Annotated in this window: 44 protein-coding genes and 1 riboswitch (1 of these 45 running past the window's edge); of the genes, 12 read left to right on the forward strand and 32 right to left on the reverse strand. The window is 70.5% G+C overall.

Annotated features, from left to right (window positions below):
* The 5 genes from ACFSNB_RS07660 to metZ all read right to left on the reverse strand — a co-directional run.
* Positions 1-840: AAA family ATPase (locus tag ACFSNB_RS07660; RefSeq protein ID WP_377315529.1), on the reverse strand; the 840-nt coding region annotated here is incomplete at its 3' end.
* Positions 841-862: 22 nt separating this feature from the next.
* A complete protein-coding gene (locus ACFSNB_RS07665; RefSeq protein WP_377315530.1) occupies positions 863-1468 on the reverse strand; it encodes a DsbA family protein in 606 nt (201 codons plus the stop codon).
* Between the two features lie 106 nt (positions 1469-1574).
* Positions 1575-2222: a GTP cyclohydrolase I FolE gene (gene folE, locus ACFSNB_RS07670; protein ID WP_377315532.1), complete on the reverse strand. Its 648-nt coding sequence runs from the start codon at positions 2220-2222 to the stop codon at positions 1575-1577.
* A 20-nt stretch (positions 2223-2242) separates the two neighbouring features.
* Positions 2243-2635: a Co2+/Mg2+ efflux protein ApaG gene (apaG, locus tag ACFSNB_RS07675; protein ID WP_377315533.1), complete on the reverse strand. Its 393-nt coding sequence runs from the start codon at positions 2633-2635 to the stop codon at positions 2243-2245.
* Positions 2636-2935: 300 nt separating this feature from the next.
* A complete protein-coding gene (gene metZ, locus ACFSNB_RS07680; protein ID WP_377315535.1) occupies positions 2936-4150 on the reverse strand; it encodes an O-succinylhomoserine sulfhydrylase in 1215 nt (404 codons plus the stop codon).
* An 82-nt stretch (positions 4151-4232) separates the two neighbouring features.
* Positions 4233-4311: riboswitch (SAM riboswitch) on the reverse strand.
* A gap of 171 nt (positions 4312-4482) precedes the next feature.
* Here metZ and ACFSNB_RS07685 point away from each other — a divergent pair.
* From ACFSNB_RS07685 to ACFSNB_RS07695, 3 genes are all read left to right on the forward strand, one after another.
* Positions 4483-6804: a putative bifunctional diguanylate cyclase/phosphodiesterase gene (locus tag ACFSNB_RS07685; RefSeq protein ID WP_377315536.1), complete on the forward strand. Its 2322-nt coding sequence runs from the start codon at positions 4483-4485 to the stop codon at positions 6802-6804.
* A 118-nt stretch (positions 6805-6922) separates the two neighbouring features.
* Positions 6923-9694 (forward strand): [protein-PII] uridylyltransferase, encoded by a 2772-nt coding sequence (locus tag ACFSNB_RS07690; protein ID WP_377315537.1) that lies wholly within the window; start codon positions 6923-6925, stop codon positions 9692-9694.
* 345 nt (positions 9695-10039) lie between these two features.
* Positions 10040-12457 carry an autotransporter outer membrane beta-barrel domain-containing protein gene (locus ACFSNB_RS07695; RefSeq protein ID WP_377315538.1) on the forward strand — a complete coding sequence of 806 codons (2418 nt, stop codon included), beginning with the start codon at positions 10040-10042 and terminating at the stop codon, positions 12455-12457.
* Between the two features lie 3 nt (positions 12458-12460).
* On the opposite strand, the gene ACFSNB_RS07700 is transcribed toward ACFSNB_RS07695, so the two are convergent.
* The 8 genes from ACFSNB_RS07700 to ACFSNB_RS07735 all read right to left on the reverse strand — a co-directional run bounded on the left by ACFSNB_RS07700 (position 12461) and on the right by ACFSNB_RS07735 (position 24009).
* Positions 12461-15943, reverse strand: a complete 3483-nt coding sequence (locus ACFSNB_RS07700; protein WP_377315539.1) for an SbcC/MukB-like Walker B domain-containing protein — start codon at positions 15941-15943, stop codon at positions 12461-12463.
* Between the two features lie 3 nt (positions 15944-15946).
* A complete protein-coding gene (locus ACFSNB_RS07705; RefSeq protein ID WP_377315540.1) occupies positions 15947-16711 on the reverse strand; it encodes a DUF4194 domain-containing protein in 765 nt (254 codons plus the stop codon).
* A gap of 74 nt (positions 16712-16785) precedes the next feature.
* A complete protein-coding gene (locus tag ACFSNB_RS07710) occupies positions 16786-17043 on the reverse strand; it encodes a ribbon-helix-helix domain-containing protein (protein ID WP_377315541.1) in 258 nt (85 codons plus the stop codon).
* Between the two features lie 368 nt (positions 17044-17411).
* Complete coding sequence (locus ACFSNB_RS07715; RefSeq protein ID WP_377315542.1) at positions 17412-17993, reverse strand: DJ-1/PfpI family protein; 582 nt, start codon at positions 17991-17993, stop codon at positions 17412-17414.
* A gap of 77 nt (positions 17994-18070) precedes the next feature.
* On the reverse strand, positions 18071-19534 hold the full coding sequence (locus ACFSNB_RS07720) for a Wadjet anti-phage system protein JetA family protein (protein WP_377315543.1): 1464 nt from the start codon (positions 19532-19534) through the stop codon (positions 18071-18073).
* 226 nt (positions 19535-19760) lie between these two features.
* The gene (locus ACFSNB_RS07725) at positions 19761-23078 is read right to left on the reverse strand and encodes a transglutaminase family protein (protein ID WP_377315544.1); all 3318 of its coding nucleotides are present in this window, start codon (positions 23076-23078) and stop codon (positions 19761-19763) included.
* A 200-nt stretch (positions 23079-23278) separates the two neighbouring features.
* On the reverse strand, positions 23279-23689 hold the full coding sequence (locus ACFSNB_RS07730; protein WP_377315545.1) for a hypothetical protein: 411 nt from the start codon (positions 23687-23689) through the stop codon (positions 23279-23281).
* Entirely contained in the window at positions 23686-24009 is a 324-nt protein-coding gene (locus ACFSNB_RS07735; protein WP_377315547.1) for a hypothetical protein, read from the reverse strand. The genes ACFSNB_RS07730 and ACFSNB_RS07735 overlap by 4 nt, the downstream gene beginning before the upstream one ends.
* A gap of 144 nt (positions 24010-24153) precedes the next feature.
* Between ACFSNB_RS07735 and ACFSNB_RS07740 the strand changes: the two genes are divergently transcribed.
* Positions 24154-24666, forward strand: coding sequence for an SH3 domain-containing protein (locus tag ACFSNB_RS07740; RefSeq protein WP_377315549.1), 513 nt, complete (start codon positions 24154-24156; stop codon positions 24664-24666).
* A gap of 9 nt (positions 24667-24675) precedes the next feature.
* Here ACFSNB_RS07740 and traT read toward each other — a convergent pair whose 3' ends face one another.
* The 4 genes from traT to ACFSNB_RS07760 all read right to left on the reverse strand — a co-directional run bounded on the left by traT (position 24676) and on the right by ACFSNB_RS07760 (position 29593).
* Complete coding sequence (traT, locus tag ACFSNB_RS07745) at positions 24676-25425, reverse strand: complement resistance protein TraT (protein WP_377315551.1); 750 nt, start codon at positions 25423-25425, stop codon at positions 24676-24678.
* 2 nt (positions 25426-25427) lie between these two features.
* A complete protein-coding gene (locus tag ACFSNB_RS07750) occupies positions 25428-26909 on the reverse strand; it encodes a S1C family serine protease (RefSeq protein ID WP_377315552.1) in 1482 nt (493 codons plus the stop codon).
* A gap of 364 nt (positions 26910-27273) precedes the next feature.
* Positions 27274-28941, reverse strand: coding sequence for a SpoIIE family protein phosphatase (locus tag ACFSNB_RS07755; protein WP_377315554.1), 1668 nt, complete (start codon positions 28939-28941; stop codon positions 27274-27276).
* Positions 28942-29032: 91 nt separating this feature from the next.
* On the reverse strand, positions 29033-29593 hold the full coding sequence (locus ACFSNB_RS07760; protein ID WP_377315555.1) for a regulatory protein RecX: 561 nt from the start codon (positions 29591-29593) through the stop codon (positions 29033-29035).
* A 15-nt stretch (positions 29594-29608) separates the two neighbouring features.
* On the opposite strand from ACFSNB_RS07760, the gene ACFSNB_RS07765 reads away from it, so the two are divergent.
* Positions 29609-30427, forward strand: coding sequence for an ABC transporter permease (locus ACFSNB_RS07765; protein ID WP_377315556.1), 819 nt, complete (start codon positions 29609-29611; stop codon positions 30425-30427).
* 74 nt (positions 30428-30501) lie between these two features.
* Here the strand turns inward: ACFSNB_RS07765 and ACFSNB_RS07770 are convergent, their stop codons facing one another.
* The 4 genes from ACFSNB_RS07770 to clpB all read right to left on the reverse strand — a co-directional run bounded on the left by ACFSNB_RS07770 (position 30502) and on the right by clpB (position 37515).
* Positions 30502-31539, reverse strand: a complete 1038-nt coding sequence (locus ACFSNB_RS07770; protein ID WP_377315558.1) for a hypothetical protein — start codon at positions 31537-31539, stop codon at positions 30502-30504.
* A gap of 91 nt (positions 31540-31630) precedes the next feature.
* On the reverse strand, positions 31631-32845 hold the full coding sequence (locus ACFSNB_RS07775) for an argininosuccinate synthase (protein WP_377315559.1): 1215 nt from the start codon (positions 32843-32845) through the stop codon (positions 31631-31633).
* Between the two features lie 100 nt (positions 32846-32945).
* Entirely contained in the window at positions 32946-34364 is a 1419-nt protein-coding gene (locus ACFSNB_RS07780) for a hypothetical protein (protein WP_377315560.1), read from the reverse strand.
* A gap of 565 nt (positions 34365-34929) precedes the next feature.
* Complete coding sequence (gene clpB / locus ACFSNB_RS07785) at positions 34930-37515, reverse strand: ATP-dependent chaperone ClpB (protein ID WP_377315562.1); 2586 nt, start codon at positions 37513-37515, stop codon at positions 34930-34932.
* 198 nt (positions 37516-37713) lie between these two features.
* On the opposite strand from clpB, the gene ACFSNB_RS07790 reads away from it, so the two are divergent.
* Complete coding sequence (locus ACFSNB_RS07790) at positions 37714-38343, forward strand: TetR/AcrR family transcriptional regulator (RefSeq protein WP_377315564.1); 630 nt, start codon at positions 37714-37716, stop codon at positions 38341-38343.
* A gap of 24 nt (positions 38344-38367) precedes the next feature.
* On the opposite strand, the gene ACFSNB_RS07795 is transcribed toward ACFSNB_RS07790, so the two are convergent.
* Both ACFSNB_RS07795 and ACFSNB_RS07800 read right to left on the reverse strand, forming a co-directional pair.
* Positions 38368-39006, reverse strand: coding sequence for an MlaC/ttg2D family ABC transporter substrate-binding protein (locus ACFSNB_RS07795; RefSeq protein ID WP_377315566.1), 639 nt, complete (start codon positions 39004-39006; stop codon positions 38368-38370).
* Entirely contained in the window at positions 39003-39797 is a 795-nt protein-coding gene (locus tag ACFSNB_RS07800; protein WP_377315568.1) for an MlaA family lipoprotein, read from the reverse strand. Before ACFSNB_RS07800 ends, ACFSNB_RS07795 begins: the two co-directional genes overlap by 4 nt.
* 211 nt (positions 39798-40008) lie before the next feature.
* Here ACFSNB_RS07800 and ACFSNB_RS07805 point away from each other — a divergent pair, with 211 nt between their 5' ends.
* On the forward strand, positions 40009-40461 hold the full coding sequence (locus ACFSNB_RS07805) for a bacteriohemerythrin (protein ID WP_377315570.1): 453 nt from the start codon (positions 40009-40011) through the stop codon (positions 40459-40461).
* A gap of 6 nt (positions 40462-40467) precedes the next feature.
* Here ACFSNB_RS07805 and ccmB read toward each other — a convergent pair whose 3' ends face one another.
* Together ccmB and ccmA are read right to left on the reverse strand one after the other, a co-directional pair.
* Positions 40468-41133: a heme exporter protein CcmB gene (gene ccmB / locus ACFSNB_RS07810; RefSeq protein ID WP_377315572.1), complete on the reverse strand. Its 666-nt coding sequence runs from the start codon at positions 41131-41133 to the stop codon at positions 40468-40470.
* Positions 41130-41876, reverse strand: a complete 747-nt coding sequence (ccmA, locus tag ACFSNB_RS07815) for a heme ABC exporter ATP-binding protein CcmA (protein ID WP_465264561.1) — start codon at positions 41874-41876, stop codon at positions 41130-41132. Before ccmA ends, ccmB begins: the two co-directional genes overlap by 4 nt.
* 97 nt (positions 41877-41973) lie before the next feature.
* On the opposite strand from ccmA, the gene ACFSNB_RS07820 reads away from it, so the two are divergent.
* On the forward strand, positions 41974-42273 hold the full coding sequence (locus ACFSNB_RS07820) for a hypothetical protein (RefSeq protein WP_377315576.1): 300 nt from the start codon (positions 41974-41976) through the stop codon (positions 42271-42273).
* A gap of 65 nt (positions 42274-42338) precedes the next feature.
* On the opposite strand, the gene ACFSNB_RS07825 is transcribed toward ACFSNB_RS07820, so the two are convergent.
* The 4 genes from ACFSNB_RS07825 to dprA all read right to left on the reverse strand — a co-directional run bounded on the left by ACFSNB_RS07825 (position 42339) and on the right by dprA (position 50032).
* Complete coding sequence (locus ACFSNB_RS07825) at positions 42339-43007, reverse strand: lipid-binding SYLF domain-containing protein (RefSeq protein WP_377315577.1); 669 nt, start codon at positions 43005-43007, stop codon at positions 42339-42341.
* Between the two features lie 127 nt (positions 43008-43134).
* Complete coding sequence (gene addB / locus ACFSNB_RS07830; RefSeq protein ID WP_377315578.1) at positions 43135-46056, reverse strand: double-strand break repair protein AddB; 2922 nt, start codon at positions 46054-46056, stop codon at positions 43135-43137.
* A gap of 76 nt (positions 46057-46132) precedes the next feature.
* Positions 46133-48871, reverse strand: a complete 2739-nt coding sequence (topA, locus tag ACFSNB_RS07835; RefSeq protein ID WP_377315579.1) for a type I DNA topoisomerase — start codon at positions 48869-48871, stop codon at positions 46133-46135.
* Positions 48872-48904: 33 nt separating this feature from the next.
* A complete protein-coding gene (dprA, locus tag ACFSNB_RS07840) occupies positions 48905-50032 on the reverse strand; it encodes a DNA-processing protein DprA (protein ID WP_377315580.1) in 1128 nt (375 codons plus the stop codon).
* A 132-nt stretch (positions 50033-50164) separates the two neighbouring features.
* On the opposite strand from dprA, the gene ACFSNB_RS07845 reads away from it, so the two are divergent.
* A complete protein-coding gene (locus ACFSNB_RS07845; protein WP_377315581.1) occupies positions 50165-52144 on the forward strand; it encodes a tetratricopeptide repeat protein in 1980 nt (659 codons plus the stop codon).
* Between the two features lie 14 nt (positions 52145-52158).
* Here the strand turns inward: ACFSNB_RS07845 and ACFSNB_RS07850 are convergent, their stop codons facing one another.
* Positions 52159-52800, reverse strand: coding sequence for a class I SAM-dependent methyltransferase (locus ACFSNB_RS07850; protein WP_377315583.1), 642 nt, complete (start codon positions 52798-52800; stop codon positions 52159-52161).
* A gap of 210 nt (positions 52801-53010) precedes the next feature.
* Here ACFSNB_RS07850 and ACFSNB_RS07855 point away from each other — a divergent pair, with 210 nt between their 5' ends.
* Together ACFSNB_RS07855 and ACFSNB_RS07860 are read left to right on the forward strand one after the other, a co-directional pair.
* The gene (locus ACFSNB_RS07855; protein ID WP_377315584.1) at positions 53011-54327 is read left to right on the forward strand and encodes an FkbM family methyltransferase; all 1317 of its coding nucleotides are present in this window, start codon (positions 53011-53013) and stop codon (positions 54325-54327) included.
* A 114-nt stretch (positions 54328-54441) separates the two neighbouring features.
* Positions 54442-55002, forward strand: a complete 561-nt coding sequence (locus tag ACFSNB_RS07860; protein ID WP_377315586.1) for an HNH endonuclease — start codon at positions 54442-54444, stop codon at positions 55000-55002.
* Between the two features lie 127 nt (positions 55003-55129).
* On the opposite strand, the gene ACFSNB_RS07865 is transcribed toward ACFSNB_RS07860, so the two are convergent.
* Positions 55130-55969, reverse strand: a complete 840-nt coding sequence (locus tag ACFSNB_RS07865) for an LD-carboxypeptidase (RefSeq protein WP_377315587.1) — start codon at positions 55967-55969, stop codon at positions 55130-55132.
* Between the two features lie 55 nt (positions 55970-56024).
* On the opposite strand from ACFSNB_RS07865, the gene ACFSNB_RS07870 reads away from it, so the two are divergent.
* Positions 56025-57440: a UDP-N-acetylmuramate--L-alanine ligase gene (locus ACFSNB_RS07870; RefSeq protein WP_377315589.1), complete on the forward strand. Its 1416-nt coding sequence runs from the start codon at positions 56025-56027 to the stop codon at positions 57438-57440.
* A gap of 69 nt (positions 57441-57509) precedes the next feature.
* Here the strand turns inward: ACFSNB_RS07870 and ACFSNB_RS07875 are convergent, their stop codons facing one another.
* Positions 57510-57671 carry the 3' portion of a hypothetical protein gene (locus tag ACFSNB_RS07875; protein ID WP_377315591.1) on the reverse strand. 33 nt of this gene lie beyond the right edge of the window, so 162 of the gene's 195 nt are visible here — the last part of the coding sequence; the start codon falls outside the window, past its right edge — the gene reads right to left on this strand; its stop codon occupies positions 57510-57512.

A 57671-nucleotide genomic window follows, 5' to 3' on the forward strand; every position in this document is an offset into this window, starting at 1 on the left:
CGGCAGACCGGCGGCGGCCCCGGCGGCGGCGGCGCGGGCGGCGGCGGCGGCGCCCGCCGCCGCCTCGACCGCTTGGTCGCCCTGGCGCAGGGCGGCGCGGGCCGCCTCGATCGCGGCCAGCGCGGTCTTCCAGGCCAGATCGAGCAGGCGGGCCTCCAGCGCGCGGATCCGCTCCGACAGTTCGCGGTAGCGCGCCGCCTGCCGCGCCTGCCGCTGCAACAGCCGCAATTGCTCGGCCAGGGTGGCCAGCACGTCGTCGAGCCGTTCGAGATTGGCCTCGGCCGCCTTCAGCCGGCTTTCCGCCTCGGCCCGGCGCGAGCGCAAGCCGGCGATGCCGGCGGCTTCCTCCAGCAGCAGGCGGCGGTCGGCCGGGCGGGCGCCGATCAGGGCGCCGACCCGGCCCTGGCTGACCAGACCGGAGGAACGGGCGCCGGTGGCGGCGTCGGCGAACAGCAACTGGACGTCGCGGGCGCGCACCTCGCGGCCGTTGAGGCGATAGGACGAGCCGGCGCCGCGTTCGATCCGCCGCACCACTTCCAGTTCGTCGTAATCGTAATGGGGCGGGGCGGCGCGGCTGCGGTTGTCGAGCCCGACCGTCACCTCGGCGATCGAGCGGGCCGGGCGGCCGGCGCTGCCGCCGAAGATGACGTCGTCCATCTCGCCGCCGCGCATCTGCCGGGCCGAGGTTTCCCCCATCACCCAGCGCAGCGCCTCGATCAGGTTGGACTTGCCGCAGCCGTTGGGCCCGACCACCCCGGTCAGGCCGGGCTCGATCCTGAGTTCGGCCGGCTCGACGAAGGATTTGAAGCCGGCGAGGCGCAGCCGCGTGAAGTGCAGCACCGGCGGCCGCGCCCCCCGCGCCCTATTTCGCCGCCGCCTTCAGCGCGGCGTCGAGTTCCTCGAACGGGCGGGCGCCGGGCAGCACCTTGCCCCCGATCAGGAAGGCCGGGGTGCCGTCGATGCCGAGCCGGTCATAGGCGTCGCGGGCGCGGGCGTCGATCGCCCCGGCCAGATCCTGGCGGCGCAGACAGGCATCGACCTTGTCCTCGCCCATCCCGGCCAGCTTGGCCAGCTTCTTCAGTTCGGCCAGCGGATTGTCCGAGCCCATCCAGCGTTCCTGCTGGTCCATGATCAGCCCGAGCAGGCCGAAATAGCGTTCCGGCCCGGCGCAGTGCGGGATCATCGCCGCCCCGACCGACAAGGCGTGCGGCCCGGTGGGATAATCGCGGTAGATCAGCTTGGCCCGGCCGGTGTCGAGCCATTCCGCCTTCAGCTGCGGCAGCACCGTCTTGTGGAAATGGGCGCAGTGGCTGCAGGTGGGCGAGGCGTATTCGATGATCGTCACCGGGGCGTCGGCGCGGCCGAGCACCTGATCGATCGGAAAGGACGGCTCGGCGGCGCGGGTGGCCGGCGCGGCGGCGAGCAGGACGAGGCAGGCGACGGCGAGCAGGCGGGTCAGCGTCTTCACCGGGGATCTCCCTGTTTCAAGCGACGCGGCGGATATTACCCCGGATCCGCCCCCCCGCCGCAACAGGCGATCGCGGCCGGGCCGACCGCCCGGCCCGGCTGTGGGATCAGATGTTGGCCAGTCCGCCGGCATGCTGGTTGTGGATCAGGGCCATCAATTCGCGCCGGGTGGCCGGGTTGGTGCGGAAGGCGCCGAGCATCCGGCTGGTGACCATGGTGACGCCCGGCTTGCGGATGCCCCGGGTGGTCATGCATTGGTGGGCGGCCTCGATCACCACCGCCACCCCCTTGGGCTGGAGCACCTCGTCGAGGGTGTTGGCGATCTGGGCGGTCAGCGTCTCCTGGATCTGGAGGCGGCGGGCGAAGATCTCGACCACCCGGGCCAGCTTGGAGATCCCCACCACCCGGCGGTCGGGCAGGTAGGCGACATGGACCTTGCCGAGGATCGGCACCATGTGGTGCTCGCAGTGGGATTCGAGCCGGATGTCGCGCAGCAGCACCATCTCGTCGTAGCCGTCGGTCTCCTCGAAGGTGCGTTGCAGGATCTCGGCCGGATCCTGGTCGTAGCCGGCGAAGAATTCCTCGTAGGCCCGCACCACCCGGTCGGGGGTGCCGACCAGCCCCTCGCGCCCGGGATCGTCGCCGGCCCAGCGGATCAGGGTGCGCACCGCCGCCTCGGCCTCGGCGCGGGACGGCCGGTCGCGCGGGCCGTCGGCACGGCCGGGCGGGGCGGGGGGGGCGGCAGGGTCGGTCACGGGGGGAACTCCTCGACGGGTCAGTTGAGCTGCGGGCGCTCGTAGGGGCTGTCGAGCGAGAAGGCGGGGATCTCGATCTCGAACCGCTCGCCGTCCTCGCTTTCCATCTGGTAGCTGCCGCGCATCAGCCCGGACGGCGCGGCCAGCGGGGCGCCGCTGGTATAATCGAAACTCTCGCCCGGGCGCAGCAGCGGCTGTTCCCCCACCACCCCGGCGCCGCGCACCTCCTGCACCCGGCCGGCGGAATCGGTCAGGATCCAGTGGCGGGCCAGCAGGCGCACCGCGTCGGCGCCGTGATTCTCGATGTGGACCCGATAGGCCCAGACGAAGCGGCTCTCCTCCGGGACCGAATGGTCCTCGAGAAAGAACGGCGAAACCGTCACCTGGATGCCGCGGGTGGTGGTGCTGTACATCGCGGGGGCTCCTCGGACCGGGCGGCGCGAACCGCGCCAGTCTAGCACCCGTCCCCGAGCCCGGGCCGAACTTTTCGGGCTTTCGCCCGATCCCCCTTCGTTTTCATCGCGGGCTCCGCCCGCCCCCGCCAAGGGCCGAGGGCCCTTGGAACCCTTTCCCGGTCCTGCGCGCGGCAAGCGCCCGCGCCCAAGCGGAAAGGCCGGTCCGCGCCCGACCCCCCAAGGGGATCCAAGGGCCTTGCGGCCCTTGGCGGGGGTGGGCGGAGCCCACATCCCCCAAAAACCGGGGACCGCCTCGTCTCAGCGGGCGGCGTCGAGCGCGGCGGCGAGGTCGGCGGCGAGGTCGCGCTCGTCCTCCAGTCCGACCGACAGCCGCAGCATCCCCTCGCCGATCCCCATCGCCAGCTTGTCGGCCGGCGACAGGCGCTGGTGGGTGGTGGTCCAGGGATGGGTGATCAGGCTCTTGGCGTCGCCCAGATTGTTCGAGATGTCGATCAACCGCAACGCGTCAAGCAGCCGGTAGGCCGCCGCCTTGCCGCCCTTCAGCTCCAGCGCGATCATCGTGCCGCCGGCCCGCATCTGCTTCAGCGCCAGGGCATGCTGGGGATGGGACTCGAGGCCGGGATAGAGCGCGCGGGCGGTGGCGGGATGGGCCTCGATCAGCTTGGCCAGGGTCAGCGCGGTGGCGCTCTGGCGCTCGACCCGCAGTTCGAGCGTCTCCAGCCCCTTCAGCAGCAGCCAGGCGTTGAACGGCGACAGGCAGGGGCCGGTGTGGCGCAGATAGGGCCCGAGCACGTCGTTGCAGAAGGCAGCGTCGGCCAGCACCGCCCCGCCCAGGCAACGGCCCTGGCCGTCGATGTGCTTGGTGGCGGAATAGACCACCACGTCGGCGCCCAGCGCCAGCGGGCTTTGCAGCACCGGGGTGGCGAACACGTTGTCGACCACCAGCCGGCCGCCGGCGCGGTGGGTCAGCTCGGCCAGGGCGGCGACGTCGAGGATGTCGAGCGTCGGGTTGGCCGGGGTCTCGATCAGCACACAGGCGGTGGGACGGGACAGCGCCTGTTCCCAGGCGGCCAGATCGCCGCCATCGACGAATTCGCGCTCGACCCCGAAGCGGGGCAGCAATTCGTCGATGATCCACTGGCTCGAGCCGAACAGCGAACGCGACGCCACCAGCCGGTCGCCGGCCTTCAGCTGGCACAGCAGGGCGCCATGCACCGCCGCCATGCCCGAGGCGGTGGCGCGGCAGGCCTCGGCCCCCTCGATCGCCGCCAGTCGGTCCTCGAACGCCGCCACGGTCGGGTTGCGGAAGCGGGAATAGACCATCCGCTCGCGGGTGCCGTCGAAGCTTTCCTCGGCCTCCTGGGCGCTGTCATAGACATAGCCCGAGGTCATGAACAGCGCCTCGGCGGTTTCGTGGAAGCCGGTGCGCGACAGGCCGGCGCGGATGGCACGGGTACGCGGCGCCCAGGCGCGGGGATCGGCGGCGGAATCGGGGGACGAGGGACGGGTCATGAAAACAGCCTCCTTGGCGGGGACACGCCAGTCTTGCGGGTGACCGGCAAAACGGCCGCGACGGAGGCATCAGGACTCCGGGCGGACCCGGAGCGAGACCTCTTTAGCGGGTTGTTTAACGTGGCCGCAATCCGGTCGGACAAATCACCACGGGAACGAGTCTTAGACCCGGCCGGTCCGGGGCGTCAAGATCAAGTACGGGGACGCGGGCGCGGCCGGCGCCCCCGCCTGCCTCTTTTTGCGGCGCCGCAATCGCGTCGCCGCCGAAAATAGCTTTGACCCGCCGCCGCGCCGGAGCCGATCATGCGGCGGGGGAGAAACGAGGGGGACCGATGGGACGTTGCGTTGACCGGCCGGGCGGCTGGCGCGTCCCCGCCTTGATCGTGGCGGCCTATGCCGTGCTGGCCGGCGCGGCGGGGGCCGCGCTGGCGGGGCTGACCGGACCGACGCCGGCCGGACTGATGCTGGAACAGGGCGGGGTCGCCGCCGTCAACGCGCTGGCGCTTGGCCTGTGGCTGGGCCGCGCCGGTCGGCGCGGTCGCGATGCCGGCGCGGCGCGGGCGATGGCGCGCGCCTTCGACCGCCTCGCCGCCGACGCCACGCTGGCGGTCCATGTCAAGGATCGCGACGGCCGCATCCGCCTGTTCAATCCGGCGGCGCGCCGGCTGTTCGGGCCGGGGCTGGTGGCCGGCGCCGACGAAACCGCCCTGCGCCCGGCGGCCGAGGCGGCGGCGGCGGCGGCGCGCGACCGCGCCGCGCTGGCGGGCGGGCTGCGCGAGGACGAGGAAACCCTGACCACCCCCGCCGGCCCGCGCCGGCTCGGGGTGATCCGGCTGCCGCTTTACGATGGCGACGGCGTCGCGGTCGGGGTGGCCGGGCTGGCGCGCGACCTGACCGAGGCCGAGGCCGCCGCCACCGCGCTGCGCCAGAGCGAGTCCCGGCTGCGCGCCTTGTTCGACAACATGCTGGGCGGGGTCGCCTTCCACCAGCCGATCCGCGAGGGCGGGCGGGTGACCGGCTTTCGCTATCTCGCCACCAACGCCCGCTTCGAGGCCGAGACCGGGCTGGTCGATGTGGTCGGCCGCCGGGTCGATGAGGTGCTGCCGGACCTCGCCGCGCGCGACCGCCGGCTGGTCGAGGCGGCGGTGCGGGTGATCGAGCAGGGGCGGCCGGAACGGTTCGATTATTTCTTCCACATCCTCGGCCGCTGGTACGAGGTGGCGATGTTCCGCACCGATGACGGGCTGCTCGGGGTGTCGTTCCACGACATTTCCGACCGCAAGAGCGCCGAATCGCGGGTCGAGCATCTCGCCTTCCACGATCTGCTGACCGGATTGCCCAACCGCCGCCTCGCCGAGGACCGGATGAGCCAGGCCGTCGCCCATGCCGACCGCGCCGGCAGCCGGGCGGCGCTGCTGGTGCTCGATCTCGACGGCTTCAAGGCGGTCAACGAGACCCTCGGCCACGAGGTCGGCGACACGGTGATCCGGGGCGTCGCCGCCCGACTGCGCGACTGCCTGCGGGAGACCGACACCCTGTCGCGCGCCGGCGGCGACGAGTTCCTGATCGTGCTGACCGACCTGCGCGGCGGCGAGGCGGCCAGCGCCATCGCCGCCAAGATCCTCGCCCGCGTCGCCGAGCCGTTCGAGATCCAGGGGCTCGGGCTGGTCACCACCGCCTCGATCGGCATCGCGGTCCATCCCGACGACGGCGAGGATTTCGCCACCCTGCTGAAGAAGGCCGATACCGCGATGTATCAGGCCAAGGCCGAGGGCCGCGCCGGCTGGCGTTTCTTCGACGAGCGGATGAACCGCGACGTCGCCGCCTTGCTGCGGCTGCGCGCCGGGCTGCGCCGCGCCCTCGACCGGGGCGAGTTCGAACTTCATTACCAGCCCCAGCTCGACCTCGCCAGCGGCCGGGTGATCGGGGCCGAGGCGCTGCTGCGCTGGAACCATCCCGATCTCGGCCGGGTCACCCCCGACCGCTTCATCCCGCTGGCCGAGGAAACCGGCCAGATCGTCCCGATCGGCGCCTGGGTGCTGGAGCAGGCCTGCCGCCGCGCCGCCGCCTGGCAGGGCGAGGGGCTCGACGGGGTCGGCGTCGCGGTCAATCTGTCGGCGGTGCAGCTCCAGCGCGACGATTTCGACCACACCGTCGCGGCGGCGCTGGCCCGCTCCGGTCTGGCCCCCGACCGGCTCGAACTGGAACTGACCGAATCGGTGCTGATCAAGGATGCCGAACCGCGCCTCGCCGCCCTGTCGCGGCTGAAGGCGCTCGGGGTGCGGCTGGCCATCGACGATTTCGGCACCGGCTATTCCAGCCTCAGCTACCTCAAGCGGTTCGCGGTCGACCGGCTGAAGATCGACCGCTCGTTCGTCGCCGATCTCGCCGATGCCCCCGATGACGACGCCATCGTCCGCGCGGTGATCCAGATGGCCCACAGCCTCGGCCTGCGCGCCATCGCCGAGGGGGTCGAGACCACGGCGGTGCGCGAGCGGCTGCGCGCGCTCGGCTGCGACGAGATCCAGGGCTACCTGCTGGCCCGTCCGCTGCCGGCCGACGCCTTCGCCGCCTTCGTCCGCGACCATCACGCCGCGCTCGATTCGGCTGGCGGCGCCGTCCCGTCGCTCCCTATACTTGCCAATCCCGCCTGAGAGATTGTGAAAGAATGCCCCCTCGGCACGACCTTGACGGAAAAACGCTGATTTTCCCCATGGGCGTTCTTTCACAAGCTCGATTGATGGACAAACTCTGAGCAGAGCCCCCCGCCCCATGTCCCGCATCGTCTCCCAACGCGCCATCATCAACCGCCGCGCGGTGATCACCCGCCTCGCCGCGCTCGACCTCGACGACCTGCCGCGTTCGCGCCGGCGCGGCAAGGTGCTTGAGCTGTTCAAGCAGGTGCTGGCCGAGGGGCGGGCCGAGATCCGCCGCCGCTTCGATGCCAGCGGCGACGGCCGCCACACCGTGCGCGAGACCTGTTTCCTGATGGACCAGATGGTGCGGCTGATCCACGATTTCGCCGCCGAGAAGGTGTTCGCCCCCGGGGTGCGCACGCTGGGCGAGGCGATGACCCTGGTGGCGGTCGGCGGCTATGGCCGCGCCGAGCTGTCGCCCCATTCCGACGTCGATCTGCTGTTCCTGCTGCCCTACAAGCGGGTGCCCTATCACGAGCAGATGGTCGAGTTCATCCTCTACATGCTGTGGGATCTCGGCCTCAAGGTCGGCCAGTCCACCCGCTCGGCCGAGGAATGCATCAAGGGGGCCAAGGAGGATCTCACCGTTCGCACCGCGCTGCTGGAGATGCGCTGGCTGTGGGGCGACCAGGAGCTGTTCAAGGAATTGCAGGACCGCTACCGCGCCGAGGTGATGGGGGTGTCGGGAATCGAGTTCATCGAATCCAAGCTGGCCGAGCGCGACGCCCGCCACGCCCAGATGGGGGATTCGCGCTATGTGCTCGAGCCCAACGTCAAGGAGGGCAAGGGCGGGCTGCGCGACCTGCACACCCTGTTCTGGATCGCCCGCGATATGTACGACGTCGCCGGGATCGACGAACTGGCCGAGGCCGGGATCATCACCGCCCAGGCGGCGACCCGCTTCGCCAAGGCCCAGGCCTTCCTGTGGACGGTGCGCTGTCACCTTCATTACCTGACCGACCGCCCCGAGGACCGGCTGACCTTCGACGTCCAGCCCGAGATCGCCCTGCGGATGCAATATGTCGATCGCCCCGGCTCGCGCGGGGTCGAACGCTTCATGAAGCATTACTTCCTGATCGCCAAGGATGTCGGCGACCTGACCCGGCTGTTCTGCGCCCTGGTCGAGGAACGCCACCGCAGCAAGCCGCGCCGGCTGCCGTTCCGCCGCCTGTTCACCCGCCGCACCCAGCTGGCCGGCTTCATCCAGGAAGGGGGGCGGCTCGACCTCGCCACCCCCGACCAGTTCGCCACCGATCCCGGGGCGATGATCCGGCTGTTCCACACCGCGCTCGAGAACGAGGTGGACATCCATCCCCGCGCCCTCGATCAGGTCCACCGCAATCTCAAGCGGATCGATGGCAAGCTGCGCAACGATGCCGAGGCCAACCGGCTGTTCGTGTCGATGCTGACCTCGCCCAAGAATCCCGAGGTGGCGCTGCGCCACATGAACGAGGCCGGGGTGCTCGGCCGCTTCCTGCCCGATTTCGGCCGGGTGGTGGCGCAGATGCAGTATGACATGTACCACGTCTTCACCGTCGACGAGCACACCCTCCAGGCGCTCGGCATCCTCCATTCGATCGAAAGCGGGGCGTTGCAGGAAGAGGCCCCGGTTGCCTCCGAGGTGATCCATCAGGTCGCCTCGCGCCGGGCGCTCTACGTCGCCACCTTCCTGCACGACATCGCCAAGGGGCGCGGCGGCGACCATTCCCAGCTCGGCGCCGAGGTGGCGCTGAAGCTCGGCCCCCGGCTCGGCCTCAGCGACGAGGAGACCGAGACGGTGGCCTGGCTGGTGCGCCAGCACCTCGCCTTCACCCGCTTTGCCTTCAAGCGCGACATCGACGACAGCAAGACCATCCAGGATTTCGTCGCCCTGGTGCAGTCGCCCGAGCGGCTCAAGCTGCTGCTGTGCCTGACCGTGGCCGATATCCGCGCGGTGGGGCCGACGGTGTGGAACGCCTGGAAGGCCGGGCTGCTGCGCGAGCTGTATCACCGGGCGATGGAGGAGATGACCGGCGGCCTCGCCGGCAAGGCTCACGCCGCCCGGGTCGAGGCGGCCCAGATCGCGCTGCGCGCCGAACTGGCGCGGATCCAGTGGCCCGAGGCGGAGATCGAGGCCCATCTCGGCCGCGGCTATGCCGGCTACTGGACCAGTTGCGACACCGCCACCCAGGCCCGTCACGCCCGGCTGGTGCGCGAGGCCGAGGCCTCCGCCGCCCCGCTGACGATCGAGCCCCGGGTCGATGCCCTGCGCGGCGTCACCGAGGTGGTGATCTATACCGGCGACCATCCCGGCCTGTTCTCGCAGATCGCCGGGGCGATGGCGGTGGCCGGGGCCAACATCGTCGATGCCAAGATCATCACCCTGACCAACGGCATGGCGCTCGACACCTTCTTCGTCCAGGAGTCCGAGGGCGGGCCGTTCGACAGCCCGTCCAAGCTGGCCCGGCTGTCGGCGGTGGTCGAACAGGTACTGTCGGGACGGATGCGTCTCGCCCAGGAACTGGCCAGCCGCCGGGGCCACCTCCCCAGCCGGACCCAGGTGTTCAAGGTGCCGCCGCGCGTGCTGGTCGACAACACCCCGTCGCGCACCCACACCGTGATCGAGGTCAATGGCCGCGACCGCCCCGGCCTGCTCTACGACCTGACCGCGGCGATGACCCAGCTCGGGTTGCAGATCTCCTCGGCCCACATCTCGACCTACGGCGAGCGGGTGGTTGACGTGTTCTACGTCAAGGACGTGTTCGGCCATAAGGTCGAGCATGACCGCAAGCTGGAACGGGTCCGCGTCACCCTGCTCGCGGCGCTGAAGGATCCGCGCACGCCGGGCGGGGCCACCCGCGCCGCCTGAGTATCCGTCTCGGCTTCCTCCCGAACATGATTCTCCCCCGACGCCGTGCCCTCCTGGCGGCGCCGGGCTTGCGCGCGTGGCCCGGGCGGGCGTCGGATGGTTTCGTGGCTACTCTCTCCGTATGATTGCCAGCATCTGTGACCCTGGTAATAAAAAGCAGGAAAAAACTTGGGTAGCGTGGGGTTCCCTTCGTAACGAAGGAACGAGTTTTTGGCGGGATTATGATCAATAAAGGTTGTGCCCCTTGACGATCCTGACCTTAATCTTTACGCGGCCCCCCGCGTGGTTCGGCCCGGCAAGGCTCTCCCGGCCATTGCCTGATTTGACCGCTGGGGCGGACGGAACATGAAGTCAAGACGTCCTGTGCTGCTGAGCGCGTCCGCCCTGGCGTTCGGCGTTTCGTGCTCCGTGCCGCAGCCGGTGCGCGCGGTGCCGCTTTCCTGCAATGCCGCGGTCATTTCCGGCGTGACGGGCGCCTCGGTCACCTGGACCGCGGGGGATTGCTCGATTGACGGCAGCAGTCAGGTCACCTTGCTGTCGGCCTCGGGCGCCGCGCTCGGGACCCTGACCAACGCGGGGCAGCTGATCCAGAGCGGGATTCCCTTCGTCAATACCGGCACGATCGCCACGGTGATCAACGCCGGAACGGGCACCATCCAAAGCTCCAACACCACGGCGATCACCAATAGCGGGTCGATTGGCCGGCTGAGCAATCAGGGCGTGATCCGTGGCGCCGCCAGCGGCGCCCTCTTCAATTATGGAACGGTGGGCACGCTCCAGAATTCGGGAAGCATCGTCGGCTCGCGCGCCATTCACAATCATGGATACATTGGTCTGCTGACCAATGACGATTCGGGCGTGTTGTTGGTCGCCGCGACCGGGATCCGCAACGACGTCGGGAACATCGGCGCCCTGGTCAACCGGGGAACGATCACGGGGGTTCCCGCGATCGAGAACGCCATCACGATCGGGTTGATCGACAATGCCGGCCTGATTTCCTCCTCGGGCGGCACCGCGCTGGTCAATACCGGGGTGATCCCGTCGATCACCAACAGCGGCACCATTTCCGGAACGGTCTACGCGATCAGCAGTACCGGGGCCGCGTCCCGTCTGGGGGCGATCACCAACACCGGGCTGATCCAGGGCAACATCCAGGTCGCCAACGATCTGACCGTCACGGGGGCGACCGGCGCCGCCTTCGGCGTTTTCTCCGGCGGCGCCATCTCGGTCGGCAGTGGCGGGGCGGGCACGCTCTCGTTGGCCGCCGGCAATCTTTGGTTGCAGGACGCCATCGTGGCCAATCTGCGCGCCAGCGCGGCCACGCTCAAGCTGTCGAGCGCGGTGTCGGTATCCGGGGGCTACAGCCAGACCGGCGGCGGTCTGGTGATCGTCACCAGCAATTCCGGCGGCAGCTATGGCTATCTGACGGTGACCGGGGCGGCCAATGTCAGCAACACCGCCATCACCATTGCCGGCTCGGGGCTTTCGGTGGGGGAGACCTTCACCATCGTGCGCTCTTCGACCGGCGGCACCTATCTCAACGACACCGCCTACGTCACCGGCACGGCCGGTCTGGCCGCCAGCGTGGCGACCCTCGGCAACGATCTGGTGGTGACCCTGCGCAACGGCGTGCCGTTGCAGACGCGCGGGGCGGTCCTGAGCGGCGCGGCCGGCAATGTCGGGGCGGCGCTCGATCGTCTGGTCGCGGCGGGCACCGCGCCGGCCGACCTGACCGCCGCGATCAACGCCATCGACCGCCAGGGCACCGCGATCGAGCAGGCCCGCGCCATCAAGCAATTGGGGCCGTCGCAAGCCCTGTCGCCCGGACAGATCCAGCTCTTCGCCACCACCGCCGTGCTCGGCGCGGTGTCACAGCACCAGAAGACGGCGCTGGCCTCTTCCGGGCCGGGCGGCGGTCTGGCCGCCGGCTCGGAGGGAGAAGGCAACCTCCTGTGGGGGCAGGTGGTGGCCGGCAGCGGGGAACGCACCGCCACCGCCGCCGCCGACGGCTATCGGATGAGCGGATTCGGTCTGGCGTCGGGGGTCGATCACCGGTTCAGCGACAGCCTGATCGGCGGTGTGGCCCTCAGCTGGATGCGCGCCTTCGCCCATGACGGCGACGACACGGCGTCCTCTTCGACCGTGGACAGCTACATGGCGATCGGCTACGGCACCTATCGTCTCGGGCGGCTGTATTTCGAGGGCGAGGCCGGCATCGGCTACAACCGGGTCCATCAGAACCGCAATATCCCGATCGCCGGCAGCGTCGCCACCGCCGATTACGGCGGCGAGCAATATCTGCTGCGCGGTCAAACCGGCATCGACCTCCCGGTGGGCGAGGACGTCACGGTGACGCCCCTGCTCGGCCTGACCTTCCTGCGCGCCGCCAGCGACGGCTACACCGAAAGCGGCGCCGGCGGGGCCAATCTGACGGTGGACCCGGTGACGGTCAACAGCCTGACCCAGGATCTGGGGGCCCGGCTGTCCTGGCGCCACGACAGCCCGCTCGGGCGCCTGACCCCGGAAGTGCGGCTGGCCTGGCTGCATGACTACACCCGCGCGGCGGTCTCCACCACCGCCTCGATCGCCGGTTCGCCGATGGTGGTCTCGACGCCCCGGGTCAGTCCCGATGGCGCGCTGATCGGCGGGGCGGTGACCCTCGACGGCACCGATTCCGTCAGCATCCGGGCCGAATATACCGGTGAACTGCGCCCCGACTATCAGGGCCATACCGGCGTGCTGAAGGTTCTGTGGGGCTTCTGACCCTTATCCCGACGCCGCCCGCAGCGCGCGTTCGAGCTGGTCGCGCGACCATTCCGCCGGGTCCTGCGCCACCAAAGCGGCGCGCAGCGCCTCGCCCGGATGCAGCACCGTCAGCGCCATGCGGCGGTAGGACGGGCGCGACACCTTGATCAGGGTGTCCATCTGCTTCTGCATCATCAGCTTGCTGCCCTTGGGGCCGGCCAGCACCGGTTGCAGGCCGATCTCGCGGTAGAAATGCAGCACCTCGCGCTGGTTCTTCGGGTCCATCTTCATGAAGGCCTCGTCGAACAGGGCAAGGCCCAGTCCGCCCGGCTTGTCGGCGGCGAAGGCGCCGTTGTGGTAGGCGCTCGACAGCGCCGCCCCGATCGCGACGTAGAACGGCACCTGCTTCTCCGCCCCCGAGCCGACGCCGAGGCGGTGGGCGAAGCTGGTGCGCACCCCGCTTTCGACGTCGGTCATGATCAGGCTGAAGCGGAAGTAATTGCGGTAATCCTCGTAGCGGGAGACGTCGATGTCGTCTTCCATCAGGATCGCGTCGATCAGCTTCAGGCTTTCGGCGTGGAAGGATTCGTTGACCGCCGCGCCCCCGAACAGAGGCAGCAGGATGGTTTCGTCGAGCGTCGCCGCCGCCACCAGATCGATCAGTCCGGCGAAATCGGCGTCGGGCTCGACCTGGAAAGTGTAGCGTTCGTTGTGGAAGGCATGCTGGCGCAGCACGTCGTTGAGCAGGGCGATCGCCGTCTTCACCCGCTCGAACCGGTCGCGCAGCATGTTGACGAAATTGCCCTTCAGCAGCTTCTGCGCCTCCTCGACCGCCTCCTCGGCGCGGCGGCGGTGCTGGGCGAGGTCCTTCTCGGCGATGTCGGCCCGCAGCTTTTCCGCCCAGGGCCGGATCTCGTCGGCGATCGAGGCCTCGGGGGCGAAGCTGAAGCCGCGCCGGCTGGTGTAGCGGAACTCGGCCAGCCGCGCCAACACCTGCTGGCGGGCGCGGGGGATCTCCTCGCCCAGCGCGCCGAGGCGCTCGTCGCAGGCGCGGATCAGCGCCGGCATCGCCCCGCGCCAGCGGGTGCATTCGCGCTGCCACGCCGGAATCGCCTGGGCGAACGTCACCCGCCGCCGTTCCTCCTCGTAGCCGGACAGGGCGGCGCGCAGTTCGGGATAGGCCTGGGTGTAGCCCTTGCGCGCCTCGCCCTCGGCCCGCAGCGCGTCGTCGCGCGCCCGCCGCGCCCCCGGCACCGGCCGGTCACCCGGCTTGGCCGGGGTGCCGTCCAGTTCGTGGCGCAGGTCCTTCAGCTCGGCGTCGATCGCCTCCAGCCGCTGGCGCAGGTCGGGCGCCACCTCGTCGCGCAGCCGGCCCTGTTCCTCCTCCAGCCGGGCGATGGCGTCGCGGCGGTCGCGATAGGCCTTGACCGTGTCGGCCAGCCCGACCGGCTGGGCCAGCGCCGCCGCCAGCGGCTTGAGCCGGTCGGCGACGTCGCGCAGGGCGCGGATCTGCGCCTCGGCCTCCTGCTCGGCCGCCTCGATCTCGCGCAGACGGGCCTCCAGCGCGCGGCGGGCGGCGCCGGTGGCGTCGGCGCCGATCTTGCGCTCCTCGACCGTGCGCATCTCGCTGACCAGCCCGTCGCAATAGGCGCCGTCGGCGGTGACGGCGCGGCCGCCCTGATGCAATTCGGCCTCGGTCTCGACCAGCCGGACGGTGCCGACCCGCTGGGCCAGGAAGGCGGCGGCCAGCGGGTCGCGCGCCCGCAGCACCGCGGCAAGGCTGCCCGGCTGCGGGCTGTCGGCGCTCAATCGGGCGGTGTTGACCACCCGGCAGCCGCGATAGCGCGGCCGCGCCGCCCGCCGGTCGGCCCGCAGCAGCGCCACCGCCCGCCGCGCCTGATCGGGCGGCAGGATCACCGCCTCGCGGTCGCGCCCCAGCACCGCCTCGGCGGCGTCGGTCCAGCGCGGGTCGAGCAGCTCGATCTCGGCGCAGAGCAGGCGCGGCTTGAAGCCTTCGTTCTCCAGATCGAGCAGGAAGGCGCCGGTCTCGCGGCTGATCGCCGAGCCGGTGCGCTCGATCGCCGCCAGCCGTTCGCGCAGCCGTTCGCCTTCTTCCGGCCGCCGTTCGCGCACCAGCGCGTCGGCCTCGTCGCCGAGGGCACGGATCAGCCCGTCAAGGTCGGGCAGCCCGGCCAGCACCCCTTCCAATGCCGCCGGATCGGCCGGCCAGGCCGGCAGGCGGTCGGCCCCGCTGAGGCGTTGCAGCGCGGCCAGCGCCGGCAGCAGCTCGGGCCAGCGCGCCCGCAGCCGCTCGAACGCCGGCTCGGTCTGCCCGCTTTGGCGCAGGCCGGGGATCGAGGCGGCGCGGGCCACCGCCGTTTCCCACTCCCGCACCGGCGGCAGGAAATGTTCCGATACCTCCTGCTTGCGGGTCTGGATGTCGAGGGCCAGCGCCTGGAGTTCGCGCGCCACCGGGCTGCCCTGCATCGCCTGTTCGAGCCGGATCCGTTCGACCCGCAGCCCGTCGATCCGCGCCTCGCGGTCGGCGATCAGGGCGTCGAGGCGGGCGACCTCGGCGGTGGCCCGGCGCAGGTCGCGCCGCAGCCGCCGCGCCTCGCGCAGGCCGAGCCGGACCCGGGCGCGGCGGACCATCCAGCCGCGCAGGCTCTTTTCCTCGACCAGCGCGGCATGCTGGCCGGCGGCGGCGAGGATCGCGTCGAGATCCTCGATCTGGCGCAGCAGGGCGCGGATGGTCTCGGCGATTTCGCGGTAATTGCGCATCGATTCGCGCAGGTCGCGGATCGAGATCGGGTCGCGGTCGAGCACGTAGCTGCGGATGAAGGCGCTTTCGTCCTCGATCGTCTCGAAGCTGACCGCATTGGCGAAGGCGCGGCGGAACTGCTCGACCCCGCCATGCTGGCCGGTCTGCGAGCCGCAATGCAGCAGATCGCCGACATGCTCGGCCGCGCTCATGTAGCAGCGCAGCTCGCCCCCCTCGGCGGCGCAGCGGGCGGCGAGATGCTCTTCCAGCTCGGCCCAGGTCCGCGCCACCTCGCCCTCGGGGGTGGGGCGGACCAGATCGGCGGTGGTGACCCGTAGCCCCAGCGCCAGCCAGCGCGCCCGCACCTCCTCGCGCGTCTCGCTTTGGCGCGCCTCCAGGATCAGCCCGGTCGAGAGAGCGCGGCCGTCGGCCGGATCGTGGAAGGCGAGGGCGAGGTGGGAGCGGGCGCTGTCGCGCAGCGGCGGCTCGCCGGCGCCGCCCAGCCGGCCCAGGCAATAAGCGTGGACGCTGCGGCGGTTCTTCTTGCGCCGTTCCGGGTTGGCGGCGGCGTTGAGCTGGAGCGCGTTCTTGTCGTTCGACAGCATCACCGTCTGGATCGCGTCGAGCAGGGTCGATTTGCCCGAGCGGTTCTCGCCATAGAGGCCGACCGCGCCGCGCATCGGCAGATCCTGGCGGCCGAGCAGGAACCAGTCGATCAGGGCGACGTTGACCAGGCCATACATCCGCTATTCCTCCTCGGGCTCGGCCCCGGCCGGCTCCGCTTCGTCCGTCTCGTCCGTTTCGTCTTCCCCGGGCTCCTCCGCCTCGACGTCTTCCCCCTCGGCGCGGGCGGCGGCGCGCTCCAGCCCGTCGAGGACGCGGTCGCTCTCGGCGGCGAAGCGTTCGAGCAACTCGATCTGGGCCTCGCCCGACACCAGCCGGATGGTCGAGCGGATCCGCAGCAGCAGGTCGCGGGTCTCGGGATCCTCCTCGCCGATCTCGATCAGGGCGCGGCGGCGCAGTTCGAGCAGGATTTCGTGGAAGCGCGGACGGGGAATCCGCTCGCGGCCGAGGATCGCGGCGTGGCGGGCGAACAGCTCCTCCGAGGTGGTGGGAACGGTGGCGCGGTCCTCCGACAGGCCGGTATTGACCCCTTCCTGCCAGATCATCCCCAGCAGCAGCAGGATGATGGTCTCGTCGAGGCGCAGGCGGGCGGCGCCGGTCTCCTCCGGGTCGGCCGGAACGATGCCGATCCACTGGTCGGCCGGCTCGACCACCAGGGCATAGCCGAGCCCGTCCAGCATCGCCTCGACCAGCCGGCGGGCGTCGCCGCGCAGCACCAGTTCGTACAGCGGCGCCATCCCCCGGTCGCCATTATAGATGAACTGGCGGTCGAGCAGGGTGGCGAGGGCGCGGCGCAGGGTCGCCACGGCGCGATCGGCCGCCGCCGCGCCCTTGGCGGCGGCGATCTTGGCCTCGAATTCGGCGAGTTCGGCGAGCACGGCCGGCATGGCGGTCTCCGGGGACGAAGGGGGGCGCCACTTTGTCCGAACCGCTTGCGCCGGCCAAGCTGAATCGTCGCCGCTCAGCGCGCCGGACGAACGGTGCAGACCACCCGCAGCAGCGAGGCGAAATTGCCGACCTCGCCGCGCCGGGCCATCACCTCGTCATAGAGGCAGGTGAGGAATTGCGGCAGGGTCAGACCGCCCTCGGCGGCGATCTCTTCCAGAATCTGCCAGAAGCGCCGCTCGATCCGGACGCTGGTCACCACCCCGCCGATCCGCACCGAACGGGTCACGGTCTCGTACAGCGCCGGATCGGTGCCGGCATAGATCTCACACATCGGGCGCAGCCTCGGGCGGGAGGGGATCGCGGCACGATGGCCCGCGATGCGGCCGGAAATCAAGCCCGCCCGCGCGCCTCGCGCGCAACGGCCCCCAATCGGCGAGGCTGCCGCCCCGCGCCCCGCTTGGAGGCTGGCGCCTCCAAACCTCCCCCTTTTTTGGGTTCATCCCGGCTGAGCGGGGAGGACGGCCCCCGTCCTTTCCGTCATGCGCGGACTTGATCCACGCATCCATGGAGCCTTGTCCCGAACGGACACGTGGATGGCCGGGTCAAGCCCGGCCATGACCAACCTCTCTTCCAAGCTGAAAACAAAGGGGGTCCGGGGCATCGCCCCGGGCGGGTTTGGGCGGCAGCCCAACAGCTTCGCTAGGGTTCGATCCGGCTGCCCAATACGGCGAGGAACTGGGCCAGCCAGGCGGGGTGGGCCGGCCAGGCCGGGGCGGTGACCAGGGGTCCGTCGGTGAGCGCCGCGTCGAGCGGGATCTCGACATAATGCCCGCCGGCCTGGGTCACCTCGGGGGCGCAGGCGGGATAGGCCGACACCCGCCGTCCCGCCACCACGCCGGCGGCGGTCAGCACTTGGGCGCCGTGGCAGATCGCCGCGATCGGCTTGCCGGCCTGGGCGAAGCTCCGCACCAGGGCGATCACCCGGGGATCGAGCCGCAGATATTCCGGCGCCCGTCCGCCCGGGATCACCAGGGCGTCGTACTCCTCGGCGCTGACGCGGTCGAACGCGGCGGTCAGGGTGAACAGGTGGCCCGGTTTCTCGCTGTAGGTCTGGTCGCCCTCGAAATCGTGGATCGCGGTGCGGATCCGCTCGCCTGCCGCCTTGCCGGGGCAGACGGCATCGACCCGATGGCCGATCGTGGCCAGGGTCTGGAACGGAACCATCACCTCGTAATCCTCGACGTAATCGCCGGCGAGCAGCAGGATGCGTTTGGCGGCCATGGGGGGAGCCCTTTCGCTCGGTTGATGCCGGCCGACACTATGGCGCGGCCGGGCCCCGGGCGGGTAACAGCCGGCTACTACGCCGGTTCGCCGCCGGGGGTGGCCGGGCCGATGGTGAGGTTCGGCCCCTCGATCCAGTCGGTGACCAGCCGCCCCTCGGCCGGGGCGACCCGGTAGCGTTCGCCCACGGTGGTTCCGTCCGGGGCGTCGAGCCGGTCGAGCAGGGTTTCAAGCAGGGCGAATTCGGTCAGGTTGGTCGGGGCCAGCCGTTCGCCCGTCACCGTCCCTCCGGGCGGAACGATGCGGTCGAGCCGGGCGGCGACGCTGGCCTCGTCGGGATCGAGGGTGGCCTCGAACAATTCGCTGAGACGCTCGCGGAAATCCTCGATCGGGTCGGGGCTGTTGACCGCCACCGGCCGGGGCCGCAGCGGGGCGCGCGGCGCGCGCGGCTGGGCGAAGCCGGCGGGGGAGAACAGCCGTGGCCGCATCGTCAGCAGCGACGGCGCGGCCAGGGTCTGCCCGTGCGGCTCGGCCCGGCTGCGCAGCCGGTCGAGCCGGCGCATGGTGCCGGCCAGCCGGGCGGTCAGCGAATCGTCGCTGCGGTCCATGTAGCGCACGGTGTTGCGCAGCCGGCGTTCCAGGGTGACGCGGAAATGCTCGATCCGGCTGACGAAGCCGCCCATCCCCTCGAAGATCTCGGCGATGGTGTCGAGCTGGGTGAACACGTCGCGGCGGGCGGCGGCCAGATCCGGGCAGATCCCGTTCTTGACGTAGGCCTGGGCGATGTCCTCGACCAAGGCCGGACGGGTGGTGTAGCTGCGCGCCATCCGCGCCACGTCGGCGCGGAAGCGCAGCGGATGCTGGGCGTAGGAAAAGGTCGCCTTGTAATCGGCCACCAGGATCCGGCCGATGAAATCCTCGAAGAAGGCCTCGAGTCGGGTCTTGAGGTCGGGGCTGGCGAGGATCGCCCGCTGCACCGCGCGCAGCGAGGACAGGATCGCCCGCAGCCGGCGGGTGAAGCGGACCGCGTTGGCGGTGGCCTCGGGCAGGCCGAGCGCGGTGGCGGTGGGGTCGAGCGCCAGCGCCTCCAGGCTGGTCTTGACGTCGATCACCACGCCGCCGAACAACTGGGGCAGGCCGCGATCGATCGCGTCGAGCTGGTCGGCCAGCGCCATCGCCGCCGGCGGCATCTCGACCACCGCGTTGAAGCCGTGCGGCTCCTCCTCGATCCAGCCGCAGCGCAGCAGCCGGCCATAGGCGTGATGGGCGCGGCGGCCGACCTCGTCGGCCGGCGGCGGCGGCGCCCGCCGCCCCGGCACCGCCGGCAGCTCCTCGAATTCCTCGGCCTCCTGCCACAGATCGGGCCGCTGGCGCAGCAGCCGGGCGATCGCCTCGATCACCTCGTCGCGCAGCGGCACCACCACCCGGGTGCCGCCGAAAAACTGGCGATAGACCACCAGCAGCGCCTCGGCATAGAGGTGACGGTTGCCCCGGCTGAACAGCAGGAAGATCGAATCGTCGAGATGGCCAAACAGCGGCACGTCAGCGTTCCCTCGGTTGAAGTCGCGGGCTCCGCCCGCACCCGCCAAGGGCCGTAAGGCCCTTGGATCCCTTTCCTTGTCCTTCGCGCGGCAAACGTCCGCGCCCAAGCGGAAAGGCCGTTCCGCGCCCGACCATCAATGGGTTCCAAGGGCCTTGCGGCCCTTGGCGGGGGTGGGCGGAGCCCACATCACCCCGCAACCCAAGACATTCTGGCCGCCCCGCCGCCTACCGCCGCAGATCGAGGGTGTTGGGATAATCGGGATGGATCCCGCGCTCCTCCGCCGCCGGCTGGCGCTGGGCGTGGCCGAACGGCTGGAAGCGGGCGCGGCGGCGGGCTTCGGCCTCGAACGAATTGACCGGGAAGGTGACGTAGTTGCGCCCGCCGGGATGGGCGACATGATAGCTGCACCCGGCCACCACGCTGTCGCTGTGGCGATCGACCAGATCGATCGTCAGCGGCGAATGGACCCCGATGGTGGGATGGAGCGACGAGGGCGGGTTCCAGGCGCGGTAGCGGATCCCGGCGACCCATTCGCCGTTGGTGCCGGTGGGGGCGAGCGGGACGCGGCGGCCGTTGCAGGCCAGCACCAGCCCCGGCGTGGTCAGGTTGCGGGCCTTGACCTGCAACCGCTCGACCGAGGAATCGACGTAGCGGACGGTGCCGCCGCTGCCGGGTTCCTCGCCCATCACATGCCAGGGTTCGAGCGCGGTGCGCAGTTCGACCTCGACCCCGTCATAGTCGAAGCGGCCGATCAGCGGGAAGCGGAACTCCAGATGGGGGGCGAACCAGGCCGGGTCGAAGGCGAAGCCGCCACGCCGCAGCCAGTCGAGCACCCGGGCGAAGTCGCGCTCGACCCAGTGCGGCAGCATGAAGCGGTCGCGCAGGGCCGAGCCCCAGCGCACCACCGGCTCCTGATAGGGTTGGTCCCAGAACAGCGCGACCATCGCCCGCAGCAGCAATTGCTGCACCAGACTCATCCGGGGGTGGGGCGGCATCTCGAAGCAGCGGAACTCGACCAGCCCGAGCCGGCCGGTCGGGCCGTCGGGCGAATAGAGCTTGTCGATGCTGAGTTCGGTGCGGTGGGTGTTGCCGGTGACGTCGGCCAGCAGGTTGCGCAGGATGCGGTCGATCAGCCAGGGCGGCACCGTGGTGCCGGCCGGCGGGATCTGGCCCAGGGCGATCTCCAGCTCGTACAGGCTGTCGTCGCGCGCCTCGTCGAGGCGGGGATGCTGGCTGGTCGGGCCGATGAACAGGCCGGAGAACAGATAGGACAGGCTGGGGTGGTTCTGCCAGAAGCGGATCAGGCTGCCGAGCAAATCGGGGCGGCGCAGGAACGGGCTGTCGGGGGCGCTGGGGCCGCCCAGCACCATGTGGTTGCCGCCGCCGGTGCCGACATGGCGGCCGTCGATCATGAATTTCTCGCTGCCGAGGCGGCAGTGCCGCGCCTCGTCATAGAGGGTCTCGGTGATCTCGACCAGATGGGCCCAGTCGCGCGCCGGCTGGACGTTGACCTCGATCACCCCGGGGTCGGGGGTGACCTTGATCACCTTGAGGCGGGGATCCTGCGGCGGCGGATAGCCTTCGAGCCGCACCGGCAGGGTCAGGTCGCGCGCGGTGTCCTCGATCGCCGCCACCAGATCGAGATATTGCTCGGCGGTCTCGAGCGGCGGCAGGAACAGGTTGAGGCAGCCCTCGCGCGGCTGGACGCACAGGGCCGAGCGCACCGTGTCGGACACCAGTCCGCGCTCGCCCGGCCGCACCCCCTGGGCCTCGGCGGCGCGCTGAAGGCGCGGCCGGACCGCCTCGGGATGGCCGGCGGCGCGGGCGGTCGAAAGCTGGCGCCGCTCCGGCAGCGGGTCGCGCGGTTCGAACGGGTCGCGCTCGATGTGATAGGGATAATCGCTGGCCGCAAGCCACGGCAGCGAGCCGAGCGGCAGGCGGAAGCCGAGCGGCGAATCCCCCGGCATCGCGATCAGCCGGCCCTGGCGGGTCGGCCACGGCCCGGTGACCCAGCGCAGCCCGTCGCGGCTGTGCCAGGGTTGCAGCGGCAGGACCATGCCGATCGGGTTGCGCAGCCCGGCGCCGAACACCCGGGCGAGGCGGGCGCGCTCCTCCGGGTCGTCGAGCCGGCTGTCGAGCGGATCGACATTGAGCGGCAGCGCCTGCTCGCGCCGCAGGTAATGGCCGGGATCCTCGAACGCCGGCTGGGCGAAGGCGGGATCGACCCCCAGCCGCTCCGCCAGCGCGGCGGTGAAGCGGGCGGCGGTGTCGGCGTCGGCGCGATGGTCGATTCCCTCGCGGGCGATCAGGCCGTCATCCTGCCACACCGGCTCGCCATCCTCGCGCCAGACCAGGGTGAAGGCCCAGCGCGGCAGGCTTTCGCCCGGATACCACTTGCCCTGGCCGAAGGTCAGCAGCCCGCCCGGGGCGAAGCGGGCGCGCAGGCGGCGGATCAGGGCGTCGGCATGGGCCCGCTTGGTCGGCCCGACCGCGGCGACGGTCCATTCCTCGCCGTCCATGTCGAGGGCGGAAACGAAGGTCGGCTCGCCGCCCTGGGTCAGGCGGACGTCGCCGGCCTGGAGCCGTTGGTCCACCGCCGCCCCCAGCGCCAGCACCGCCCGCCACTGCGCCTCGTCATAGGGCTTGGTGACGCGCGGGGTCTCCTCGATCCGGCTTACCGCCATCTCGTGGCCGAAGGTCACCTCGCACGGATCGACCGCGCCGGTGATCGGGGCGGCCCCGGTCGGCTGCGGGGTGGCGGCGAGCGGAATGTGGCCCTCGCCGGCGAACAGGCCGGAGGTGGGGTCGAGCCCGACCCAGCCGGCGCCGGGCAGATAGACCTCGGTCCAGGCATGCAGGTCGGTGAAGTCGGCCGCCGGGCCGGCCGGACCGTCGATCGGCTTCTCGTCCGGCACCAGCTGGATCAGGTAGCCCGAGACGAAGCGGGCGGCGAGGCCGAGATGGCGCAGGATCCGCACCAGCAGCCAGGCCGAATCCCGGCACGAGCCGCTGCGCAGCGTCAGAGTCTCTTCCGGGGTCTGCACCCCCGGCTCGTGGCGGATGGTGTAGCGGATGTCGTGCTGAAGGCGCTGGTTGAGCGCGACCAGGAAATCGATGGTCTGGACCGGCGGCGCGGTGGGGATGGTGGCGAGATAGGCGGCGAGGCGCGGCCCGGCCGGCTCGTGGACCAGGAAGGCGCGCAGGTCCTCGGCCAGATCGTCAGGATAGACCAGGGGAAAGGTCTCGGCCTCGGGGGCGAGGAAGAAGTCGAACGGATTGATCACCGCGAGATCGGCGACCAGATCGACCGACACCACGAATTCCTCGACCGGGTCGGGGAACACCGCGCGGGCCAGCCAGTTGCCGTGCGGATCCTGCTGCCAGTTGAGGAAATGGGCGGCGGGGGTGATCTTCAGCGAATAGGACAGCACGTCGGTCCGGCTGTGCGGCGCCGGGCGCAGGCGGATCACCTGCGGCGACAGCGCCACCGCGCGGTCATAGCGGTAGCGGGTCAGATGGTGCAGCTTGACTTTGATCCCCATGGTCCGCCCTCGTCCGAGTCCAGCCGGGTCGTTCCCGGTCGTCGGACGTGCGCGGAGCCCGGCCGTTCCGTCGCGGGATCGCCGTCGTCACCCCGCCCGCCACCAGTTTCGTTCCGGGCAATGAGGGACGCTACCCCGCTTTGGCGCCGCCATCAACCCCAGGAAAGCCGCGCCGCGTGCGGCGGGCCGGGGGGAACGGGCTATTGGTTGCCGCCGAGATCGTGGCGGCCGTCGGTGAGGTGAAGATCGCGCTCGGTCACCGGGCAGGCGGCGACGCCGGTGCCGTGCCCGCCCAGCGGCTGGACCACCGCCTCGACCATGCAGCTCTGGGCGCAGACCTCGCCGCAGATCTCGGCCTGATTGTCCCAGGCCTCGGTGGCGGCCAGTTCGACATAGCCGTGCATCGCCTTGATCTCGGCCTCGGAATAGCGCCCGGCCATCGCCTTGGGATATTCGGCCAGCATCCGGTCCGAGGAAATGTCGGAACAGCCGCAGCGGGCGATCAGACCGGCGAAGCGGCCCATCCGCCCTTCCCAGGCCGGCTGGTCGGGGGCGGGCAGGCAGCCGGCCAGCAGCGGCAGCACCGTCAGGGTCAGGGGCGCCAGTCTCATGATCCCTCCCGTTCGACGTGGTCGGCGAGGCGCCCGAGCGCGGCCGACAGCAGGCGGTGGTCGTTGGCGTCGATCACCGCGGCCAGCACCGCCGCGGCCTCGGCGCCGATCAGGTCGAGGGCGATCAGGGCCGGCAGCACCCCCTCCTCGGCCAGCAGGTCGATCGCCTCCTTGAACAGGCGATGGCGGCCGCCGCGCGATTCCTCGCCCAGCAGCTCGTCGAGTGCCTGCGGACAGGGTTGCTTGCGATGAATCTTGAAGGCCAGTCCGCGCAGCAGACGCGCTTTTTCCTCGCGCGCGAGGGACTCGTTGCGAGCCATGATCGGTGCTCCCCGCCGGGGAGCCCGGCTGGCGTCACCTTACGCTTTCCGGCCCGGGGCGCGTCAACCCTCTTGGCGGGCAGGGGAGAGGCCCCGCCTTGACCGCACGCCGCGCCTCCCCGCTATAATAACGCGGGAGGATTCATGCCCGGCCGCGACCTGTCACGACTGACCCCGTTCCTGCTGCTGTTGGCCGTGCTGACGGCGCCCCCGGTCCAGGCCGCTCCGGCCGAGGGCAGCGGCCTGCCATTGCCGCGCTTCGTCTCGCTGCGCGCCGACGAGGTCAACCTGCGCACCGGCCCCGGCACCCGCTATCCGATCGAATGGATCTATTCGCGCAAGGATCTGCCGGTCGAGGTGGTGGCCGAGTTCGAGACCTGGCGCAAGATCCGCGACTGGCAGGGCAGCGAGGGCTGGGTGCTCCAGACCATGCTGTCGAGCCGGCGGATGATGGTGGTGATCGGCGGGCCGCATCCGCTGCGCGCCTCGGATTCGGACTCGGCCGAGACGGTGGCGATGGTCGAGGCCGGCGTGCTTGGCCGTCTGCTGCAATGTCCGCGCAACCGCGATTACTGCCGGGCCGAGTTCGGCCGCACCCAGGGCTGGCTGCGCCGCGACGAGATCTGGGGCGTCTACAAGGGCGAATGGATCGAATAGCCGCCCCGCCTACAGCAGGCTGATCAGCGAGCGGATCTGACGTTCGCGGATGTCGTCGGCGATTTCCTGCTGGCTGACCATCCGGCCCCCGCCGTAATTGGCGATGGTGACGCGGTGGACCTGGGCGAACGAGCCGGCGCCGCCCTCGTCCCAATCGTCGAGGCGCGGGCTGCCGTCGAAGGTGACGACCCGGCGGGGGCGGCTGGCGTTGCGGCGGACGGCGAAGGTCGCCTCGGTCACCACCACATAGATGTTGTCGGCGACGAACTGGCCGGCGATCGCTCCCAGCGTCGCCCCGGCGGCCAGCCCCATCGCCGCGCCGCCGGCCGCGCCACCCGGGCCGCCCTGGGTGGCGTTGATCCCGGCCCCGGCCCCGGCGCCGCCGACCGCGCCGAACAGGGCGAACTGGGTCATCATGTCGCGGTCGAACTGCTGGCTGCGCACCACGTTGAGATCGACCTTGAGGCCGAAATCGATCCCGTCCGAGCGTTGGTAGCCCTTGGCGAGATAGCCCTGGAGGATGCGCTCGCGCACCGCGTCGAGGTCCCAGGCGGAATCGCCCGACAGGTTGCGCACCGACAGCTTGAGCCGGCGGTTGGGGTAGAGGGCGGCGTCGGTGAACACCGAGCCGTCGGCCCGCATCCCGTACATCCGCTCGCCCTTGGCATCGACCACCATGTCGCCGACATTGCCGCGCCGGCAGGCGCCGAGCAGCCCGGCCAGCCCCAGGGTGACGAAAGCGCGTCGGCCCAGTCCCATCCTCATTCTCCCCGCAGCGCCTGATCGAGAAAGCGTTTCGCCTCGGCGTAATGGACCGCGAAATTGAGCCCCGGCATCGGCACCGCGACCTTGTCGCCGTCGGGGCCGCCCGCCTTCATCATCGCGCCGAAGGTGGCGATGCCGACCACCCTGTCGCCGGCGAACAGCGGCCCGCCGGAATTGCCGGGATTGATCGCGGCGTCGGTCTGGACATAGAGGATTTCCGCCCCGCCGCCCTGGTCGGCCTTGGGCTTCAGCCGGCGCACCGCGCTGACCACCCCCCGGCTGATCGAGAACAGGTGCTTTTGCGGATGGCCGATCACGTCGATCCGCTCGCCCGGAGCCAGGCTGGCGCCGGCATAAAAGCCGACCGGCCGGCCCCGGTCCTGCACCTTGACCAGGGCGAGGTCGAGCCGGGGATCCTTGGCGATCACCTGACCGAAGGTCTCGCGGCGGTCGTAGGTGCGCAGATCGACGATCGCGCTGTTCCTGACCACATGCCAGTTGGTCATCACGATTTCCGGGCGGACATAGAAGCCGCTGCCCATCCCCTCGGGGGTGTAGATCGCCACCACGCTGTCGAAGCGGGGATCGTCGAGCGGGCGGGCATCGTATTTTTCGGCGGCGGCGCGGGCCAGCGCCGCGCTGCGCTCGCGGGCGATGCCGTCGAGCAGGGCGGCGGTCGAGCCGATCGGCCGGGTCGGCCCGCCGGCGGCCAGCGCCCGGTCGAGCAACTGCGACAGCGGCACCACCACCGGCGCCCGTTCCCAATCGACCACCCGCCGCTCGGTCAGGAAGCTGTCGGCCAGACTGGCCTGGGCCGGGTCGGACGGATCGACGTCATAGGCGACCGAGAAACTGTCGCGTTCGACCACATCGACGGTCGAGGTCAGCTGGGTGCCGGCGAGGCGGTCGATCAGGGTGTAATGCAGGGTCAGGGTCTTGGTGGCGTCGATCTCGGCGACGCGGAAGCTGTAGGCGCCATAGACCGGCTGTTCGAGGAAGTGGGGGGTGGTCAGCGCCTTGCGCTGGGCCTCCTCGTAACGCATCAGCAGGGTCTGGTCGCCCGGGCGGCGCTCGACCCGGATCGAGGCGACGTCGAGCGCCTTGACCGCGCGCAGATAGGCCGGGTTGTCGATCCGGTTGACCGACACCACCTTGCGCGATCCCTGCTCCCGCAGGTTGCGGACCCGCCGGCTGGCCTTGGCCAGGGCGACGTCGAACAGGATCACGAACCGGCCGGTTTCCGTCACCGGCCCGGTCAGCGTCGCGTTGAGATCGCGCGGAGCGGCGTCGATCGGCAGGTCGATTCCGACCGAGAAGGGGAAATCGAGTTCGCCATCGTCGCGCCGCTGCCGCTGCGACGGCAGTTCGGCCAGGGCCATCCGGGCGATGTCGGGCGAGTCCGCCCCGGCGGCGCGGGCCGCCTCGACCAGCCCGCGCAGGTCGGGTTCTTCCGCCGCCAGGGCCGTGCCGGCCAGCATCAGGCCGGCCACCACCAGTCCGGCCCGGCCAAGCCGCGCGAGTAACGGGAGGGAAAGGGGAGTTGGGCGGTGCCAGACTTGCATCTCGCCCTTATCCTAAATAACCAAGGGCTTTCTTGCCAAGAGCGGGACAACCGAAAGCGGGCTGCCGCCCGCGCGCTCCGCGCGCGATAGCAACGATTCAGGCGGGCTGCCGCCCGCCGGCCCGCTCGGGGAGCGGGGCTCCCCGAACCCCTCCCTTTTTTTATCAATGAAAACAAAGGGGGTCCGGGGCATCGCCCCGGCGGGTCGCGGGCAGAGCCCGCGTAAACGTCATGGTGTGCGCGCGAAGCGCGCGGGCAGAGCCCGCGTAACGGATCGGTGGCTACGCCTCGGCCGGGAAATCGTCGCGGCGGGGGCGGAAGGCGACGAAGGTCATGTCGTCGCGGCGGGGCTGGTCGCCGCGCCACTGGTCGAGGGTGGCGAGCAATTCGTCCTTCTGGCGTTCCAGCGGCAGGGTGGCGCAGCGGGCCAGCGCCTGTTGCAGGCGGTGGCGGCCGAACAGCAGGCGGTGGGGGCCGCCGATCTGGTCGGTGACGCCGTCGGTGTAGAGGTAGAACACCGAATCCGGCTGGAGGTCGATCTCGTGGGTGGTGAAGGAGGGCAGCGGGCGGGATTCGCGGTAGCCCAGGCTGCGGCGGTCGCCGCGCACCGAGCGGATCTCGCCGTTCTCCCACAGGGTCAGCGGCAGGTTGGCCCCGGCGAAGGACAGGCGGCGGCGGTCGGGATCGAGCACGCAGATCGCGGCGTCGAGGCCGTCGTCGGCCGGGCCGTCGCCGCGATCCTGGCGCAGCGCGGTGCGCACCAGCACGTCGAGCAGGCCGAGGATGGTGGCGGGATCGTCGTGGCCGTGATGGTGCAGGATGCGGGCGAGGATCGACGAGACCACCGCCGTCATGAACGCGCCGGGGACGCCGTGGCCGGTGCAGTCCATCACCGCGATCACCGCCTTGTCGCCGAAACGGCCGATCCAGTAATAATCGCCGCCGACGATGTCGAACGGGCGCCAGCCGATCACGATCTCCTCGACCAGTCCCTCCAGCGCGGCCGAATCCGGCAACAGCGCGGTCTGGATCCGGCTGGCATAGCGGATGCCGTCGGAAATGAAGCGGTTGGCCTTCTCAAGCTGGGTGTTGGCCAGCTCGACCCCCTGCTTTTCCCGCTCCAGTTCGGCGGTGCGCTCGGCCACCCGCCGTTCGAGATCGCGGGCCAGCGCCGCCAGTTCGGCCTCGGCGGCGTCGCGGCCGTCGAGGTCGCGCTGCGAGGCGGCCAGCAGGTCGTTGGCGGTGGTCACCAGCCGGCCCAGTTCGTCGTCGCGGTGGCGCGGCGGCAGCGGGATCGGCGTGGCCCCCGGCCGGGCCGGATCGACCCGCGACAGCGCGGCGATGATCCGCAGCAGCGGCTTGGTGATCAGGATGTAGAACACCGTCACCACCAGCAGGCACAGCACCACCGTGTTGGCGATGCCGGCAACGGTGTTGGCGACGACATGGTCGAGATAGCGGTTGAACAGCCGGCCGGGATCGAGCCGCAGGTCGAGCCGGCCGACCTCGGCCCCGGCGGGGCCGGCGGCGTGCAGCCCGAGCGGGGCGGGCGACAGGTCGCCGAACAGCCGGTTGGCCAGCTCGGGCAGCGCCGCCTTGTCGGCCGGGCGGGTGACCTCGGCCAGCACGCCGCCGAAATTGTCGGTCAGGCGGATCTCGGCGGCGAGCGGGTCGTGGGCCAGCCCGGCCACCACCTCGCGGGCGAGGTCGGCGTTGAGCAGATAGGCCGCCTCGGCCGCCAGTCCGCGCACCAGGGCGAGGTTGGCGGCGGTGCCGTCGGCCACCTCGGCCCGCAGCCGGTGGTAATCCGACACCAGATCCCACGCCCCGCCGATCGCGCCCAGCCCCAGCGCGATCACCAGGGTGGCGACCGCCTGCTTGAACGACAGGCCGCGCCAGGGGGCGACCGGACCACGGGAGGGAAGGGGCGGGAACGGATCGGTGGTCACCGGGGCAGCCTCGTCAGCCAGGGGAAGGCGGTCGCGCCGGACGGGCGCCGCGTCGGACGATGATAAGCCTGTCGGCGTCCGGTGCCCATCCCTAAGCCATATCCCTGGTTGGGTCGTCGGCGGGATCGGCTTCGGTGGTCTCGGCGTCGATCACCGCGCGGGCGATCTCGCCGGGAAAGCCGGCCCGGGCCAGGGCGGCGAGGTCGCGGTCGCGGTGGGCCGCCCGCGCCGCCGGGGGACGGAACGGGCCGAGCCGCCGCCGCCGCGCCAGCGCCCAGGCGGCGGCGCGCTCGGCCTCGGGGTCGAATTCCTCCAGCGCCGCCCGCACCGTCTCGGCCGCCACCCCCTTGGCCGCCAGCTTGGCCTGGATCGCCCGGCGCGAGCCGCCCCGGCGGATCAGGCTGGCGGTCTTCATCTCGGCATAGGCGGCGTCGTCGAGATAGCCGAGTCCGGCGAGGCGGGCGATCACCGCCTCGATCAGCGCCTCGGCCTCCTCGCGCTCGCCGCCGTGATGGGCCAGTGACCGCCGGGCCTTGGTCAGCAGCACCCGGCGCAGGTTGGCCCTGGACGAGGCGAAGCGTTCGAGATAATGCAACGCCGCGGCTTCGAGGTAGGCTGTGGTGAGAAGGGGCGGCGCGGCCCTGCCGGTCATGGAGGCGATCCTGCGATGAAAGACGATCCCAACCCGTCCTGTCTGGCCCCCAGCCCCCGTCGCTACGGCGCGGTCAACTGGCTGGGCACCTGGACCCTGTTCATGAAGGAGGTCCGGCGTTTCCTCAAGGTCCATTTCCAGACCATCCTGGCCCCGGTGGTGACCACCCTGCTGTTCCTCGCCGTGTTCGCGCTGGCGCTGGGGCCGGTGGCGACCCGGGTCGCCGGGGTGCCGTTCCTCGAATTCCTCGCCCCCGGGCTGGTGATGATGGCGATGGTCCAGAACGCCTTCTCCAACACCTCCTCGTCGCTGATCATCGCCAAGGTCCAGGGCAACATCGTCGACATGCTGATGCCGCCGCTGTCGGCCGGCGAGATGACCGCCGCGATCGCCGCCGGCGGGGTGGCGCGCGGGCTGGCGGTCGGGGTGGCGGTGACGGCGACGATGGCGCTGTTCGTGCCGCTGTCCTTTCCCCATCCCGGGCTGATCCTGTTCCACGCCGTGGCCGGGTCGCTGATGCTGTCGCTGCTCGGGATGATCGCCGGGCTGTGGGCCGACAAGTTCGATCACATGGCGGCGGTGACCAACTTCCTGGTCACCCCGCTGTCGTTCCTGTCCGGCACCTTCTATTCGATCGACCGGCTGCCGCCCGACCTGCACGCGGTGGCGCTGGCCAATCCGTTCTTCTACATGATCGACGGCTTCCGCTACGGCTTCATCGACCATGCCGACGGGCCGGTCATGGCCGGGGTCGCGGTGATGGTCGGGGCCAACCTGCTGCTGCTCGGGCTGACCTACCGGATGCTGGCGACCGGCTACAAGTTGAAGGCTTAGGCGGCGGCAGGGGGGTCGAGAGGCGCTGCCTCTCGACGCTCTCCGCGCAGGGCCACGGGCCCTTCGAACCCGCTTTAGGGCTGGGCCAGGGCGCGGGCCAGCGCTTCGCCGGCAAGGCGGTGGGCCAGCGGCGACCAATGGCCGTCATGGGGGAAATGGACCTCGGCGATTCCCTCGGGGGCGAGGGAGTCGAACGGATCGACCACGGCGATGCCCCGGGCGGTCAGGCGTTCGGCGATGCCCTGGCGCTGGCGGCGGGCCTGCGGGTCGCCGTCGCGCAGCTCGGCCCGGGCGGGGATCAGCAGCACCGTCAGCGGCACCTCCGGTCCCAGTTGGGCGCGCAGGCGGGCGACCTCGTCGGCGCTCGAATCGAGCACGGCGGCGAGTTGGCCGTCGGCGATCGCCGGCGGGGCCTGGTTGGCCGGCTCGACCAGCCGCAGATCGGTCAGCAGCCGGTTGAGCCGGTCCATCCGCTTCAGGCTGTGGACGATCAGGTTGTAGAAGGCCGACCGCTCGATCAGGACGTGCTTGGCCCGCAGCCAGCCGCCATGCAGCGACGGCCGGGTCGCGTCGGAGCCGGTGGGATAGAGGCGCAGATCGTCCTCGACCGACAGGCCCAGCACCACCGCGCGGGGGCGGGCGGTCGCCGGGATCCGGCGCAGCAGGGCGCGGTCGTCCTCGAGGTCGGCGATCGGGCTGGCGATGTCGTACCAGTCCCAGCCCAGCTTGGCGGCGGCGATGGCGGCGAAGGTCTCGTCGCGCGGCACGCCCCAGCCGAAGGTGAAGGCATCGCCCACCGCCCACAGCCGGCCGTCGGCGGCCTCGACCGGGTCATCGTTGCGCAGGCCGGCGGCGTTGAGCCGGATCGGGACGCGGAATTCGCCGTTGTTCTGGGCGAACCAGCCGTCGAAGCCGGGCTTGCCGACGGTCAGCCGCCGTCCCTCGATCGAGGCGTGGTCCTGGAAGCGGCGATCGTTGAATTCGGTCCAGCGCGGATAGGCGATCCGGGCGGCCGCTTCGGCCAGCAGCACGGCCAGGACCAGCCCCACCGCGATGGCGGTGGCGGATCCGGAACGGCGGCCGCGTCCGGTGCGGCGACGTCTGTTTCTCATCTGGCGGCCCGTCCGTTGTCGTGACGCGAGGGAAACATGGGACCGCCCCGTCCGGCGCGCGGCCGGGCGGGGCGGGGCGGGAAGCGGGCGGTCAGCCCCGCGCCATCTTGGCCAGACGCATCCGCAGGGCGTTCAGCTTGATGAAGCCCTGGGCGTCGCGCTGGTCGTAGACGCTGTCCTCCTCGAAGGTGACATAGTCCATGCGGTAGAGCGACTTCGGCGACTTGCGGCCGACCACGCTGGCGACGCCCTTGAACAGCTTGAGCCGCACGGTGCCGCAGACATTCTCCGACACCTTGTCGATCATGGTCTGGATGGCGATGCGCTCGGGGGCGAACCAGAAGCCGTTGTAGATCAGCTCGGCATAGCGCGGCATCAGGTCGTCCTTGAGGTGCGCCTCGCCACGGTCGAGGGTCAGGCTCTCGATCGCGCGGTGGGCGACGATCAGGATGCTGCCGCCGGGGGTTTCATAGACGCCGCGCGACTTCATGCCGACGAAGCGGTTCTCGACCAGATCGAGCCGGCCGATGCCGTTGGCCCCGCCCAGCTGGTTGAGCCGGGTCAGCAGCGCGGCCGGGCTGAGGCGCTCGCCGTCGATCGCCACCGCGTCACCGTTCTCGAACTCGATCTCGATGTAGGTGGGGGTGTCGGGGGCCTTTTCCGGGCTGACCGAGCGGGTGAACATCTCCTCGTCGGGCTGGACCCACGGATCTTCCAGCGCCTTGCCCTCGTAGGAGATGTGCAGCAGGTTGGCGTCGGTCGAATAGGGCGCCTCGCCGCGCTTGTCCTTGGCGATCGGAATCTGGTGCTTTTCGGCGAACTCGATCAGCTTGGTGCGGCTGGTCAGGTCCCACAGCCGCCACGGCGCGATCACCTTGATGTCGGGCTTCAGCGCGTAATAGCCGATCTCGAACCGGACCTGATCGTTGCCCTTGCCGGTGGCGCCATGGGCGACGGCGTCGGCGCCGACCTGCTTGGCGATCTCGATCTGGCGCTTGGCGATCAGCGGCCGGGCGATCGAGGTGCCGAGCAGATAGACCCCTTCATAGAGGGCATTGGCGCGGAACATCGGGAAGACGAAGTCGCGGACGAATTCCTCGCGCAGATCGTCGATGAAGATGTTCTCTTCCTTGATGCCCATCAGGCGGGCCTTGGCGCGGGCCGGCTCCAGCTCCTCGCCCTGGCCGAGATCGGCGGTGAAGGTCACCACCTCGCAGCCATACTGCTCCTGCAACCAGCGCAGGATGACCGAGGTGTCGAGGCCGCCGGAATAGGCCAGCACCACCTTGTTGACTTCGCCCTTCATGGCAACGCCTCTCCGTGATGGGGGGATGTGAATTCGGAGGCGCAGTATAGAGCGATTTTCGCCGCTGTCACGCCACGGCGCGCGGGACGGGAGGACTCGTTTATGGATGAAAGCCGATTAAGATCGCTTGCAGACTTGAGATGGCCTCATTCCAGCCTATGAGGACGACGCTGAGAGCGGCGAGGGTTGTCGTTGAGGATATTGTAAAAAGTAACAATAGGAATATTACAGCCGCTTTCTTTGGTAGTGATTGAAGTATTCTTAATAAGAGGACGTCAGCCTTTGACTCGTACACCTGATTGGTTTTGTTAATGGCCTTGGCTATCGCCAGCGCAGACGATACAGTAATGATCATCGATATCGTTGGTTCTTTTATCCAGTAATTGGCAATAGCCATGACATATTCCGGAAGGGCTTGGTCAGATAACCATTTTGAATTTCGTAAAGTGCTAAGCCATGAAAGAATTAATGCCGAAATTGCGATTGTTAATGCGGCTGCATTGGTCTTCGCGTCTTTGTTGCAGCTGAATATGCCTTTCTTTCTTTCGGCCGATGCTGCTAGGCTTTGGCAAAGCTCCTTCTCATTGTATTCTGGTATACACTTCATATCTGCCGGCGTGAGCTCCCTCTGGCAAATAATTCTAAATGTTTTCGCGTAAGAAATAATGCCAATACAGTCATAATAATTTATGAATTCTCCACCGCGCTTTGATTCTATTACTGCTCTGTACATGTTGTATAGAACGCTTTGCCTCCATCCAATTTCGGATTGTTCGTCGTTCTCCACGGGATAAATATCTGACATGGTGTCAGTCCCATGGTGATGGTGCTGGTGATTGTGTGATACATCTTTTATAAAGAAGAAAATCTGCGCGGAGATTATTCTTATATATTTTCCTTTCAGGTCTTCGCTCTCGAATTTTGGAACGTTTTCTCTTTCAGAAAGCGAGATGTTAAAATTTATGTCCGTTGTTCCAGATCTTGAAATCGTAATGTCAGCCACAGCGACGGGAAGACACCCGCTTGACTCGTTGCCGGCAAGTTTTTGTATTGTTTCGTTGTAATTTACATCAAATGGGCAATGGCACCCGCGAGGTGGGATGCTTTTTTTAAGACAGTTCTCGGTTATTTCATTAATTTTAACGGCATTTTTATTCCATACGTCCTGGACATAAGGAAAGCTTTTTATTTTTTCTTTAATAAGTGGGATTTTTATTTCTCGGCCAAGTACCCTAAAGACGCGAGGCTTGTTGGTGGTGATCGAGCGCTGGTAGACAAAAACTTTTCCGCAGAGGAATTCAGCCTCTCCGTCTTCCCGAGGAGCTTTGCCTTTGGCTCCTCCTTTTGTTGATGCTATCAGCAAAAACAAAAGGCTTCCGTCGTTCTGAAAGAAAGGTATGGCATTATCCGCCGTTTTTCTTCTTTGCCGGACTAGAACGTAATGCTCGCCTTGGCAATCAATACTGATTCTCTCTGCCCTTGGTGTACTCCGACTCGCGCCGAGAACGCTAAACGACAAGCGCCCAGACACCGTGGGGACCCAGCCCCTGAAAGCAGAAAAAATTTTTGGAGGACATGTCGACAAGAATAGACCCCATCATCGCCGCTGATCGTTTGATCGGCGGACGCGAATGTCGTTAATAAAAAACTTAGGACTTCTTTAGAATCGCCGAGATGGCTTCGGACGACAGGCGCCCCTGTTCAACCCACACATTCCGTGTGCGATCAATGGCAATGCCCGCCGCCACTCGGAAGTCACGGCATCCATCAGGCCGAGAGGGGATGGCCCCTTTTATCGCTTGCCACCAAGAGCCGGATCGTTGCCGATTGCGTTCATATTCCCCGTCGTCTCCCCGAATCAGCATGACCGCAAGCGCGAACAACCATGCGGAGATGAACGCAAAAAAAGCAAATATTATAAGGAATATTGTACTCATTGCCTAGAATCGCTACAGAAAAATTACACATACAGTATGTTAGCCTGACATTGCAGGGAGATGCAACCGCTAATTTGCATAAAATGTCGCCCCGCCCTCCTGAAAGAAGCAGCCATGACGCGCAGAAAGGCGGGGCGATGCGTTTGATTAATCGTCGGCCCCGGCCGAGCGTCCGTTGATCAACAGGCCTCCTTCGGCCGCCGACACCGTGACGGTGTCGCCGTCCTTGACCGCTCCTTCCAGCAACATCCCGGCCAGCGGGGTTTGCAGGGTGCGCTGGATCACCCGCTTCAGCGGCCGGGCGCCATAGACCGGGTCGTAGCCGCGCTCGGCCAGCCAGGCCTCGGCCGCCGCGTCGAGATCGATGCTGATCTTGCGGTCGGCCAGCAGCCTGCGCAGGCGGGCGAGCTGGATCTCGACGATCCCGGTCATGTCGGCGCGGCCGAGCCGGCGGAACAGCAGGATCTCGTCGATGCGGTTGAGCAGTTCGGGGCGGAAGGCGGCGCGCACCATCTCCATCACCGGGCCGCGCACCGCGTTGGTCTCCTGGCCTTCCTCCTGGTTGGCGAGGATCTCGGCGCCGAGGTTGGAGGTCAGCACGATCAGGCTGTTGCGGAAATCGACCACCCGGCCCTGGCCGTCGGTCAGCCGGCCGTCATCCAGCACCTGGAGCAGGACGTTGAACACGTCGGGGTGGGCCTTCTCGATCTCGTCGAACAGGATCACCTGATAGGGCCGCCGCCGCACCGCCTCGGTCAGCGCGCCGCCCTCCTCATAGCCGACATAGCCGGGAGGGGCGCCGATCAGCCGGGCGACCGAGTGCTTCTCCATGTATTCCGACATGTCCATCCGCACCATCGCCTGCTCGTCGTCGAACAGGAACTCGGCCAGCGCCTTGGTCAGTTCGGTCTTGCCGACGCCGGTCGGGCCGAGGAACAGGAACGAGCCGATCGGCCGGTTGGGGTCCTGCAACCCGGCGCGCGAGCGCCGCACCGCGTCGGCCACCGCCCGCAGCGCCTCGTCCTGGCCGACCACCCGGGTGCGGAGCTTGTCCTCCATCGTCAGCAGCTTGTCGCGCTCGCCGGCCAGCATCTTCTCGACCGGAATCCCGGTCCAGCGCGACACCACCTGGGCGATGTGCTCTTCGGTGACGGATTCGGTCACCATCCGCTGGCCCTCGCCGCCGCTTTCCAGCTCGCGTTCGAGGTCGGGGATCACCCCGAATTTCAGTTCGCCGGCCCGGGCCCAGTTGGCGGCGCGCTCGGCATTGGCCAGCTCCAGCCGGGCCGCCTCCAGCCGCTCCTTGACCTTGGTCGAGGAGGCGAGCTGGTCCTTCTCCGCCCGCCAGCGTTCGGTCAGCTCGACCGACTGCTGTTCCAGCCGGGGCAATTCCTCCTCCAGCTTGGCGAGGCGGTCGCGCGAGGCGGGATCGCTCTCCTTGCGCAGCGCCTCGCGCTCGATCTTGAGCTGGATGATGCGGCGGTCGAGTTCGTCGAGCGCCTCGGGCTTGGAATCGATCTGCATCCTGAGGCGCGAGCCGGCCTCATCGACCAGATCGATCGCCTTGTCGGGCAGGAAGCGGTCGGTGATGTAGCGATTCGACAGGGTCGCCGCCGCCACCAGCGCGCCGTCGGCGATCCGCACCCCGTGGTGCAGCTCGTACTTCTCCTTGAGGCCGCGCAGAATCGAGATGGTGTCCTCGACTCCCGGCTCGGCGACGAACACCGGCTGGAAGCGCCGGGCCAGCGCCGCGTCCTTTTCGACATGCTTGCGGTATTCGTTGAGGGTGGTGGCGCCGACGCAATGCAGCTCGCCGCGCGCCAGCGCCGGCTTCAGCAGGTTGGAGGCGTCCATCGAGCCCTCGGCCGCGCCGGCGCCGATCAGGGTGTGCATCTCGTCGATGAACAGGATGATCTCGCCATTGGCCGAGGCCATCTCGGTCAGCACCGCCTTGAGGCGCTCCTCGAATTCGCCACGGAACTTGGCTCCGGCCACCATCGCGCCGAGGTCGAGCGCCAGCAGCCGCTTGTTCTTCAGCGCCTCGGGCACGTCGCCGTTGACGATGCGGTTGGCGAGGCCCTCGACGATCGCGGTCTTGCCGACGCCGGGCTCGCCGATCAGCACCGGGTTGTTCTTGGTGCGCCGGGCCAGCACCTGGATGGTGCGGCGGATCTCCTCGTCGCGGCCGATCACCGGATCGAGCTTGCCGTCGCGCGCCGCCTGGGTCAGGTCGCGGGCGTATTTCTTGAGCGCGTCATAGCCGTCCTCGGCCGACGGGCTCTGCGCCTTGCGGCCCTTGCGCAATTGTTCGATGGCGTGGTTGAGGCCCTGGGGGGTGATGCCGGCCTCGGCCAGCGCCTTGGCCGTCGGGCTGCCGGTGGCCAGCGTCAGCGCCAGCAGCAGCCGTTCGGCGGTGACGTAGCTGTCGCCGGCCTTGTCGGCCAACTGCACCGCCTGATCGAGCAGGCGGGCCAGTTCGGTCGAGAGATGCATCCCGGCCCCGGCGCCCTCGACCTTGGGCAGTTTGGCCAGCGCCGCCTCGATCCCCTTCAGCGCCTTGGCCGGGTCGCCCCCGGCGGCGCGGATCAGGTTGGCGGCCAGCCCCTCCTTGTCGGCCAGCAGCACCTGGGCGAGGTGCTCGGGGGTGAGGAACTGGTGATTGGAACGCAGGGCCAGGGTCTGCGCCGCCTGGATGAAGCCCTTGCAGCGTTCGGTGAATTTCTCGAAGTCCATGGGGTCTCTCCGCCTCGACCGGATCCACCCGCCCCGGCTGCGGCGGCCGGCGGATCCTTCGCTTGATGGCAAAGATATGGCGGGGTTCGCGGCCCTCGCAAGCGGGGACGGGGCGGGAAAACCGCCCGCGCCGCCGCTGTGGCCTTTCCCCGGTCCAAGCGGATGGGGTAGGGTCGGCCCATCACGTCCGGAGGTGGAATGCCTGTCTCGACCCGTTGCGCCCGTTCCGCGGCCAAACGCGATGCCATTCTCGACGCCGCCTGCGCGGTGTTCCTCGAGCAGGGCTATGCCGCCGCCAGCATGGATGCGGTGGCCGCCCGCGCCGGGGTGTCGAAGGCGACGATCTACGCCCATTTCACCGACAAGGATGACCTGTTCGGCGCGGTGATCCGCGCCCGCTGCGAGCGCAACCGCACCTTTGCCCCGGTCGGGCCGGCGCTCGACGCCCGCGCCACCCTGACGATGGTCGGCCGCCGTCTGCTGGAATTGCTGTTGCAGCCCGATACGCTGGCGGTCTACCGGCTGGTCACCGCCGAGGCGCCGCGTCAGCCCGAGCTGGCCCGGGCCTTCTACGAATCCGGTCCCGGCACCGGCAAGGCCGAGATCGCGCGGATGCTGGTCGATCTCGGCCGGCGCGGCCTGCTGGCGGTCGAGGATCCGTGGCGGATGGCCGATCTGTTCACCGGCATGCTGCGGGCCGACCTGTTCATGCGCACCCTGCTCGGCCTGCCGCAGCCGGAGGGAAGCTCGATCGATCAGGCGGTGGCGGCGGCGGTGGACACCATGCTGCGCGCCTTCGCCCCGTCGCCGGCCGGGGCGGCGGGCTGAGCCCTTCGCCCCGGCGTCTCGGGCTCAGGGAGCCGGCGGGGTGCGCAGTTCGGCGACCTTGGCGCGCAGGGCCGACAGCAGGCCGTCGATGCGGTCGCCGCTGGCCCGGATCACCGAGGCATATTCCGACTGATAGGTCACCGCCATCGAGGTGCCCTCGACGATCAGATCGACCACGCGGAAACCGCCTTCGGTCCGCTTCAGCCGCCATTGCAGGTTGACCGGGGCCTGACGTTCGCGGTCGACCCGCGACGACACCGTCACGCCGCGATCGCCGTCGTCGATCGTGCCGGTGATGACGTGATGGAGGTCGCCGCCGTAATCCTTGAAGCGGGTCGACCAGGTCAGCACCACCACATCCTCGAACAGCTGAAGGAATTCCTTCTGCTGGTCGGGGTTGGCCTGACGCCAGTAACGGCCGAGGACGCGGCGGCCGATGTCGGCGAGATCGACATCGGTGGTGAACAGGGTGCGGAACCGGCTGGCGCGCTCCTGGTCGGACACGCCCTTGCCGACCATCGCCTGCATCGCGCCGTCGGCCAGATGGGTGACGAAGGCCGAGGCCTCGGCGCCGGTATCGGCGCGGGCGGGAGAGACGAACGGGACCGCCAGCGAGGCGAGCAGGCCGAGGGCGGCCAACAGGACGGGGCGACGGGAAATCATTTGGGCGTGGTTTCCGAAGAGGGCCGCGCGCCGAACGGCGTCTGATCGTGGCCGTTGGAGATTTCAGCGGCGCGGTGCTGACGGTAGAGCGAGCGCAGCGAGGCGTAGTAATCGAGCGAGGTGCGCTTGACGTCGTCGAGCGGTTCGATCATCGCGGTGCGGCGGTCGAGCCCGTCGAGGGCGGTGCGGGCCCAGCCGACCTCGCCGTAATGGATGTTGGACAGGGTGATGCTGAGCGGGTCGGCGTAGCTCTCGACCGCCATGCCGAAGGCGTCGCGCGGGTTGGACGGGCCCAGCAGCGGCAGCACCAGATAGGGACCCTCGCCGATGCCCCACACCGCCAGGGTCTGGCCGAAATCCTCCTCATGCGCCGGGATGCCGGCGGCGGAGGCGAAGTCGATCAGGCCGAGCAGGCCGAAGGTGGTGTTGAAGGCGGCGCGGAAGAAGGTCTGCACCGCGCGGTCGCTCTCGCCCTGGAGCACGTCGTTGACGAAGATCAGCGGCGAATGCAGGTAGGAGAGGAAATCGTGGATCCGCTCGCGCGGGAATTCCGGCACATAGGTGCGGTACCCCTCGGCCACCGGGCGGATGGCGTAGGTGTCGAGCGTGTCGTTGAAATCGAACATCGCCCGGTTGAACGGCTCGATCGGGTCGTTGACCTGCTCCCATTCGGCGACCGCCTCGGGATCCGAGTCGGGCGGCGGGGTGGCGCAGCCGGCGGCCATGGCCAGGACCAGCAGCGAGGCGGCGAAACGCGCGATGGCGCGGCGATTGGATCGATTTTCGGTCACGACGTCACCTCTGGTTGACCCGCGGTCGGGGACGGGGCCCCGACAGGCTCCGCTCCGGGCACCGCACTCAGCGAACCCCTGCTTTCGATCCACTACCACAATCCTGCCGCAAAGACCAGAGCCGGGCCGGAAGAGTGCGAAGTGGCTTTACTCACGCGGTGGTGGTGGCGTATAGTCAAAAATCGGGCATGTCTGGAGCCGTGGGGGGACGATGCCGATCGCCTGGAAGGACTCCTTCGCCATCGGCGATGACGCCATCGACGCCGATCATCGCGCGATGATGGCGCTGATCGGCCGGCTCGACGCGGTGACCGCCCGTCCTGCCGCCGGCCCCGGGGTCGAGGCCACCATCGCCCAGCTGCGGGATCTGTGCCGCGCCCATTTCCAGCGCGAGGAAGCGTTGCAACGGGCGATCGGCTTTCCCGATCTCGACGGCCACCGGCTCGGCCACCAGATGCTGCTGAAGCGGCTCGACGCGGTGCTGGCCCATTTTTCCAGCGGCTGCGACCAGATCCGCGCCGGCATCCTGCGCACGCTGGGGGATTCGCTGGCGACCTGGCTGGTGTTCCACATCACCCGCGGCGACGCCGAGATGCGGCCCTATGTCGAGGCGGCCCGGCGCGGCCGCCGTCGCGTCGCCGCCAGCGCCCTGCCGCTGGGCTGATTCCCTCTATTCCACCGCCTGCCGCAGCGCGGCGGCGGCGACCCACGGCGCCAGCACCAGCGCGGCGACCAGGATCCCGCCCAGGATCAGCAGGTGCGGCGCGGCGTCGAGCCCCTGGCCGGCGGCGTCGATCGCGCCGACCGAGAAGATCAGCACCGGGATGTAAAGCGGCAGCACCAGCAGCGACAGCAGCACCCCGCCGCGCCGCGCCCCCAGCACCAAAGCGGCGCCGATGCCGCCGATCAGCGACAGGATCGGGGTCGCCAGCGCCATCGCCGCCAGCAGCGGGACGAAGCCCTCGGCCGGCAGGTGCAGCAGCACCGCCAGCAGCGGCGCCACCGCCAGCAGCGGCAGGCCGGTGGTCAGCCAGTGGGCCAGCATCTTGGCCGCCACCACCACCTCCAGCGGCGCCGGGGTCAGCACCAGCAGTTCGAGCGAGCCGTCCTCGTAATCGGCCTGGAACAGCCGGTCGAGCGACAGCATCGCCGCCAGCAGGGCGGTGACCATCAGCACCCCGGCCGACACCCGCTCCAGCAGGTTGGTCTCGGGGCCGATCCCGAACGGGAACAGCACCACGGTCAGGATGAAGAAGGTCACCACCATCACGCTGTCGGTCCCCTGGCGCAGGGCGAGGCGGAGGTCGCGGCGGACCACGTCGAGAAAACGGCTCATGGCAGGTCCTCCGCCTCGGGCGCCGGGGCGAAGCGGTCGAGCCGCAGCACGGTGGCGTCGGGCAGGGCGATGTCGGCGTGGGTCGACAGCACCACCAGCCCGCCGCCGGCGCGATGTTCGGCCAGCACCCCCTCCAGCACCGCGATCGAGGCGCGGTCGAGCGCGGTGGTCGGCTCGTCGAGCAGCCACAGCGGGCTCGGCGCCGCCAGCAGGCGGGCGAGGTTGACCCGCCGCTTCTGCCCGGCCGACAGCATCCGCCCCGGCATGTCGGCGAGATGGGCGAGGCCGAAGCGGTCGAGCGCGGCCAGGGTGGCGCGGTCGGCGACGAGGGGGTCGTCATGGTGCAGCCGGGCCCAGAACCGCACCATCTCGGCGACGGTCAGCACCGGTTTGACCGCGTCGTGATGGCCGAGATAGTGGCAGCGGCCGGCATGGGCCTCGGGATCCTCGGTGACGTCCTGGCCGGCCCAGGCCAACTGGCCGCCGGCCGGCTTCAGCAGCCCGGCGAGGATCCGCAGCAGGCTCGACTTGCCGGCGCCGTTGGGGCCGAGCAGCAGCAGGGCCCCCCCGGCCGCGAGGGCGAAATCGAGGCCGGCGAAGACGTTGCGGCCGCCGCGTCGGCAGAGCAGCCGCCGGCCGAGGAACAGGGGTGACCCAGGATCGCTCATGCCCGGCACCATCGCAAAAAACCCCCGCTTTGGCGAGGCCGGAATATACGAGGCGGTGACACGCGCAATACGCATGGATAAGGGCGCCGAAAAACTGTTGAATTTGGCGCGGCCCGAGCGCAAACCTCACGCATCGCGACAATTTGAACCCATTCCTACCCAGGGGGATAGCATGCTCTTCGGACGTGTGACGGGGTGGCTGCTGGTTGGCCTCGCCGTCATCATGGCCTCTGCCGACGCGGTGATGGCGCTCGGCCCGCAGGATTATGTCGGGCTGGTCACCGCGGATTTCGTCCTGTTGCTGGCCGGGCACAGTCCCGATACCGCCGAGTCCGGGCGGTCGCTGTTCGACAGCGTGCAGGCGATGGTGCTGGATCTGCCGGCCTGGGTGGTGGTCGGCGGCTTCGGCGCGGCGCTGCTGGTGGCCTGCCGCCGCCGTCCGCGCTGGCGCCGGCCGATGTTCCGCCACTGAGCCGGCCCGCCGCCGGCTTTCCCCCCCGCCGGGGGGCTTTTTCCTCGGATGATCGATTTCCCCCCTCAGGGGGTCAGACTGCCCCGCAGCCGGTCGGCCTGCGGGCTGTCGGCCGCATGCTCGAACAGGATCTGGCGCGGGGTCGGATTGCCGCCGTAATAGGCGGCGTTCCAGGAATGGCGCGGCAGGATCCCCGCCCCGTCCAGCGTCAGCCCGCCATACAGCCCGACCGCGCGGGAAAAGGCGTAGATGTCGGCCCCGGCATGGGTGGTGGTCGCCGCCTCGGCCCCCGCGCCCACCACCGTCACCGCCACCCCGGCGCTGGCCCCGGCCTTGAACTGGTTGTTGACCACCGCGTCGAGGCCGCCATCGGTCATGATGATGTAGAACGCCTCGGCGTCCTGTAGGCCGATCTGCAACCCGAAACTGCCGGCGGCGATCGAATAGAATGCCGGGCCGCTCCAGCGTCCGTCGCGGTCGCGCACCAGCAGCACCCCGGTGCCGTACTGGGCGCCGAGCAGAAAGCCGCCCTTGACCAGATCGGGCACGATCAGCGCGCCCCGCGCCCGGGGCAGCAACTGGGCGATCGAATCCTCCATGTCGGGCACGCTGCGCAGGCGTTCGACCGTGGTCAGCGCCCGGTTGACCATCATCGACTGGTCGGTGACGGCCTGGGCCCCGGCCACCGCCGGCCACAGCCAGGCCAGGGCCAGCACCGCGATCGCGATTCGCATCCTTCGCACTCCTTTGGTGATCCGAGGGCGGGGGCAGCTTAGCAAAAACCGGCGGTTCGCCAAGGAAAAGGCGGGCTCTGCCCGCACCCGCCCAGGGCCGCAAGGCCCTTGGAACCCGTCGGTTGGGTTACTCCTCGGCGCCGCCGCTCGACCATTCCCGCACCCGGGCGAGGTGGAGATAGTCGGAATAGCGCGGGGCGTAATCGGGGTGGGGACGGGCCGGGTAGGGGGTGGCCGGGTCGTCGTAGGTGGCGATCAGCGCCCGCAGGCCGTCGAGCGCGGCCTCGGCCAGGGCGGCGGCGTCGGCGCCGGCGAGGCGTTCCTCGCCGGCCGGCTCGCCGCCGCCCAGGCGCCAGTAGAGCAGGCGGGCGGGGGGGGCGGCGGGCAGGTCGGCGAAGCCGCCGGCGCGGGCGATCGCCGCTTCCAGCGGCAATTGCGGGGCATAGCCGGCGGCGACCTCGCGCGCGGTCGGCGGCTGGCCGGTCTTGTAATCGATCAGGTCGAGGCTGCCGTCATGGCGGCGGTCGATCCGGTCGGCCTTGGCCACCAGGGTGAACGGGCCGGCCGGGGCCGCCAGCCGCAGCGCGCCGCGCAGTTCGGGGTGGCTCGACGCCAGTTCGGGGCGGCGGGCGGTCTCGCGCCCGGCGACCCAGCCGGCGATGGCGACGAAGCGCGGCCACCAGAACGCCCACACCGCCGGCGAGGCCACCGCCTCGGCGAACACCTCGGCACCGATCGCGCGCAGGGCGGCGGCGGGGTCGGGCGGCAGGTGGTCGGGGAAGGTGCGCAGGAAGCGTTCGAGGGCGAGATGGACCATGCTGCCATAGTCGGCGGCGCCGGGATCGGCATCGATCGGGTCGAGCGCGACCAGCCCGAGGACGTGGCGGGCATAGATCGCGTAGGGATCGCGCATCCAGGTCTCGATCTCGGTCACCGACAGCCGGCGCGGCCGCGCCGCCAGCGGCGGGCAGGGGGCGGGCGGCTGCGGCCGCACCCAGGCGGCCGGGCGGTCGAGCCGGTCGTGCCACGCCAGCCAGTCGCGGCCGTCGTCGGGCCAGATCTGGCGGTGGGCCGCCAGCACCGCGTCGAGCCGGGTCAGCCAGCGCGACGGCACCGTCGGCGTGCCCTCGACCCGCTGCGCCCGGGTCAGCACCACCTCGGCGGCGGCGAAGCCCTGGACGAAATCATGGGCGGCGAGGCCGATCCGCCGCTCGGCCGGCGGCAGGCCGAAGGCGGCGCGCATCGGCCGGCTCATCCACGGGTCGGCCTCGACCGCCGCCGGCCAGGTGCCCTCGTTGAGCCCCCCCAGGATCAGCAGGTCGGGCTGTTGCAGCCGGGCTTCGAGCGGGCCCCAGATGTGCAGGCGGGGATGGGTCTCCCAGGCCGAGCGCACCACCACCCCCGCCAGCAATTCCTCGAACAGCGCCGGGTAATGGCGCCCGGCCAGCGGCCCCAGCGCCGGGGCGGCCTCGGTCAGTTCGGCGGCGAAGCGGGCGGCGGCCTCGCCGGCCTCGCCCGCCCACAGCCGGGCCGGGCCGGGGGCGTCCTTGGCGTCGGCCAGCGCCTCGGCGCATTCGAAATGGGCGCGGGCCAGGGTGGCGAGATCGGTCTCGGCCGCCGCCAGCGCGGCGGCGAACGGGGCGGTGATCAGGTCGAGATCGTCGAGCAGGGTCAGCAGCGCCGGATCCTCGACCCCGCGCCGCAGTCCGGCCAGACCGGGGGCCGGGCGGGGGCCGCGCAGCGCCGCGGTTTCGAGCCGGCGCACCAGGGCGCGGAAGCCGGCGGGCGAGCGCCCGCCCGCCGCCAGCGGATGCTTGAGGCAGGCCAGGGTCTCGACCGGGGCGAAGCGTTCCGCCACCATCCGCGCGGTCAGGCGCAGGAAGGTGCCGGGCTCGGTCAGGTCGAGCGGCCGGCCGGCGGAATCGTCGATGCGGATGCCCCACCGCCCCAGTTCGTCGGCGACGCGGCGGGCCAGGGCGCGGTCGGGGGTGACCAGGGCGGCGGTGCGGCCCTCCTCGTCCAGTGCCCGGCGCAGCATCAGGGCGATCGCCCCCGCCTCCTCGCGCGGGCCGGGGGCGTCGAGCCGGGTCACTCCGGCCAGCGCCTCGGCCGGCACCGGGCCGAGGTCGCGCCATGCCTCGCAGGTGGCGGCGGGGCGCAGCGCCTCGGTCGCCAGCCGGACCCGGTCCGGGCGGGGCCCGTCCGCCCCGTCGAGCGGAACGACGGCGGCGCGGTCGATCCCGATCCGCGCCAGCAGTGCCTTCAGCCCGTATTGGGGATGGGTCGGGTCGAGCGCGTCCCAACTGGCCGCGTCGCCGCCGAGATCGAGCCCGGGCAGGATCACCCGGCCCTGGGGCAGGCGGGCGATCGCGGCGAGCAGGTCGGCCACCGCCGGATGGGAGCCGGTGGTGCCGGCGGCGATCACCGGATGGGCCGGCGGCCGCGCCGCCCAGGCCGCCAGCCGGGCGGCGACGGCATGATTGAGCCGCTCGGCCGGGTCGATCGCGCCGCGTTCGGCCAGGATGCCCGGCCACAGCTTGGTGACGATGGCGAGGAAGCGCAGGGTCACCTGCCAGTGGGTGGCGTGGTCCTCGGGTACCAGCCGGTCGAGTCCGGCCGGGTCGAGCCGCTCCGCCGCGATCTCGTCGAGCAGCCGCCCCAGCTCGGTCGCCAGCCTTGCCGCCTGATCGGGCGGCGGCGGCGGCCCGTCCTGACCGGCGGCGAAGGCCAGCACCAGCCGGGTCAGGCTGAGACGCCGCTCCAGCGCCGGCAGCACCGGGGCGAGATCGCCCGGATCGGCGGGATCGTCGGACTCGAGGTCGCCGAGCGGATGCAGCCGGGGCAGCAGCACCGGCCGGCCGCCGCTCTGGCGCAGGAAGGCATCGGCCAGGGCGCGGCAGGCGCGCCGGTTGGGCAGCAGCACCTCCATCCCGGCCAGGGTCAGCGGATCGTCGCCGGCCTCGGCCAGCAGCAGGGCGGCCAGCCGATCGACGAATGGCACGCCGGGGGGAATGGTCAGCACCGCCCCCGGGCGGACGGTCTCGCTCATCCCGCTTCTCCCCCCTGGGTTCGCAGGGCCTCTGGCCCTGCGCGGAGAGCGCCGAGAGGCGGCGCCTCTCGGCCGTTCAGGCCTTCTTGGCCCTGGTGGTGGTGGCCTTCTTCTTCGCCGCCGGCTTGGGCTGGGCCGCCTCGGACTCGTCCCCGGCCGGTGCCGCCTTCTTGGCCGCCGCCTTGCGCGGCGCGGCTTTCTTCGCCGCCGGACCTTTCGCCGCCGGCGCCTTGGCCGCCTTGGCGTCGATCAGCCCCAGCGCCGCCTCCAGCGTCACCTCGTCGGGGGCGCTGCCCTTCGGCAGGGTGGCGTGGGTGCCGTTCCACGAGGCATAGGGCCCGTAGCGCCCCTCATGCAGGGTGACCGGCTTGCCGTCGCGCTCGCCCAGCGTCTTGAGCGGCGCCGCGCTGGCGCGGCCGCCCTTGGGCTGGGCCAGCAGCTCGACCGCGCGGTTCATGCCGATGGTCAGGACGTCGTCGTCCTTGGTCAGCGAGCGATAGACCCCGTCATGCAGCAGATAGGGGCCGAAACGGCCGACCCCGGCGCTGATCGGCTTGCGGCTGTCGGGATGGATCCCCAATTCGCGCGGCAGGGCCAGCAGCCGGCAGGCGACGTCGAGGGTGATGTCGGCCGGCTCGAGGCCGCGATAGAGCGACACCCGCTTCGGCTTGGGCGCCGCCACCTTCTTCGGCTTCTTCGGCGCCGCCTTCTTCTTGCCCTTGGCCGGGGCGGCGTCGGGCTCGGCCGGGGCGGCGGCGGCCAGCGCGGCGAGGCTGGCCTCGTCGCCCAACTGGACATACGGCCCGTAGGGTCCCTTGCGCAGGGTCACCGGCAACCCGGTTTGCGGATCGGTGCCCAGCTCGCGCGGGGCCTCGCGCGCTTCCTCCTCGCCCTCGGCCCCGGTGGTCAGCGGCCGGGTGAAGCGGCATTCGGGATAGGCGGAGCAGCCGATGAAGGCGCCGAACTTGCCGAGCTTGAGCGACAGCCGGCCGGAATGGCAGGTCGGGCAACTGCGCGGGTCGCCGCCATCCTCGCGCTCGGGGAAGAAATGCGGCCCGAGCAGGGCGTCGAGGGCGTCGAGCACCTCGGCGACGCGCAGGTCGCGGGTATCCTCGACCGAGGCCGAGAATGCCTGCCAGAACCCTTCGAGCACGGTGCGCCAGGCGATCCGCCCGCCCGAGATGTCGTCGAGCTGGTTTTCGAGGTCGGCGGTGAAATTGTATTCGACGTAGCGGCCGAAGAAGCTTTCGAGGAACGCCGTCACCAGCCGGCCGCGATCCTCGGGGACGAAGCGGCGCTGGTCGAGCCGGACGTAATTGCGGTCCTGCAACACCGAGATGATCGAGGCATAGGTCGAGGGCCGGCCGATCCCCAGTTCCTCCAGCCGTTTGACCAGACTGGCTTCGGTGAAGCGCGGTGGCGGCTGGGTGAAATGCTGCTCCGGCCGCAGCGCCTCGAGCCCCATCGGGTCGGCCGGGGCGACGTCGGGCAGCAGCCGGTCGGCCTCGTCCTCGTCGCTGTCGTCGCGGTCCTCGCGGTAGAGGGTGAGGAAGCCGTCGAACACCACCACCGAGCCGGTGGCGCGGAACACCAGCGCCTTGTCCAGGCTTTCGATGTCCACCGCGACCTGATCAAGCTCGGCCGAGGCCATCTGGCTGGCCAGGGTGCGCTTCCAGATCAGCTCGTAGAGGCGGAGCTGGTCGCGGTCGAGCACGCCGGCCAGCTGGTCGGGGCGGCGGGCGAGGTCGGTCGGGCGGATCGCCTCGTGCGCTTCCTGGGCGTTCTTGGCCTTGGTCTTGTAGAGGCGCGGGCTGTCGGGCAGATAGCGCCCGCCCCAGGTGGCGCCGATCACGGCGCGGGCGCCGGCGATCGCCTCGGCCGCCATCTGCACGCCGTCGGTTCGCATGTAGGTGATCAGACCGACCGTCTCGCCGCCGAGGTCGATGCCCTCGTAGAGGCGCTGGGCGATCTGCATCGTCCGCGCCGCCGACAGATGCAGCTTGCGGCTGGCCTCCTGCTGGAGGGTCGAGGTGGTGAAGGGCGGGAAGGGATGGCGCTTGGCCCGCTTGCGCTCGACCTCGGCGACGCGGTAGCGGGCGGCCTGGGCCCGCGCCTCGGCCGCCTGGGCGAGGGCTTGGTTGCCGAGGTCGAACTTGTCGAGCTTGCGGCCGTCGAGATGGGTCAGCCCGGCCGCCAGCAGCGCACCCTTCGGGGTGCGGAAATCGCCGGTCAGGGTCCAGTATTCGCGGGCGACGAAACGCTCGATCTCGGCCTCGCGCTCGCAGATCAGCCTGAGCGCCACCGACTGCACCCGCCCGGCCGAGCGCGAGCCCGGCAGCTTGCGCCACAGCACCGGCGACAGGGTGAAGCCGACCAGATAATCGAGGGCGCGGCGGGCGAGATAGGCATCGACCAGCTCCTGATCGATGTCGCGCGGATTGCGGATGCCGTCGAGCACCGCGCTTTTGGTGATCTCGTTGAACACCACCCGCTTGACCTCGACCCCCTTCAGCGCCTTGCGCTCGTCGAGCACCCGCTTGACGTGCCACGAGATCGCCTCGCCCTCGCGATCGGGGTCGGTGGCGAGGAACAGATGGTCGGCGCCCTTGACGGCGCTGGCGATTTCCTTGACGTGGCGTTCGGACTTGGGGTCGATTTCCCAGTCCATCGCGAAATCCTGCTCGGGGCGGACGGATCCGTCGCGCGCCGGCAGGTCGCGGATATGACCGAACGAGGCCAGCACCCGGAAATCGCTTCCCAGGTACTTGTTGATGGTCTTGGCCTTGGCCGGCGACTCGACGACGACGACTTTCATCCGAATCCAATCAGCTTGGCGGGGTCGTCGGCTTCAGACGACCAGCAGCGCGACCCGGTTGCCGGGTTGGCGGTCGAGGCGGCCGGCCAGTTCCAGCTCCAGCAACACCCACGACACCACGGAGGGTGAGAATTGGCATTGGCGAAGGATTTCGTCAACCATCACCGGCACCGGACCGATCAGGGCGAGGATTGCGGCGCGGGCGGCGGCCAGCTCGGCCTCGTCCGGCGGCGGCCCGGCGGCGGGGGTGAATCCGGCCCGGGCCGGCTCGGCCAGCGGGCGGCGCAGCCGGTCGGACAGCACCGCCAGCACGTCGTCGGCCGAGGCGGTCAGGGTGGCGCCCTGGCGCAGCAGGTCGTTCGGCCCGGCGGCGCGCGGATCGAGCGGCGAGCCCGGCACCGCGAACACCTCGCGCCCCTGGTCGGCGGCGAGGCGGGCGGTGATCAGCGAGCCGGAGCGGGTGTTGGCCTCGACCACCACCACCCCGAGCGACAGGCCGGAGATGATGCGGTTGCGGCGGGGGAAGTGGCGGGCCTGCGGCTCGGTGCCGGGCGGCATTTCCGACACCACCGCGCCGGCCTCGGCGATCCGTTGCCACAAATCCCGGTTTTCCGGCGGATAGACCACGTCGGCGCCGCCGGCCATCACCGCCACCGTGCCGGTGCCGAGCGCGCCCTCGTGGGCGGCGGTGTCGATCCCGCGCGCCAAGCCGCTGGTCACCACCAGTCCGGCCCGGCCGAGATCGGCGGCGAGGCGGCGGGCGAAATTGCGGCCGTTGAGCGAGGCGTTGCGGGCGCCGACCAGCGCCACCGCCGGCCGTTCCAGCAGCGAGACGGCGCCGATCACCGCCAGCAGCGGCGGCGCGTCCTCGATCGCCGCCAGCGGGCGGGGATAGGCCGGCTCGATCGCGGCGATCAGGCGGGCGCCGGTGCGCTCCAGCGCGGCGATCTCCGCCGCCGCCTCGGCCTTGGGGCACAGCCGGATCGCCCGGCGCAGACCGCCCTGGCGGGCCAGGGCGGGCAGGGCGTCGAGCGCGGCGGCGGCCGAGCCGAACCGGGTCAGCAACCGGAAGAACGTGCGCGGCCCGACATTCTCGCTGCGGATCAGGCGCAGCCAGTCGAGTCGTTCACTGGCGGAAAGGGGGTGAAGCGGCGCATCCATCGGGCGAGGATGGCCGAGCCGCCGCCCGGGGTCAACCGCCCGCCGGGGCGTGACTGCGGCGGCGCGGCCGATTAAACCTCCGTAAAGACCGACGGGTCATGCTGGAACGGAATGCGGGAAGGGAACGATCGAATGAGCAGCCACCCCAGCCTCGATGCGGCGCTCGGCCTGCTGGCGGCCGGGCGGGCCGATCTGGCCGAGCGGGCCTGCCGCGATTTGCTGGACCAGGCCCCGGGGACGGCCGACGCCCTGTTGCTGCTGGCGGTGCTGCTGTGCCGGCGCGCCGCCTTCGCCGAGGCCGAGCCGCTGCTGCTCGAGGTGCTGGCGGCGCGGCCCGACGATCCCCAGGCGCTGGAGACGCTGGGCGACCTGCGCTTCGAGCAGGGCGATTTCGCCGCCGCCGCCGATGGGTTCGCCCGTGCCCTCGCGGCGCGGCCGATGGCGGCGCGCTTCTGGGTCAAGCTGGCCCAGGCCCACAGCCGCGCCGGCCGGCTGGCCGAGGCGGTCGCCGCCTATCGGCGCGGGCTCGACCTGGAGCCCGGCCGGGTCGATCTGTGGTGCGAGCTGGGGGGGGCGCTGGCCGGGGCGGGGCAGGGCGAAGAGGCGGCGGCGGCATTCGCCGAGGCCACCCGGCTGGCGCCGGATTCGGCGCGGGCGTGGCGGCTGCTGGCCGACCAGCTCGGCGCGCTCGGCCGGGCGGCCGAGGCCGAGGCGGCCTACCGCGCCACCCTGGCGCGCGATCCCGGCGACATCGAGGCGCAGGTCAATCTGGCCCGGCTGTTCCGCGCGCAGAACCGGCTGGCCGAGGCCCGCGCGGCGCTGGAAGCGGTGCGGGCCTGTTGTCCCGAGGCGGTGCCGGTGCTGACCGCGCTGGCGGCGCTGCGGCTGGCCGAAGGCGACAATCCGGGCGCGGCCGCGCTGGCCCGGCAGGTGGTAGCGCTCGAACCCGGCAATTTCGAGGGGCAGTTCACTCTCGGCCTCGCCGCCCTCGGGCTCGACCGGCCGGAGGAGGCGGAAGCCGCCTTTCGCCGGGCGCTGGCGATCGCCCCGAATGCGGCGCCGGCGCTGACCAATCTCGGCCTGACGCGCTGGGGGCAGGGGGCCGGGCTGGCCGAGGCCGCCGGCCTGCTCGAACGCGCCCTGGCGCTCGATCCCGCCAATGCCGATGCCTGGACCATCCTCGCTCTGATCCGGCTGCAAAGCGGCGATTTCGACCGGGGCTGGACCGATTTCCACTGGCGGCTGGCCACCTTCGGGCCGGGCTGGGACCGGCGCTACGCCGAATTGCCGCGCTGGGACGGCACCCCGCCCGGCGCCGGCCGGCTGCTGGTGTCGGCCGAGCAGGGGATCGGCGATCAGGTGATGTTCGCCGGTTTCCTCCCCGGCCTGCTGGCGCGCGGGATTGCGCTGGCGATCGAGGCCGATCCCCGGCTCGAACCGCTGTTCCTGCGCTCGTTCCCCACGGTGGCGTTCGTGCCGCTGGGGCAGGTCGAGCGCCTGCCCGGCGACGTCGCCGTTCAACTGCCCTGCGGCGACCTGCCGGCGTTGCTGCGGCCCGACCGGGGGCCGGTGCCGTGGCTGGCGGAGTCCTATCTGCGCCCCGATCCCGCCCTGCGCGACCGGCTGCGCCGGCGCTACGCCGACGGGCGGCTGCTGGCCGGGCTGGCCTGGCGCAGCACCCAGGCCCGCACCGGGGCGCGGCGCTCGCTCGATCCCGCCCGCCTCGCTCCGTTGCTGGCGGTGCCGGGGGTGCGCTGGATCAGCCTGCAATATGGCGATGCCGGGGCGGGCGAGACCAGCGAGGCCGGGGCGGAGGTGACGCGCGATCCGGCGGTGGACCAGATGGCCGATCCCGACGCCTTCGCCGCCCAGATCGCCGCGCTCGATCTGGTGGTGACGATCGACAATTCCACCGCCCATTTCGCCGGGGCGCTGGGGGTGCCGACCCTGCTGCTCAATCCCTGCCGGTCGGACTGGCGCTGGTTCCTCGGCGGCCGGTCCAGCCCGTGGTATCCCAGCCTGACCGTGCTGCGCCAGCCGGTGCCGGGGGCGTGGGACCCGGTGGTGGCCGAGGCGGCGGCGTGGCTGGGCCAACGGGTGGCGGCGGCGTGAGCGCGGCGCGGCGGTCAGCCGGCGATGACGAAATCGGGATGGTCGAGCCAGTCCTGAGCCGACCACAGCGCGAAGCCCTGCACCTGATGCCAGCCGGTGCTGCACAGCAGCAGGATGGAGACCTGGGGGAACTCGACCGCGACGGCGTCGAACAGCCCCTTCCACCAATGCGGCGGCCGCACCGTGACGTGGGCGTTCTCGCCGGTGGGCAGCAGCGCCCGCGCCGGGTAGCAGGCGACGTTGACCACCAGCAGCCGGCCGGCGAGCGAGAACAGCTCGCGCACCGTCGCCGGCAGGTCGGCGATGAAGACATGTTCCAGCACGTCGAAGCAGACCACCGCGTCGGCCGGCTGGCGCTGGTCGAGCCCGCGCGCCGGCTCGAAGCGGTGGACCCGGTCGAGGCCGAAGAAGTCGCGCGCCGAGCGCCCGTCCGCGCTGAAGCCGGGACGGTCGTAATCGCTGCCGCCGCAGCCGTAATCGAGCAGGCTGGTGACGCCGAAGCGGCGGAACAGCGGCAGGAGATGGTCGCGGAAGGCGCGGATCTCCATGTCGTTGAAGGCGTTGTCGATATGGAGGCCGTCGGTGGTGGCGTAGCCTTCGCGCGCCATCTCGGCATAAAGCTTGAGCAGGCGGGCCTGTTTGGCGCTGGGCGGCATCGAGGACTTCCCCTTTGGTCCCGCGCCGGCATTGCCGGAAGTCATCGGTCGCGGCGGATCTGACCACGGGCCAGGATAGCCCGGGTGGTGGGGGCGGGGAAGAGACGGTTTCGCGGGCGCCGCCCCTTGCAACCCGGGGTGTGGGGCGGCGGCGTTTTTCGGTTTGGGCGCGGGGGGTGATCCGGCGGCCGAGGGTTAAGGAGCAACGAGATGAAATGCGCGGTGATTACTCCGATCGGCCCCGGCCACCAGCACCGCTACGCCGGCTGCCGCGAGAGCATCGAGGCGGCGTGGGCGCGGGGACGCGGGGGGTTCGACGGGCTCGAACTGCTGCCGATGTGGGATTGCGAGGGGCAACACGGCCGCTCCAGCCGGCGCAATGACGGCATCGCCCGGGCGCGCGAGTTGGGGTGCGCGTGGATCTTCTTCCTCGATGCCGACGATCTGATGGTGGCGGACGCGTTCGAGCGGGTCGCCCCGCTGCTCGACAGCCACGACGCGGTGTGGGGGGCGATCTGGGAAATCCCGCCCGAGGGCGGGGTGGCGGCGCCGCGCCCGGGGCAGCCGGCGCGGCTCGACGGGTTCGATGCCCTGCTGCGGACCGACCCGGCTTTGTCGGTGCAGATGGGGCATTTCGTCCGCACCGAGGTGGCGGCCGCGGTCGGGTTCGATCCCGAGCTCGATGTCGGCGAGGATTTCAAATATTACCTCGCGCTGTGGGCATCGCGCCGCTGCGTCAAGCTCGATGCGCCGCTGTTCGTCAATGTGCGGGGGAGCCATTCGACCGGGCCGCGCGCCGCCGATGGCGGGCAGTGGCGGGCGGCGGCGCAGGCGCAGATCCTGCGGGCGCTGGCCGGGCGCGAGCTGATCGCCGAGGTCGCCTGCGACGGGGGGACGGCCCGCTTCGCCATCGCCGATCCGTTCGACACGGTGCAGAGTGCCCAGTGCCGGGGCCAGTTCTTCGAACAGGGCGAGTTGACCGAATTGCGCCGCTGGGTGCCCGCCGGGGCGGCGATCGGCGAGATCGGCGCCAATGTCGGCAATCATCTGGTGTTCTATGCCCAGCACATGGCCCCGGCCCGGCTCTATCCGGTCGAGCCCAACCCGGCCAGTCTCGACCTGCTGCGCCGCAATGTCGCCCTCAACCGGATCGACGGGCTGATCGATCCGCGCGGCCTCGGCCTCGCGGTCGGGCGGGCGGCGGGGCGGGCGGCGATGGCCCTGCCCGAGGCCCACAATCTCGGCGCGGCGCGGCTGGTGGCCGGCGACACCGTGCCGGTCTGCCGGCTCGACGCCCTGTTCGCCGACACCCGGCTCGATTTCCTCAAGATCGACGTCGAGGGCTGCGAGCTTGACGCGCTGGAGGGTGCGGCCGGGCTGATCGAACGCTGCCGCCCCACCATCTACATCGAGATCTGGAACGACAATCTGTGGCCGTTCGAGTCCTGGTGCCGCCGCAACGGTTATCAGGGGCGCTGGATGGTGACCTACGTCAATGCCGTCAATTTCTTCATCGTTCCGGAGTGAGTTGGACCAAAATCCCGGCCGAGTAGGACCAAAGTCACCGAAGCGTCATCACGTCGGCATGGATTATCGCCGCCAAAACCGTTATTGTGCCCCCGTCCGTGAAGGAGAGGGGTGTTGGTCGCGTTCGACAACCATCCTGCCCTGGTGCTGAATGCCGATTTTCGGCCGCTCAGTTACTTTCCACTGTCGCTGTGGTCCTGGCAGGACGCGGTTCGGGCGGTGGTCGCCGACCGGGTCTGCGTGGTGTCGGAATATGACCGCGAGATCCGCTCGCCCCGCTTCACCATGCGGCTGCCCAGCGTGATCTCGCTCAAGGAATACGTCCCGGCGGCGCGGCGGCCGGCCTTCACCCGCTTCAACGTGTTCCTGCGCGACCGCTTCACCTGCCAATATTGCGGCACCGCCTTTCCCACCCACGATCTGACCTTCGATCATGTCGTGCCGCGCGCCCGGGGCGGGCGCACCACCTGGGACAATGTCGTCACCGCCTGTTCCCCCTGCAATCTGCGCAAGGGCTGCCGCTCGGCCGGCGAGGCGGGGATGGCGCTGCTGTCGCGGCCGGACCAGCCCTCGACCTACCAGCTTCAGGTCAACGGCCGCTCGTTCCCGCCCAATTACCTGCACCAATCCTGGCGGGATTATCTCTACTGGGATTCCGAACTCGAACAGTTCTGAACCCGGCGCCTCATACCGCCCGGCCAATGACCTGACCCGTTGGGTCAGGTCAGGCCGAGACGGTGACGCTCAAGCGCCGCGCGGGCTGGCCGGCCGCCGAACGGATCAGTTCAATGGGCGGCCGGTCTCAGCCGAACGGCACCACCTTGTTGTCGGCATCGTGGCCGATGTCGGCGCGGCCGAGATAGGGGATCCCGGCGCGGGCGCACCAGAAGCGGGCGATTTCCTCCTCCTCCAGCCCGAACGCCGGATCGTTGGGTGGAATCGCGCTGCACCGGCCGAGGCGGATCCCGGCCACCCCGCGCAGCGCCGGGGAAGACACCAGCTGACCGAGGCAGCGGTCGATGCGGTAATGCGGCTCCGACACCTCCTCCAGCAGCAGGAGATGGCCGGCGAGGTCGGGCAGGGCCGGGGTGCCGATCAGATGGGCCAGGATGGTCAGATTGAACGCCGCCGCCTGCTGCCCGGGGACCAGCCCCGGTTCGAGGATGCCGGGGCCGCGCGCGCCGCACAGGAAGGCGAGGCCGCGCCGCACCGCCGCTTCGCCGCCGGGGCGGCCGAGGTCGGCCGGCATCGGTCCGTGCGCCACCCGGCCGATCCCGGCGCGGTAGAGCGCGGCGAGCAGGGCGCCGCCGTCGCTGTAGCCGAGATAGGTCTTGGCCCGCGCCGCCGCGCCGAGGGCGGGCAACACCGTCTCGACCAGCCGGAACGAACCGTAGCCGCCCCTTCCGAACCACACCGCGTCGAAGCCGGGATCGTTGGCGACCTCGACGAAGGCCCGCGCCCGGGTTGCGTCGGGGCCGGCGAAATGGCCGCAGGATTCGAAGCATTGGGGATGGAACCACAGCGTCGGCCGCCCGGCGGCGGGCAAACGGTCGAGCAGCGCCGCGAGCCGGTCGGGCAGGGCGGGATCGACCCGGTTGCTCGGCGCCACCACCGCGATGCGCGGTCCCCGTTCCGTCGCCACGTTGCGTCTCCTCGTCCGGTTGCCAAGCGCGCGGGCCGGAGTGTAGCCTCCGCCGATGAGCCCGGATAAGCCGAATTATTTCTTCTGCGGCGTCGGCGGCAGCGGGATGCTGCCGCTGGCGCTGATCCTCCGTCAGCGCGGTGCCGTTGTCGCCGGCTCCGACCGGTCGTTCGACCAGGGCCGGATGGACCCGGCCAAGGTCGCCTTCATCAGGGGGCGCGGCATCGCCCTCCATCCCCAGGACGGCAGCGGCCTGATCTCGGCCGAGACCGTGCTGGTCTGTTCGGCGGCGATCGAGGACAGCGTGCCCGACGTCCGCGCCGCCCGCCGCCTCGGCGCGCCGATCGTCACCCGGGCCGAATTGCTGGCCAGCCTGTTCAACGCCGCCGCCCGCCCGGTCGGCATCGCCGGCACCAGCGGCAAATCGACCACCACCGCGATGGCCGGTTTCCTGCTGCACCGCGCCGGGCTCGATCCCACCGTGGTCAACGGCGCGGTGATGCGCGATTTCGTCACCCCGGCGCTGCCCTTCGCCGGGGCGGTGGTCGGCGGCGGCGCCCTGTTCGTCGCCGAGGTGGACGAGAGCGACGGCTCGATCGCCCGCTACGACCCGGCGGTGGCGGTGGTGACCAACGTCACCCTCGACCACAAGCCGCTCGACGAATTGCGCGCCCTGTTCGGCGGTTTCGTCGGCCGGGCCGAGAGCGCGGTGCTCAATCTCGACGACCCGGAAAGCGCCCGTCTCGCCGCGTTGCTGCCCTCCGGCCGGGCGGTGACCTTCTCGCTCGGCGATCCGGCCGCCGACCTGCTCGCCGCCGACCTCGCCCCCCGCCCGGACGGGATCGATTTCACCGTCTCGGTCCCGGCCGGCCCCTCCCTGCCGGTGCGGTTGCGGGTGCCGGGGCGACACAATGTCGCCAACGCGCTGGCCGCGCTGGGGGTGGCCCGGGCAATCGGGCTCGACCTCGCCACCGCCGCCGCCGCTTTGTCGGGCTTTTCCGGGGTGCGGCGCCGGCTGGAGACGGTCGGTCAGGCCGGCGGGATCACGGTGATCGACGATTTCGCCCACAACCCGGACAAGATCGCCGCCAGCCTCGCCACCCTGCGCGAATTCCCCGGCCGGCTGCTGGTGCTGTTCCAGCCGCACGGCTACAGCCCGCTGGCGCTGATGCGCGACGGCTTCGTCGCCGCCTTCGCCGACGGCCTCGGCCGCGACGACCGGCTGATGCTGCCCGATCCGGTCTATTTCGGCGGCACGGTCGACCGCCGGGTCACCAGCGCCGATATTGCCGCCGACCTCCAGGCGCGGGGCTGCCCGGCCCGTCATCTGCCCGACCGCGCCGCCTGCGCCGACGCGCTGGTGGCCGAGGCCCGCCCCGGCGACCGCATCGTGGTGATGGGGGCCCGCGACGACAGCCTGACCACCCTCGCCGCCGCGATGCTCGCCCGGCTCGGCACCGTCACGGCGTAACAAGCGCCCCCCCCTTGGGGAGGTCCAGGAACCTCAGGTTCCTGGCGGGTGCGGGCAGAGCCCGCGTCTTCAATCCATGAAATAATCCTCCTCGCGCACCCAGTGATCGCCGCCGGCAAGGCGGGAGCGGGCGGTGGCGGCCTGCTCGCAATCCTCGACATAGGCGAGCAGGGCGGCGCGGGCGCAATCCTCGGCGCGGCGGCCGAGCCCCCGGGCGATGGCGGCGAGGCG

It is taken from the genome of Phaeospirillum tilakii (genome assembly GCF_042683125.1).
GTDB lineage: Bacteria > Pseudomonadota > Alphaproteobacteria > Rhodospirillales > Magnetospirillaceae > Phaeospirillum > Phaeospirillum tilakii.

Coding starts and splice junctions, on each gene's coding strand:
- apaG (WP_377315533.1), bottom strand. CDS start 2,635: ATGTACAGCACCACCACCCGCGGCATCCAGGTGACGGTTTCGCCGTTC.
- metZ (WP_377315535.1), bottom strand. CDS start 4,150: ATGACCCGTCCCTCGTCCCCCGATTCCGCCGCCGATCCCCGCGCCTGG.
- ACFSNB_RS07685 (WP_377315536.1), top strand. CDS start 4,483: ATGGGACGTTGCGTTGACCGGCCGGGCGGCTGGCGCGTCCCCGCCTTG.
- ACFSNB_RS07690 (WP_377315537.1), top strand. CDS start 6,923: ATGTCCCGCATCGTCTCCCAACGCGCCATCATCAACCGCCGCGCGGTG.
- ACFSNB_RS07695 (WP_377315538.1), top strand. CDS start 10,040: ATGAAGTCAAGACGTCCTGTGCTGCTGAGCGCGTCCGCCCTGGCGTTC.
- ACFSNB_RS07700 (WP_377315539.1), bottom strand. CDS start 15,943: ATGTATGGCCTGGTCAACGTCGCCCTGATCGACTGGTTCCTGCTCGGC.
- ACFSNB_RS07705 (WP_377315540.1), bottom strand. CDS start 16,711: ATGCCGGCCGTGCTCGCCGAACTCGCCGAATTCGAGGCCAAGATCGCC.
- ACFSNB_RS07710 (WP_377315541.1), bottom strand. CDS start 17,043: ATGTGTGAGATCTATGCCGGCACCGATCCGGCGCTGTACGAGACCGTG.
- ACFSNB_RS07715 (WP_377315542.1), bottom strand. CDS start 17,993: ATGGCCGCCAAACGCATCCTGCTGCTCGCCGGCGATTACGTCGAGGAT.
- ACFSNB_RS07725 (WP_377315544.1), bottom strand. CDS start 23,078: ATGGGGATCAAAGTCAAGCTGCACCATCTGACCCGCTACCGCTATGAC.
- ACFSNB_RS07730 (WP_377315545.1), bottom strand. CDS start 23,689: ATGAGACTGGCGCCCCTGACCCTGACGGTGCTGCCGCTGCTGGCCGGC.
- ACFSNB_RS07735 (WP_377315547.1), bottom strand. CDS start 24,009: ATGGCTCGCAACGAGTCCCTCGCGCGCGAGGAAAAAGCGCGTCTGCTG.
- ACFSNB_RS07740 (WP_377315549.1), top strand. CDS start 24,154: ATGCCCGGCCGCGACCTGTCACGACTGACCCCGTTCCTGCTGCTGTTG.
- traT (WP_377315551.1), bottom strand. CDS start 25,425: ATGGGACTGGGCCGACGCGCTTTCGTCACCCTGGGGCTGGCCGGGCTG.
- ACFSNB_RS07750 (WP_377315552.1), bottom strand. CDS start 26,909: ATGCTGGCCGGCACGGCCCTGGCGGCGGAAGAACCCGACCTGCGCGGG.
- ACFSNB_RS07760 (WP_377315555.1), bottom strand. CDS start 29,593: ATGACCGGCAGGGCCGCGCCGCCCCTTCTCACCACAGCCTACCTCGAA.
- ACFSNB_RS07765 (WP_377315556.1), top strand. CDS start 29,609: ATGAAAGACGATCCCAACCCGTCCTGTCTGGCCCCCAGCCCCCGTCGC.
- ACFSNB_RS07770 (WP_377315558.1), bottom strand. CDS start 31,539: ATGAGAAACAGACGTCGCCGCACCGGACGCGGCCGCCGTTCCGGATCC.
- ACFSNB_RS07775 (WP_377315559.1), bottom strand. CDS start 32,845: ATGAAGGGCGAAGTCAACAAGGTGGTGCTGGCCTATTCCGGCGGCCTC.
- clpB (WP_377315562.1), bottom strand. CDS start 37,515: ATGGACTTCGAGAAATTCACCGAACGCTGCAAGGGCTTCATCCAGGCG.
- ACFSNB_RS07790 (WP_377315564.1), top strand. CDS start 37,714: ATGCCTGTCTCGACCCGTTGCGCCCGTTCCGCGGCCAAACGCGATGCC.
- ACFSNB_RS07795 (WP_377315566.1), bottom strand. CDS start 39,006: ATGATTTCCCGTCGCCCCGTCCTGTTGGCCGCCCTCGGCCTGCTCGCC.
- ACFSNB_RS07805 (WP_377315570.1), top strand. CDS start 40,009: ATGCCGATCGCCTGGAAGGACTCCTTCGCCATCGGCGATGACGCCATC.
- ccmB (WP_377315572.1), bottom strand. CDS start 41,133: ATGAGCCGTTTTCTCGACGTGGTCCGCCGCGACCTCCGCCTCGCCCTG.
- ccmA (WP_465264561.1), bottom strand. CDS start 41,876: ATGCGTATTGCGCGTGTCACCGCCTCGTATATTCCGGCCTCGCCAAAG.
- ACFSNB_RS07820 (WP_377315576.1), top strand. CDS start 41,974: ATGCTCTTCGGACGTGTGACGGGGTGGCTGCTGGTTGGCCTCGCCGTC.
- ACFSNB_RS07825 (WP_377315577.1), bottom strand. CDS start 43,007: ATGCGAATCGCGATCGCGGTGCTGGCCCTGGCCTGGCTGTGGCCGGCG.
- addB (WP_377315578.1), bottom strand. CDS start 46,056: ATGAGCGAGACCGTCCGCCCGGGGGCGGTGCTGACCATTCCCCCCGGC.
- topA (WP_377315579.1), bottom strand. CDS start 48,871: ATGAAAGTCGTCGTCGTCGAGTCGCCGGCCAAGGCCAAGACCATCAAC.
- dprA (WP_377315580.1), bottom strand. CDS start 50,032: ATGGATGCGCCGCTTCACCCCCTTTCCGCCAGTGAACGACTCGACTGG.
- ACFSNB_RS07845 (WP_377315581.1), top strand. CDS start 50,165: ATGAGCAGCCACCCCAGCCTCGATGCGGCGCTCGGCCTGCTGGCGGCC.
- ACFSNB_RS07850 (WP_377315583.1), bottom strand. CDS start 52,800: ATGCCGCCCAGCGCCAAACAGGCCCGCCTGCTCAAGCTTTATGCCGAG.
- ACFSNB_RS07855 (WP_377315584.1), top strand. CDS start 53,011: ATGAAATGCGCGGTGATTACTCCGATCGGCCCCGGCCACCAGCACCGC.
- ACFSNB_RS07870 (WP_377315589.1), top strand. CDS start 56,025: ATGAGCCCGGATAAGCCGAATTATTTCTTCTGCGGCGTCGGCGGCAGC.